This window comes from Candidatus Manganitrophus noduliformans, assembly GCF_012184425.1.
Taxonomy (GTDB): Bacteria; Nitrospirota; Nitrospiria; order SBBL01; family Manganitrophaceae; genus Manganitrophus; species Manganitrophus noduliformans.
Genome location: NZ_VTOW01000005.1, coordinates 1 through 54109 on the forward strand (window position 1 = coordinate 1; position 54109 = coordinate 54109).

Genomic DNA, 54109 nt, shown 5'->3' on the forward strand with positions numbered 1-54109 from the left:
CATTCATCGACAGTCTGCCTCTGGCCAAGGAGAAGATGCTCGTCGCATAAGACGATCTGACAATCAGGAGAAACCAAACATCCAGGAACCCCAACATAAAATGTCAGATCAAATCTTGGTTTTTACAAATTAATGCATGGATTTTCTAATAGGGATAGTACACGTTTATTTCGCAGGCAGATGTTTTTCGCGATGTGCTCTGCACTTCGTATTAAGTCTGCACGTCAGTATGATTCTCTTGCAGAAGCCATTTGGCAGGTGCAAAACCGTACCCGTCATACCGATCGTATAATCGGAAAACGCAGCATCGGCAGCACCCTTTTGGTGAAGGGCCTTGAGTTTGATCACGTTGTGATTGTGCATTCGAATAATATGAGCCGAAAGGACTGGTATGTTGCTCTCACGCGTGCGACAACTAGTTTGACGATACTTGCCCCGTCCGAAGTATTTTCGCCGGCAGAAAAGTGATGGCCATGGTTGGGGCCGCGAATTCGGGGGACACCATACTTAATTCCATCTGAAGGGGCAGGTCTGCTCCTGGCTCATCTAAAACGGGGCGAATCAAATAGACGATATGAGAAAGAAAACCTTAGGATGTTTGCTAAATCTGGTTAAGCAGTAATCTCGACCTCTGTTCCCACCTGTACTACCTCCAGAGTTCTTCAATCTCCGAATTTGGCACAGCAACACAACCCGCCGCCCAAATTAGTAAGCAGATGGGGTTGCCACAGCCCCAGCGAAACGTCATACACCTTCAGTAATCGCCCCTGAAGTAAGTCGCCTTATTGCACAGGACCAAGGCTCACAGTGAGTGTGAGGGTGTTGCTGGTGACATTACCGACCAACGCCGTAATCAGAGCTATTCCAGGTGCAACGCCGGTGACTACGCCATCTGTTACGGTGGCGACGTTGTTATTCGAAGAAGCCCAGGAGAAAGTGACCCCCGTGATCACGTTGCCGTCGATATCTCTTGCCTCGGCAGTAAGGGTTGCGCTTTGGCCGACGACAATCGTGCCGGCAGCGAGTGGAAAAGTGGCAGAGGAGAAGGTAATCGAAGCAACTTCTGGAGTCGACTCGTCAGAACCGCTGCCCCCACCGCATCCAACCATGAATGCCATGAGTAAAATCGGGACGATGAGCTTCGGGAGGGGAGAACGGTGGGGTCTGATCGGGAAAGGAACGTGCTGAAGCGTCGGAGTGCACGCCAGCATCCATCGCCGGTGGAGGAAAAGAAGAAGCAAACGAAATCTGATTGTATATACCATATTTTAAATCCGAGTGTGATGAGAAAAACTCTGAAGAGGTCAAGTCTGCTCTTGGCTCATCTAGAGTGAGAGAGAAAAACCTTAGAAAGTTTTCTCATTTTGTTTAAGAAGTAATCTCGACCTCCGTCCCCACCGGCACTACCCTCCAGAGCTCTTCAATCTCCGGATTGGTCACCGCAACACATCCCGCCGTCCAATCAAAAAGCAGATGGAGTCGCCCCAGCCAACCGAAGCCGTTACGAACGCCATGAATCATAATCACCCCGCCCGGCAGAAAATTTTCCCAAAGATGTAACCCGAGAGAGCTCCGATTGGCATGCCAATAAATAAACCGGCTGGGACCGAAGCGAAAGCTACATAGAAGAACAACGTTGCACGCGACGCCGGTGCTCCGTCGGCTTGGGAGAGATAAATACCGAAGAGTAGGGCAGTTACCAAAGTATTCAAGCAACCTGCAATTGATCCGTACCAGATTATCGCCCATTTTCGAGCAGAGAGTCCTTTGTAATTGGTGCGACGAAGGTACCAATAAAGCAACAGACCTGTAATAGATCCTGCTGCTGTAAATATGACGACAAGCATCCAATTTTCGATGATTAATCCAAAAAAGCTCTCCTTTAGATGATTCCCAAAGGCGGCTCGATGGTCGAAAGATGTAGCCTGATAACCCGCTCGTGATTGCACTCCAAAGTGGAATTGCCCACGACAGAAGCCTTTGCTGAGATTCAGTGATTGAAACTTTATTCTCCATCCTTCTCCATGAATCATGCAAATGGTCATAAAGCGGAAAGAATTTTATCATCAGCCGTCACTACATAAATACCATATTTGAAAAAGAGTGGAGGTTTTCAGTTTTGCACACTAGATCGATTGGATCTCTCGTGGGCATGATACATTCTGATGAAAGATTCCATTTCGAGAATAGATCAAATATCACACGATCCAATCAAAAAGTAGGCGTAGTTGGCCTCGCCATCCGAAGTCATCCCACCTCATAAATTATTTCTCCTATTTATCTCTTCCCCTCACTCCGGTATAATCCCGTCCGATCACGTTCGCCGATGTGCAAACGCCTCAAGCGGGAGGAACCCAAATGAACACAGAGTTGATTGTGGCGCTGATCTCCGGCGGAATTGCGCTGGTGTCGGCCGGATTCGCCATGTGGGGACAGTTCACCTCCGCGCGGCTGGCCGCCGATTTACAGAACCTTCAATTGGCCGAAGCCCGGCGGCTCGAACGGGAGAAGACCGTCTCCCGCTACCGGGAGCCGCTCGCGCGGGCCGCCCACGATCTGCAAAGCCGCTTGTATAACATCCTGGCCCAGGGCTTCATGCATCTTTCCGCCGAGAACAAGACCGAGCGGGAGCGATCGTACGTTCTGAACAACACCGTTTACCTGATCGCCCAGTACTTCGCCTGGACCGAGATCATCCGCCGCGATATTCAGCACATCGATCTCGGCACGGAGGAGGAGACCACCAAACTGGCGCGATTGCAGGACAACACCTACCGGCTCTGGCAGACCGACCGGTTCGGTTCCCTCTTTCGCGTGTTCGCCGGAGAGCAGCGGGCCATCGGCGAGCGAATGATCATCGAGACCCCAAGAGGACCCGAATGCATCGGCTACTCCGCCTTCCTCGATCAGAACCTAAGTGAAAAAGACCCCCTCCTGAATGCCCTGAGAGAAGACGTGCGGGAATGTTCGGCGAGTTTGGAAGAAGCCCGCCCGCGTTTGATCGCGATTCAGAACGTCCTCATCGACCTCCTCGATTTTCTCGATCCTAATTACGTCCGGTTTCCGAAAGAGCGCAGACGGAAGGTGGGGCAATAGGCCGTTCGTTAACTCTATTCTTGCCATATGGAACGGAGTAGACCTATGAAGAAAGGGGGACGATACGACACTTCCGGTTTGATCGAGGCCCAATTCGAGCCCGGCTCGCGCGGACGGGTGTTGAGGAATCTTCTTGAAATCAAGAAAAAGCGCGTGATGGACCAAGTGGAGCAGCGTGAGCAGTTTCGAGCGATTGAGGAACTGATTCGATTATATGATTAGGAGCACCGCTTCACTGCAGCCGATGTGTGCAAGATTCACAAGACTTGGCTAGGTCCGATTTATGTATGGGCGGGGCAATATCGTCAGGTGAATATCTCCAAAGGCGATTTCCCGTTTGCCGCCGCCGGGCAAATTTCTCGGCTGATGTCCGATTTTGAAAACGGTCCGCTTCGTGACTTCACTCCCTGTCGCTTTCGTCCTACTGAAGAAATCGCAAAAGCGATTGCCGTCGTTCATACGGAATTAATTTTGGTCCATCCCTTTAGAGAAGGAAACGGACGGGTCGCGCGACTATTGGCGAATCTGATGGCATTGCAAGCCGGTCTGCCGCTTCTGGATTTTACCGGTTTTAAAGGGCGCAAACGACAAATATATTTTACAGCCGTCCAAGCGGGAATGGACCGCGATTACAGGCCGATGCAAGAAGTTTTCACGGTTATTATTGATAAGTCTCTTCGGATTCTGCGACAGTGAAGATTTTATTAGAAACAGAATCTGAAGGGGCTGGTCCGGTCGAGACGATATAGCCGGTTTCAATGGCGGTAGAGGAAGTGACGGCCGTATAGATCAATGCACGGCGTTGTTCCGGGTCTCTTAGATATGGATTTGTTTCGACAAGCGGTTTGTTCGGCATGGAAGAAGTATATCATAATCCCCTTGGAAGATCATTTACTCATTCATGGTCAGGCCGCCTCAAACCCATGTTTTCCGCAGAGGCCCGCCTTTCAGCGACCCCCTTCTCGGCCCGATCCTCATCGATAAGTGCGATGGAAGAGCGCCCCTTTATCCGGTGGGTCCGATTTCGCTATACTTGACTGACCTGGAGCAGAAGCGGTAAAGGAGGTCGATATGGCAGGAGATAAGATGTGGTTGTTCCCTTTTGTATTGGTCCTGGTCTTTTCTGCGGTCTCCGCGGAGACCGCGTATTCGCAGAGAATCGAGAACCGGGAAGCGAACCGGGAGGGATGGATCGATCCTGAGACGAAATCAGCCGGATCCACCCTGATAGAGGAGCGGCGGCGGGCGGAGCTGGCGGAGCAGAGGGCGGCGGCGAACATGGAGGGGATGGAGAGGCAAGGGCGTAGGCAGGCCAATAAAGAGGGGAGCCGGATGGGCGAAAGAACGGAGCGCCGGTCGGCAGACTTTTCCGCTCCCGGCGCGCTCAACAACCGTTCCGAACAATCCAAATGAAAACAGAGACTGATTTGAACACGCACGCGCGTCGCATGGTTCGCTTTCACTCACGATGTTAGCAGAGGCGCTTCGCGCTTCATTCCTGTGGGCACATTCCTCGCAGCTTGCTGCGGGGAGCTTCAATCAAAAGAGGCGCTTCGCTGTATGAGAGCGAAGCGCCTTTCCAAAGAACCACGGAAAGGATCACATCCGTGCTGCTTCCGATAATCTGTCTCTTGTAATCCGGCCTAGATATTTCTATACTATTAAGGTCGTGTTGCGCCCATTCCCCTGTTGCGAACATCCCCAAGACCTGCGTCTCTGACCCTACCATGGGTTCTATAAAGAGGATGAAGCACACGTCCGTATTGTGTAGGATCCTTAAAAAGACCCTGTCTATTCAATTTTTAAATGAAAGAGGGCATCATGGAGAGAGAAAAAACGGTTTCTAGTTTATCCGCCGACCTCGATATTCCGCTGGAGCGCGACATCTTCTTGCGGACCCTGGTGAGAGAGTTGTCCGGGAACTTGCAGGAGATCATCGGGATCGATGAGGCCTCCGGTTTCGTCAGTTTGGTGGGACAGAACATGGGAATGGCGATCGACCAGGACTATAAAAAAGCGCTCGGCGTCTCTCAGCTTACACGGGAGCAGGTGGCCGACGTGCTGGTCGATCTGAAGCGGCGCATCAAAGGGGACTTCTATATCATCGAGCAGGACGAGGAGAAAATCGTCTTGGGGAACCGGGCGTGCCCTTTTGGAGACAAAGTCATTGATCGGCCGGCCATGTGCATGATGACTTCGAATGTCTTCGGGTCGATCGCGGCGGAAAATCTCGGGTATGCCAAGGTCGAGCTTCAGAAGATGATTGCCTTGGGCGATCCCGGCTGCCTGGTGGTCGTTCATCTCAAACAAACGCCGGCGTCCGATGCATGCAGGGGAAGGGAGTATTTTAAGGGAGACCGTTCCGAGTGACCCCCAACGAATTCTTGGCCGTCGCCAAGACCCTTCCAGAGGGAATGCTGCTTGTATCAGGCGCAGGAAAAATCCTTGCCGCCAACCGGGCCCTGGGAGATCTTTTAGGCGCCTCTTCCGAAGGGCTGATCGGGAAGCGTCTCTTCGACGTTGCAGCCTCTCCTCCGGACAAGATCAAGACCTATCTTCAAGTCTGCTCGCGCAGCGGTCAGATGATGATCGGGACCCTCTCCTTCCACTTTCCACCGAAGAAGATTGACTGCCGCGCGGAAGGTGCAGCGGTCGAGCCCGGGAGAAAAGGGGAGTCGTCGAAGATCATCCTCCGGCTGCGGCCGAAGGATTCCGGCTCCAGCCAATTCATCCTGCTGAACCGTCAGATCCAGGCGCTGACAAATGAAATTACGATCCGGCGGCGAACGGAGGAGGAACTCAAGCGGAAGACGTCGGAAGCGGAGGAAGCGAACCGCATTAAATCCCAATTTCTCTCCAACGTCTCTCACGAGCTCAGAACGCCGCTCAATGCCATTCTCGGCTATACCGCGCTTCTATTGGATCAGGTCTACGGCCCTATTGGGGAGAACATCAAAGAGCCGCTGGAGCGGACCAAGCGAAATGCGGACGCGCTTTTAAAGCTGGTCAATGACGTGCTTGATTTTTCCAGGATCGAATCGGGAAAGATGCCCCTGGATCTGGCCCCGGTCGACATTTCTTCCTTAATACAGGATGTGTATGCTGAGATGAAATTTTTCCTTGATCAGAAATCGCTCCATGTTCAATGGAACCTGGAAAAAGCGCTTCCACTGGTTGAATGTGATGCCAATAAGGTCCGGCAGGTTTTCGTGAATCTTTTTTCCAATGCGATCAAATTTACGAATCAGGGGGGGGTGACGATTTCGACAAAGAATCGGCCGGAAAAGGAGGGGATTGAAATTTTAATCCAGGATACCGGCATCGGCATCCGCTCGGAAGAGCTTCCTAAAATATTCGATTTGTTCCATCAGGTCGATCCGACCTCGACGCGAGAGTTCGGCGGCGTCGGATTGGGCCTGGCGATCGTCAAAGAGATCGTCCATTTGTTAAAGGGCGAGATCCAAGTCGAAAGCGAATATGGTAAAGGGTCCACCTTTATCGTCTTTCTTCCTTGCCGAAGCGGTAGACTGACCGCGCCTTAGATTTTCTTTCCAGCATCAGAAGTCAAGCGAACATACGCCTTACATCTTGATCCGTTGTCCCTTTCAACTTCGTTTCTCCGCCGGACGGGGATTCTCTTAAGATTTAAAAAGGATTTCAGAGGGAAAAGCAAGATTGAAGTCAGAATAGAATGAAGGGATTCCCTTCACGCGATACGAACTCCAATCTTGCAGGCGGGCGGAATCAGACCGCTTTGACCGGCGGGTCGGCGATGCTTTTCTTCAGACCCTGGAGCGCTTTCTCGACGGTTTGCGGGCTTGATTCAAAGGCATGCTCCATCACATAGATGGCTTGGGTGATGGCTTGGGTCATCGTTGCGATTTTCTCTTCCTGTGTCATCGGATGCCTTCGGTTAAAATGTGGCCCGCTGCAAGTATCCCGTTCTGCTTGCAATAGGGTGAGGCCATTGTATCACGAACGGCGGGATAAAAGGTTTAAAGCTGTTAAGAAGTGATTTCCACCTCAGTTCCCACCCACACCGCCCTCCAAAGCGCTTCGATCCTGGGATGACCTCACCCATCCCGCCGTCCAATCAAAAATCAGATGCAAACCCTCAGACGGCCCTCGCCGACGCCGCCTCGTTTTCCAATTCCAGATAACGCCGATGCGAAAAACTCTTCGCCACAATGGCGGCCCGGGTGGTGACCTGAAACTTCCTCATGATCTGCTTGACATGGTGCTTCACCGTATACTCCCCGATGTGCATACAGTTCGCCACCTCTTTATTCGTCATCCCATGCGATAAAAGCTGAACCACCCTCTTTTCACGCGGGGTGAGTTTGATCGGCGCCTCGGACGGCGCCGACGCAGGGTCTTGGAAGACGCGCTCGATGAGAATCAGCAGCTGCGTAAAATCGGACTCATCCCGCCGCGGCTGCAGAAGAACGGGGCGGAAAAGATAAACGGCGCCGTCATGATGCCGGCAGACCCGCTCCCGGAGGGGTTCCGATTGTTTGAACGTGAGATAAAGCTCAAAAACGATTCCCCGGTTTTTTCCGGCGAGCCGATCCGTAATCTCTCGGGCCGCTCGGTTTTGATGGAGAATCTCTCCTTCCCGATTCAAAAGGATAATCCCGGGCTCGATCCAGGGTGTCATGAGGGATTGCATCTCCCTCGCATCTTTCTCATTGAAGGGATTCGATCCGACTTGGGCTGGTTCCCGATCTCGATGGGCACGGACGGCAATCGGTAAGGAATGCATCATGAACCTCTCGGCAAGACGTTTTCTATTGAAGTTCTTTCTGTCTCTTTTTCGCTAAGAGCAAAAAGAAGACCATCTTCAATTTCGGGTCATTGGAAGTTCTCCTGCTCGGAAGGGCGCAAAAGAAAGCGAAACCCCACCCGACCCGCGATCCAACCAGCGCCTCTTGACGGAGCCGATTGAATCGGCGAGGATACACTCTGTATCCTTTCAAGATCCTTCCACAGCGCTTTCCATCTTTCGTCTCACGGGATCGGTCGGTTCTCGCCCGTTCCACGTCGATCGCGTCCCCGGCACCGTCATTGCTTTAGGAAAGATCCGCTGAGCAAAGGAATGCCAACCTCAAACCGACAAGGAGAAAGCGATGCGTTACCGAAAAAATATCACCTGCCTGAGCGCCGACGAACTACACGACCTTCGGGAGGCCCTCGCCGGGATGTATGCGCTGCCGGCGTCCAATCCGAACAGCTTCGCCAAACTGGCCGGCTTTCACGGCGGCCCGCCGACCGCTTATTGCCGCCACGGCGCGCCGGGCTTCTTCACCTGGCATCGGGCTTATCTGATGGCGTTCGAGAACGCCCTCCGGTCGATCCGCTGTGATGTCACCCTCCCGTTCTGGGATTGGTCCTCGGGCCCGACGACCGGGGTGCCGGAGCCGTGCCGCCATCCGACGTATGTGAACCGCTCGGGCGCCACGGTGGCGAACCCGCTCTACAGCGGAACGCGCTCGGGCGGGGGCAAGACGGCGCGCCGGGCCGATATCGATACCACCGCCTATGATGATCTGGCGGCCACGGCCCAGACGGCGCTGACGGCGGCGACCTTTACCTCCTTCCAGAACCAGATCAACGGCGTCCACGGCTCGGTGCATGTTCGCACCGGCGGCGACATGGGCTCGGTGCCGACGGCGTCGTACGACCCGATCTTCTATCTGCATCATGCAAATGTCGATCGGCTCTGGGCGCAGTGGCAGGCGAGCCATCCGGGGGCGCTGCCGGCCTCCGAAGCGACGTTCGCCCTCGAACCGTTCAACCGCCCCTTCACCCTTCAGTGGCAGACCGGCACCGACGTCGAATCGACGGCGGCGCTCGGCTATCAGTATCGCCGCTTCTGTCTGATCTTCCCGCCGATCCGGATTTGGGAGCTGGTCGCGATCGAATGGCCCTGGACGATCCGGGAGCAGATGACGTCGGCCCGCCTGTTGATCAAGAGCACACAGATGCAGAAGAGGCCGATGGAGATCCGAGCGTTTCTCAACCAGCCGGAGGCGAATGCCGGGACGAAAACCGCCGGTAATCCGGCCTTCGCCGGCGCGGTCGGATTCCTCGGCCATGGCGAGGGGACGCGGCACGATCATTCGACGGAAGCATGCCGGGAGTGCGCCCAGCTTGGGCACACGCACAAACATGCCGATCATGCCCACGATCATTCGGACCATCCTCATTCCGAGCAAGCGGGGAGAGGGGGGGAAGAACGGATGGATGTGGAGATCGATTTGACCCGTGCGCTTCGAGGGGGGGACCGCAAGAACGAGAAGGTGTCGCTGAAGCTGGTGGCCGTCGACATCCACGGCAATGAGGCGGCCGCGGGAGAGGTCGCTGTCGAGGAGATGGAACTCGTCGTGGAATAGGGGCGGGTTGGTCGATGTAGGGGCAGGTTTGAACCCTGCCCCTACACCACCCGCCGATCCGGCATCATCCTCTTCAAAAGAAACTTGACTTCTTTTCCGCTTCGCTTTAACCTGCCGTCTTATCCACTCATGATGAACATACCACAGCGGCCGGGGAGGCGCGGCATCCGATGGAATTCCTCATTGTGAAATTCGATGAAGAGCGGGACGTGTTGATCGATGAAGTCAATCAAGGGAAGACCGGCGAGCTGATCGAGCTGTCGGCGGGGACCTACACCGTTTCGTTGGACGGGGAGGAAGATTTCACGCCGAAGACGAAGAAGATCAAGCTGAAGAAAACCTCGCCGATCAAACCGATGGAGGTTACCTTTGAGAGAGCATAAAGAGATCGTCCGGATCGTTGCCTTCATCGCTTTGTTTCTCTTTTCCCAAACCGGCTGCGCCCACCACCTGGTGAACGACCGGCTTGCCGAGTATCAGCCCGACGCGGGCTACCGCTTCAAGAACCTGACCGACGACGGCAACAGCGACGCCCTCTTCGTCGCGGTCGCCTTTTCCGGGGGAGGGACCCGGGCGGCGGCGCTCTCTTACGGCGTGATGAAAGCGTTGTCGGAAACCGAGATCGCCTGGCAGGGAAAGACGAAGCGGCTGGTCGAGGAGATCGATCTGATCTCGACCATCTCGGGCGGCTCTTTCACCGGAGGGTATTACGCCCTCTTCGGAGACCGGATCTTCACCGATTTCGAGCGGAAGTTCCTGAAGCGGGACATCGAAGGGGAGTTGACAGGCCTGCTGCGGCGGCCGACCAATTGGTTCCGCCTCGCCTCTTTCCATTTCGACCGGATCGACCTCGCCGCCGAACACTACCACCGGACCGTCTTCGAAGAGAAAACCTTCGGCGATCTGCTCGCCCGCAACCGCCGTCCCTTCGTCGTGATCAACGCCACCAACATGTCTCTGGGGGACCGGTTCGAGTTCACACAGGACCAGTTCGACTTTTTAGGCTCGGATCTCTCCTCCTACCCCGTGGCGCGGGCGGTGGCCGCCTCCTCCGCCTTTCCGTTTCTCCTCAGCCCGATCACCCTGAACAACCACCCGGCGCCGTCCAACTATCGGACCCCTCCCTGGGTGGAAAACGCCATGGAGGATTATGAGCTCAATCGCCGCCGGTTCATGCGGGCCAAGATGTTGAAGACATATGAAGACAAAGACGGGCATCCCTACACCCATCTGCTCGACGGGGGGTTGGCCGACAACATCGGGCTGCGGCATGTGATCGATTCGGTCCGGGACGGAGGAATCCGTCAGATGATGAATCAAGAGAAGATCGAGAAATTCGTCGCCGTCATCGTCAACGCGAAAACGAGTCCGCCCCAGGAGATCGATCAAAAAGAAGACGCCCCCCATCTACTGGACGTGGCGGTGAAGACGGCGACGATTTCGATGGACAACTACTCGTTTGAAACGATCGAGCTGATGAAAGATGTGAAAGAAGCGCGGGAGCAGGCGCAGCGAGCGATTGAAGATTGCCAGGGGCTTCTCGCGGAGAGCTGTCCCCTGGCGCCCCGCCTTCCCGCGTTGAAGCAGATGGATTTTTACATTATCGAGGTCAGCTTTGAGAGCATCGACGATCCGAAAGAGCGCGAATGGTTCTTAAGCCTTCCGACCAATTTTTCCCTGAAGCCGGCCGTTGTCGACAGGTTGATTGAAAAGGGGGGCGCGTTGCTTAAAAATTCGGAAGAGTTCCAACGCCTGATTGAAGAGCTTCCCCAATAGATCAGTCAGGAAAAGGAGGAAATATGCGTTCGAGATTTTTTCCCGGAGTATGGATCGTCTTCGCCGTTCTCGCCCCGACCGGGGCATGGGCCGAGAACACGGCGCAGGAGGCGGCCAACAAGAAAATGGTGCTCGAATTCTACGACCGTGTGCTGAACCAAAAAGACGCCGACGCCGCTGCCGAATACATCGGTCAGAAATACATCCAGCATAATCCGATGGTTCCAGACGGGATCGAAGCGCTGCAGGCGTTCGTCCGGAAGAACAAAGCGGAGTTCCCGAACGCCCGCTATGAGGTCAAACGCGCCTTCGCGGATGGCGATTACGTCATCCTCCATGTCCATGCCAAACGATCGCCGGAAGAGCGGGGGGCCGCCATCGTCGATATCTTCCGTCTCGAAAAGGGGAAGATCGTGGAGCATTGGGACGTCATTCAGCCGATTCCGGAAAAGACGGCGAACCCGAACGGAATGTTCTGACGAAACACCCGATCAAAGGAAAGCGCTTCTGATTAAGGCCGAATGATCGTTACCTTGGTCATGACCACCGGGGTGGCCGGCCTGTCACTGGAATCCCGGGGGACATTTGCAATCGCGTTCACGACCGATTGTCCCGAGGTCACCTGGCCGAAAATCGTATGCTTGTCATTAAGATGGGACTGGGGCGCGCCGTCTAAAATAAAAAACTGACTTCCGTTGGTGTCCGGACCCGAATTGGCCATGCCGACCCGCCCGACCCGGTCGAATTTCAAACCGGAAGAAAACTCGTCTTCAAACGTGTAGCCGGGGCCGCCGCTGCCGGTCCCGGTCGGATCACCCCCCTGAATCATAAAACCGGGAATCACCCGGTGGAAAATAACCCCGTCGTAAAACGGCTCCGTCGCCGGGGGTTTGGTCCCCTCGGCGAGGCCGATAAAATTGGCGACTGCGATCGGCGCTTCGTCCTCGAAGAGCTCGATCACGATCTCTCCCAGGGTCGTTTCGATTTTCGCCGAAGGGTTCGAATTTCCGCCGCTCGATGAACCGCCGCCCCCGCCGCCGCATCCGATGATCAAGCCAAGAGAGATGAAAAAGAAAGCCAAAAAAATACGCCGCATAAATTCCTCCAGGGTAAAAATGATTTATCTTCTATGGAGGTGAGTATATCATTGAAAATCGGTTTTTAAAGGGGGCGATGCTCTGAATGGATTGTGGAAGCAGGGGGGAGAGAAGGGTCAGGCGCGGGGGGCGGCCGCGGCGCGTTCGGCTTCTTGCTGTATCCGGAGGCGCTCGGCCTTCGATTCCTCAATCACCCGCTCCAGGACATCGTCGTCGACCATCGTGAGCTGCGCCGCCGCGTCTTTCAGCGCGCCATGTTCCACCGCGCGCGACATCACTTCGGCCTTGGTCTGTCCTTTCTTTTTCCCGAGGAACGGCTTGACGATCAGATAGAGGACATCACGCAGCGGCATAAAGCGCAAGAAGCGGCGGAGCAGGGTGAGGATCTGGATCGGGTAATGGGTCAGCTTGTAAACAAAGAGCCGACGCAGGCCGGCGGTCCGCTCGTCGTTGATCACCGGGCCGGGCAGACAGGTCGGATCGATCTCGGAGCATTTGAAGTACTTATACCAATCGGCGGCGTCGTTGACCAGCCCGCGCTCGACATATTCCTTCCACAACGGTGTCCCGCGGTAGACGCAGAGGCGGTTGAAGCCGAAGGTGTCCAACCGAAGCCGCGACGCAAAATCAAACGTCGCCCGCATATCCTCCACCGTCTCGCCCGGGCTGCCGACGACGAAGAAGCCGTGGACGATCTCGATCCCGGCCTTCTTGGCGGTCGTCACCGCCGACTCGACCTCTTCGAGCGTTTGTTCCTTCTTTAGTCGGTCGAGGATCTTCTGGCTGCCGCTCTCGATCCCGAACATGATCGTCCGGCAATGCGCCTTGGCCATGATGGGGAAGAGGTGCTGGCAGACCGAATCGACCCGCCCCTCCACCCCCCACTCGATGGTGATTTTCTCGTCGATGAGGCCCTGGCAGATCGCCTCGATCCGCTTCGCCTTCAGCAGAAAATGATCGTCGACGAAGTAGACCGCCCCGTAGCCGAGCTCCTGAAGGTACTTGAACTCCTTCACCACATGCTCCGCGCTGCGGAAGCGCCACTTGCCGTCGTTGAAGATCGGAATGTCGCAAAAGACGCACGGCCAGGGACAGCCGCGCGAGGTCTGCATCGTCGTGAAGCGTTCCATCGAGAGGACCGCCGGCACGTCGAGCGGCATCGACTCGATAAAGTCGAGCGGCAGGCTCTCGCGGTCGGGGAACGGCCATTGATCGAGATGGCGCTCCGTCTCCCGGTTCGGATTGTTGATCACCCGTCCCTCTTTCGCCCAGGTCAACCCCAACACCCCCTCGGGATTGTCCAGGTTTGACACCAGATCAAGAATCAGCTGCTCGCCGTCGCCCCGGCAGACGAAGTCGACCTCGGGACATTGCATCTTCACCAGTCCCGCGTTGAGGGAGGCGAAGACGCCGCCGAAGGCGAGGCGGACGGTCGAATCGACGGCGCGGATCTGGCGCGCCATGATCTTTGCGTAGGGATAGCTGGTGGTGCTGAGAAAGCTCATCCCGACAAGGTGAGGTCTCTGCCGGCGGATTTCCTCAATGATGACTTCGTTGGGGGTTTCCGGATTGGCCTGATCGAACATGACGCACTCGTGGCCGGCTTCCTTGAGCACGGCGGAGAGCGACATAATCCCGATGGGGGGAAATCCCATCACGCGGATATTGCCGTTCTTGGCGCGGGTGGCGGCCGGGAGGGCGTAAAACTGCGGATCGCGGATATGGATTAGGAAGACGCGGATAGGGGACTCGCTTCTTTTAAGAGGGTGCGTTGCGGGAGGCCGCTCACGAGTCGGTATGGGGTTGCGTTTAAATTATCCATCGTGCGGCCAGGATACCAGGGAGGTTTCTATCTGTCAACGTGAATCTGTGGTGTCGAGTTTCCTAGCCGATAACCCGTAACATTCTTTCTCCTGATTAAAATACGAGGGAAAGAGAGAATCGGTTCATTCGGAATCCGGCCTCGAGTTAGAAAACGATTTTTTATCCCGATGTGTTTGACAGCAGACTTCTAATCTCTTATTCTCACGAAAAAGGAGCGACACGCTTTGAACATCATCGAAATCGAAAACGCCGATATTTACCAAGGCGCAAACCAGGTCTTCTCCGATCTTTCGCTTCAGATCGCCGCCGGCTGTCAAACGGCCATCCTCGGCCCGAACGGGGCGGGAAAGTCGACCCTCCTTAAACTCCTCTCCGGCGAGATCCGGGCCGCTTCTCACAAGGGGAGCGTCCGGCTCTTCGGACGGGAGCAGTGGAATCTCTGGGAAGTCCGCGGACAGCTCGGCATCGTCTCCCACGACTTGCAGCGCGATTATATGCGTTCCGTCCGGGGCGGGGAGGTGATCCTTTCCGGATTTTATTCGAGCATCGGCCTCTACGGCCATCAGGCGTTCAACGACGCGCAGCGGAAGCGGGCGGAAGAGGTGATGGACCGGCTTGGGATTGCGGCGTTGCAGGAGCGGCGGTTCGCCGAGATATCGGCCGGCGAGCAGCGGCGCTTTCTGCTCGGCCGCGCGCTTGTGCACGATCCGGGGGCGCTGGTCCTCGACGAGCCGACGAGCGGCCTCGACCTGCGCGCCTGCTTTCAATATCTCGACCTGGTCCGGGATCTGATCCGGCGGGGAAAAACGATGCTCCTCGTGACCCATCACCTCCACGAGATCCCCCCCGAGGTGGAGCGGGTCATTCTCCTCAAAACGGGGAAGGTGATCGCCGATGGAAAGAAAGCGGATCTGCTCACCGGCGAGCGGCTGACCGCGCTGTTCGACACACCGGTCAGACTCGCGCAGGCGAATGGCTGGTATCAGGCCCTTCCGGCATGGTAGGGGCGGGTTTGAAACCCGCCCCTACATCTTTATTATCTCTTCTTTCTCTTTCCGCCGATCGCACGCTTTTTGTCCCCAAACCGGGAGGAGCGTTCCCAGAAGGGACGTTTGCCCTGCGGTTTCCACTTTTTTTCTTCGCGGCCCTTTTCTTCGGGCCGTTTGGCGCGGTCCGGCCGTTTTGTGTGGTCGACCCCCGCAGGGGCGTGGCTTCTCGCCCCGGGAAGGGCGCGGTAGTTAAAGTCGGGAAGCTTAACCCTGGGAAGGGCCGGTCCCAGGGTCTTTTCAATCGCGCGGAGCGCTCTTTCTTCCTCTTGAGACACAAGGGTGAAGGCGTCTCCGACCGCTTCGGCCCGGGCCGTTCGGCCGACCCGATGGATGTAGGCTTCTGACGTACTGGGAAGATCGAAGTTGATCACATGCGAGATTTTCTCGACATCGATCCCTCTGGCGGCGATGTCGGTCGCCACCAAAACCTGCAACTGTCCCGATCGAAAAGCATTGAGGGAAGCGAGCCGCTGAGACTGCGTCCGGTTGGCGTGGAGCCGGCCGGTTTTAAATCCCTCCCGTTCGAGCACCTGCGCCAGGCGGTCTGCGCCATGTTTCGTCCGGGTGAAGACGAGAACCGACGACATCGCCGCATCGCGGAGAAGGGTCAGGAGGAGCTGGGTTTTCAGATGCTGCGGAACCGGATAGGCGGCGTGGCGGATGCCGACCGGCGTTTTTTCATCCCCGCCCAATTTGATCCTGACCGGATCGCGCATCATTTCTTGCGACAGCTTCACGATCTCATGCGGCAGCGTGGCCGAGAAGAGCATCGTCTGCCTTTGTTTGGGGATCGACTTGACGATCGTCCGGATATCGGGCAAAAACCCCATATCGAGCATCCGGTCGGCCTCGTCCAGGATCAGTACTTCCAGCTGATCGAGCTTGGCGCTGCCGCGGCGAAGATGATCGAGCAGACGCCCGGGGGTGGCGATCACCACGTCGACCCCGGAGCGAAGCGCTTTGGTCTGGGGCCCCATCGGGACGCCGCCGTAAATGGCGATCGATCGAATCGGGGTCTGTTTCGCCAATTCGGAAAGATGATCGGCAACCTGCACGGCCAGCTCCCGGGTCGGGGTGAGCGCCAGAGCCCGCGTCCTCCCTTTTGAAGGGGAGAGGATCATTCGTTGCAAGACCGGCAGGAGAAAGGCGGCGGTTTTCCCGGTGCCTGTCTGCGCCCCGCCGATGAGATCTTTCCCGCTCAACGCGGCCGGGATCGCTTCGGCCTGAATCGGCGTCGGGCGGGTGTATCCCAGATCCCGAATCGCTTTGACTAAATAGGGGTGTAATCCCAATCCTTCAAACGGCATATCCATCCTTTTGTAATCGGTTGTTTTAGCGTTGCATATGGACCTCTTCATTTAGAATAATCGTTGGAGAGATCGTTTTCTACTGTCCTAAAGGATTAACTCGGATCGGTAAGGAAGGGGTCCGGTTCCAGACCGTTGCCTTCTGCGATATCCCGCCCGAGGTAGAGCGAACGGCGGGCCTCCAAAAACTTTATTTGACTTTGTCTGTGGATCGGTGTATAGTTCAGACAACTCATTGTGGATGGTGCAGTAAAGTAATCGAAAGCCGCAGCCCTCTCAAGGGATCGCGGCTTTTTTATTTTTCGGACACGTTGATGGCAGTGGGTTGGTAAGACAAAATATAACAAGGAGAAGCACAAACATGGTTAATGGCAAAGTGAAGTGGTTTAATGGCAGCAAGGGTTACGGATTTATCACGCGTAATGATGGAGAAGCGGATGTGTTCGTCCATTTTTCCGCCATCGCCGGAGACGGCTACAAATCCCTCGAAGAGGGAAATGAAGTCGAATTCGAAGTGACCCAAGGCCAGAAAGGCCCACAAGCCACCAACGTGAGACTCGTTTCCTAACGGAAATTTCTTCGCACGAAAATGCCCCGATCGGATCGCTCCGGTCGGGGCATTTTATTTTACAATGTAGGGCGGGTTTCAAACCCGCCCCTACATAATTGATGGATTAATGCTTTTTCATCCCTTTCAGGTGGCCTTTGAGGATCGGGGATTCGGCGATGGCCGGATCCTTCGGGGCGAGATGCGCCGCATGATCGAATTGCTCCGTGGCCTCTTTGTGCTTTCCCATCTGGTCGAGCGCTAAGGCCAAGTTGTAACGGGCCTGGGCGAGCTTGTCGTCGGCCTTTGCCGCCGCCTGGAAATGTTTCGCCGCCACATCCCAATGTCCCTGATTGTAATGTTCAATCCCTTCCGCGTTGTGTCCGGCGCCCGGCGAGCCTGCCGGGGCTTCCAGAGCAGGGAAGACCTTCTTTTCATCGGCCCAGGCCCCGGGGACCAGAAGTGCGACGATGAAGAGCATGAAAACCGCCGCCAAACCGCTTCGCTTGATCAATACCATTCAAGTCTCCTTTCGTTGTCCAAGATGGAGTTCACGCGCCCGGTTCAACGACCAACCCGAGCGGGGCGGTCCCTCTTCCCGCGGCCTCTCGCGCAGCACGGGGAGGTTCTACACGCCCTGATGATTGTCCATCGAAAGGAGACGACTGTCAAGTGGCAAGCGGACAGCTTAATTAGCCGCTTTTACTTAGGCCGGATCTTGTTCAACCTCGTGGCCGCGCCGGAGGTCGACCCTCCGCTTTTTACCGGGTTCTTCCTTCCCAAATGGCGTCGAAATAGTTGGACGCGCGGCGGGAGGGGCGGTCGTCATCCTCCTCCCGTTCGATCCGCTCTACATATCCTTCCGATTCGCTGCTTTGATTTTTTGCCAGACGGTGGTAGCGGCTGAACCGGCGGTTTTCGTCGATGTCTTCGCAATAAAGATCTTCTTCTCTCATTTCGGTCTCCTTCGTATGGGATGATGAGCAAACCTAAATTTCCGGATTGAATCGAATGTCGGATTGTAAGGTTAGCAAGAACAATGCCGGTAGGAGTCGCTGCCGGAAAGGGGACGGCGGGAGCTCCCACGACCTTAAAGTGGAAAGTTTTTGCACTGCTCCCGAGAAATGTTTTGCAGGCTTTACTGATTCTCTGCATTCCGGATGGGGCTATCCCAACCGTTTTGCCGCCGATTGCCTCTAAGGGGCGGGTTTGAAACCCGCCCCTACACCGATATTTCTATTTATTTCCTTCTGCCCGATTCGATATAATCCAGCCTGAACGAGAGATCTTCATCGAAGGAGGGTGCCCATCGCATGAATCCGCCGGCGCATAAGTTATTGAAAAGTTTTCTGATCGACATGGACGGGGTGCTCGTTCGGGGGCCGAACCTGATTCCCGGCGCCGATGTCTTCATCGAGCGGCTGAAATCGGAAGGGCGGAAATTCTTGGTCTTCACCAACAACTCGCTTCGCACGCCGAAGGACCTGTCGCACCGGCTGAAGAAAATCGGCCTTCAGGTCGGGGCCGATCATATCTACACCTCCGCGTTGGCGACGGCCCGTTTTCTCAACAGCCAGCGGCCGAAGGGGACGGCCTTCGTCATCGGCGAATCGGGGTTGATGGAGGCGCTCCACGATGTGGGGTATGTGGTGACCGATTTACAGCCCGACTATGTCGTGGTGGGAGACACCGACTTTTACGACCACCCGCGGATTACGCAGGCGGTCCGGCTGGTTCATAACGGGGCGCGATTGATCGCAACGAACCCCGATGTGACCGGACCGGCCGAGGCCGGGATCGTCCCCGCCACCGGGGCGCTGGTCGCGCTGATCGAGAAGGCGACCGGACATCAAGCCTACTTCGTCGGAAAGCCGAATCCGCTGATGATGCGGACCGCGCTTCACCAGATCGGGGAACATTCGGAGAACGCCGTGATGGTGGGAGACCGGATGGACACCGACGTGGTCGCCGGAATCGAGAGCGGGCTGGAGACGATACTCGTCTTAACGGGGGTCACGCGGCGCGAAGATGTCGACCGGTATCCCTACCGTCCGACCCGAATCGTCGAATCGATCAGCGCGATCGAATTGTGACCCTCGGCGTCGTCGACCAACGGAGTAACGCCCAGACGAATACCATCACGTTCCTGAAAAACAAAAAAGGAGGAAAACCGAACATGATCCAATCGATCGCATTCACCATGTACCCCGTCGCCGATATGGCGCGTTCCAGAAAATTTTATGAAGAGGTGCTCGGCCTGAAAGTCAGTTCCACCTTCGGGGAGCAGTGGATCGAGTACGACCTGGGAGGGAACACCTTTGCGATCACCAGCATGAACATCGGCCGCACCCCGGGCGCCAAGGGGGCGAGCGTCGGATTCGAGGTGAGCGATTTCGAGGCATTTACGAAAGGTCTCAAAGAAAAATCGGTGAAGTTTATTCTGGATAATTACGAAACGCCGGTCTGCCGGATGTCGGTGATCGAAGACCCCGACCAGAACCATATCACGATCCACAAACTGCACAAGGGATAAGGATGGATATGGGGCCGGTTTGAAACCCGCCCCTACAACCGACCGCCGGCGCTGATGCCTTGGGCGTAGATGTCCCACTGGCCGCTCCGGTGATCCTGCCAGGCCATGATCGCGCCGCCGAACCCGTCCGGGAGGATCTGGGGAGGGGAGGTGGCCGTGCCGGAAGATTGATCGCCGGCGGCGGTGGAAACGGCGACGCCGTTGGCGGTCCACTGAACGGTCCCGCCGCTGTTGACCCGCTGAGCATAAAGATCGTTCGTTCCGCTACGGCGATCGGTCCAGGTGACGATGGCGCCGCCGGCTCCGTCCGGGACGATCCGGGGAAAAGATTGGGTATTCGCCGCGGTGGAAATCGCGGTTCCCTCGGCCGCCCACTGCAGCGCGCCGGCGCCGTTGACCCGCTGGGCGAAAATATCGGTTCCATCCTGCCAGGTGATCAGCGACCCGCCCGAGCCGTCCGAAATCATTTGGGGGGCAGATTGGGCGTTGGCGGTTGCGGCGATCGGCGCGCCGTTGGCGGTCCAGAGCGCCGCGCCGCCGCCATCGACCCGTTGGGCGAAGATTTTATCCGTTCCGCTGCGCCCGTCCTGCCAAACGATCGTTGCTCCGCCGGAATTGTCTGAAATGAGTTGAGGAAATTGCTGATTATTGGCGGCGGTGGAGATCGCGGTTCCGTCGGCGGTCCAGAGCGCCTCTCCCTCGCCGCTGATCCGTTGCGCGTAGATGTCGGAGTGCGTGACGTTCCGGTGGTCCTGCCAGACAATGATCGCGCCGCCGGCGCCGTCCGAAATCAAATGCGGAGATTGTTGGGCGTCGGCCGCGAGAGAGACGGGAACCCCGTTGGCCCCCCATTGTGCCGCCCCTTCCCCGTTGATCCGCTGAACGAAGAGGTCGGGTGTTCCCCCATTGCGGAAATCGAGCCAAACGAGGATCGCGCCGCCTGATCCGTCGGGAATGACCTGGGGGGAGAGTTGGGCATTCGCCGCGGCAGTCACAGGAACACCGTTCTCCGCCCACTGAGCGATCCCGTCGCGGTTCACCCGCTGCGCGTAAATGTCAGACGTCCCGGACCGGTTGTCTTCCCAGGCGATGATCGCGCCGCCCGCGCCGTCGGAAACCAGTTGGGGAGCCGATTGGTTGTTGGCCGCGGCGGCGATCGGCACGCCGTCGGCGGCCCAGAGCGCCGCTCCGCTGCCGTTCACCCGTTGCGCGTAGATATCGGTATTCAGCCCGTTGCGAAGATCGGCCCAGACGACGATCGCCCCGGCCGAGTCGTCCGAAACCAGTTGCGGGAAAAGCTGCTCGTTCGCCGCGGTCGAAAGGGGAACGTTCTCCGGATTCTCCTTCTCCCACAGAACGACCAACGTGCCGGGGCTGCTCTCCACCCCGCCGATCATCACCTTGACCGATCCGGTCGATGCCCCCTCCGGGATCAGCGCCCGAATCTCCGTTTCATTCCAGCTGAGAATGCCGTTTGCCGTCACGCCGCCGACGATCAGGCTTCCCCCCTCGCCTGTCCCGAACCCCGCGCCGGTGATCCGGATTTCGTTTCCGGCCTTCGCTTCCGAGGGGTTGACGCTGGTGATGATCGGTCCGGTCGGGCTGACCGAAACCAGCATCGTCGCGAAACCGGTCGCCTTCATCCCCTCTTCGCTCGACACCTCCACCTGAATCGGCACGCTTCCGACGGTGGACGGCGCGGTCCAGGTGACCGGATTGGTGTCCCTTGCGCTCAACGTCCCCGCCGCCGCCCGCCACCGGTAGGTCAAGCCGCCTCCCTCGCCGTCGACCGAGACGGTCAAGACAGCGCTCTCCCCCGGCCGGACCACCGAAGGCTCCGCCGCGAGGGTGTCGATCTCCAATCCGTTGTTGTTTCCTCTCCCGTCGCACCCGGCGAGAAAAAAGATTCCGAAAAAGAGCGCTGTCCAATGAACGATTCTTTTCATCCGTCTCTCCGCATCTCAACGAATATACAGATCTTGAGAGAGAGCTGTCAATGAAATGAGATCGGGATCACGATTAAACCGATCCAGACAAACTTTTTTGCAGGAGTGGACCCCCGACCCCGCCGGTTGACGGGGCATGGGGTTTTAGGCGGTATTCCTCTTGGAGGGCGTACCAGATTCCGGTTTCTTCCCCATTCTTCCCGCGCGCCACAACGTTGATGCTGGGGTAGGAGGGGTCGATTTCAAAGAGCCACACATCGGTTCTTCTCGTTCGGGAGACCTTACGATCAAATGAGCTGATATGGCGGAGGCGAGAGTATCACGGAGATTTTCGCAGATACCGATCAATCCCCTTCGCCGCATCCCGGCCTTCCCGGATCGCCCAGACGATCAGCGACGCCCCGCGCTTCATGTCGCCGGCGGCGAAGATCCCTTCCACGCTGGTGCGGTGGTGGGTGTCGACCGCCACGTTGCCCCGTGGATCGAGCGTCACGCCGAGATCGGCCAGCAAGCCTTTCTTCACCGGACCGGTAAAGCCCATCGCCAGTAAAACCAGATCGACCTGCAGATCGAACCCGCTTCCGGGGACCTCGACAAACTGGGTCCGCCCTTCAGTATCGGTTTTCAACTCGACGCGAACCGCCTGAAGCTTCTCGACCCTCCCGTCCTTTCCAACGAAGGCTTTGGTGGAAACACTCCACTCCCGCTTGCATCCTTCTTCGTGGGCATGTGAAGAGCGGAGCTGCATCGGCCAAAGGGGCCAGGGGGTTGATTCGGCCCGTTTGGGCGGAGGCTCGGGGAGAAGCTCGAACTGGTAGATCTCGCTTGCCCCCTGACGGTGGGCGGTGCCGAGACAGTCGGAGCCGGTGTCGCCGCCGCCGATGATGACGACCCGCTTTCCCTTGGCGTCGATCCGTTGGGCCGGATCGATCGCGTCGCCGGCGTTGATTTTGTTCTGTTGGGTGAGATATTCCATCGCGAGGTGGATTCCGGCCAGCTCGCGTCCCGGGACGGGAAGTTCCCTCGCCTGCATCGCCCCGCCGGTGAGAAGGACGGCGTCGAATTCCCGCCGGAGCTGGTCCACCGGGAGATCTTTTCCGACCTCGACATTCGTTTTAAAGATCACCCCCTCCGCCGTCATCTGTTCCAGTCGCCGATCGAGAACCGACTTTTCCATCTTGAAGTCGGGGATGCCGTAGCGGAGCAATCCGCCGATTCGATCGTCTCTCTCGAAAACCGCGACGGAATGTCCTAAACGGCGCAGCTGCTGCGCCGCGGCCAGGCCGGCCGGCCCGGAGCCGACGACGGCGACCTTCTTCCCGGTCTCCTGCTCCGGGGAGAGCGGGGAGATCCACCCCTCGTTAAATCCTTTATCGATGATGTTCCACTCGATCACCCGGATCGAAACCGGGTCGTCGATGATTCCCAAGACGCAGGCCGATTCGCAGGGGGCGGGGCAGAGCCGCCCGGTGAACTCCGGGAAGTTGTTGGTCGAGTGGAGCATCTTGAGGGCGTCCCCCCAGCGCCCCCGGTGGACGAGGTCATTCCAGTCGGGAATCATGTTCTGGACCGGGCAGCCGGTGTTTCCCTGGCAAAAAGGGGTCCCGCAATCCATGCAGCGGGCCCCTTGGGCTTGGAGCGCGTCCTCGGAGATCGGCTCGTAAAACTCTTTCCAGTCCTTGATCCGTTCCGGAACAGGACGCCGCTTCGGCCCCTCGCGCTTGAATTTTAAGAACCCTTTGATGTCAGACATGTAAGACTCCAACCGTCCTTTTAATGTGCCATCGTTTTCTGCCGCGCCCGTTGCGCCAGGACCTTCTTGTACTCGACCGACATGACGCGTACGAATTTCGGCAAGGCCCATTCCCATTCGGCGAGGATCTTCTTTGCCTTGGCGCTTCCTGTGTAGGCAAGATGCTTCTCAATCAGCTCTTTGAGAAGGAGCTGATCTTTTTTGTCCCGAAGGGGGTCGAGCTCCACCATGCTCAGGTTGCATCGCCGCTCGAAAGCACCGTCTTCATTGTAGACGAAGGCGATCCCGCCGCTCATGCCGGCCGCAAAGTTGCGCCCGGTCTTTCCGAGAACCACCACGACCCCGCCGGTCATGTACTCGCAGCCGTGGTCCCCGACCCCTTCGATGACGGCGCGCGCGCCGGAGTTGCGGACGGCGAAGCGCTCTCCCGCCCTTCCGTAGAGGTAGCATTCCCCGCCGGTGGCGCCGTAGAGGACGGTGTTGCCGACCAGGATCGTCTCTTCAGGGGTGAAGGTGACCCCCTTCGGGGGGTAGACGACGATTCGCCCCCCCGCCATCCCCTTGCCGAGGTAGTCGTTCGATTCTCCTTCGAGGGTGAGCGAGAGGCCGTGGACGCACCAAGCCCCGAAGCTCTGGCCGGCCGAGCCGGCGAACTTGAAGTGAATCGTGTCGGGGGGAAGCCCCGCCGGGCCGAATCGCTTCGTGATCTCGCCGGAGAGCATCGCCCCGACCGTCCGGTGAATGTTCCGAATCGGGAGGGAGACTTCGACTTTCCGATTCGCCTCCAGCGCGGGCCGGGCGAGCTTGATCAACTGGTGGTCGAGCGCGCTCTCAAGCCCATGATCTTGCGACGCCACACAGTGCGTGGCGACTTCGGGACCGACCTCCGGCCGCTTCAGAAGCGGGGAGAGATCGAGGCCGCGGGCCTTCCAATGGTCGATCGCCCTGCGCGCCTTGATCTTATCGACCCGCCCGATCATCTCCTTGAAGGTGCGAAAACCGAGCTTCGCCATGAATTCGCGGACCTCTTCGGCGACATAAAAGAAGTAATTGACGACATGTTCCGGCTTGCCGGTGAATTTCTTTCGAAGCACCGGATCTTGCGTCGCGATTCCGACGGGGCAGGTGTTCAGATGGCACTTGCGCATCATGATGCACCCCTCAACGATCAGCGGCGCCGTCGAGAAGCCGAACTCCTCGGCCCCCAGCAGCGTGGCGATCACGACGTCCCGTCCGGTCTTCAACTGCCCGTCGGTTTCGACCCGGACCCGTCCGCGCAGGTCGTTTAAAACCAGCGTCTGCTGCGTCTCGGCTAACCCCAGCTCCCAGGGAATGCCGGCATGTTTCACGGAGCTCCACGGCGAGGCGCCGGTTCCCCCGGAGTCGCCCGAGATCAAGATCTTGTCGGCGTGCGCCTTGGCGACGCCGGCCGCGACGGTTCCGACGCCGACCTCGGAGACGAGCTTGACCGAGACGGCCGCCTGCGGATTGACATTTTTCAAGTCATAAATCAGCTGCGCCAGATCCTCGATTGAGTAGATGTCGTGATGCGGCGGGGGGGAGATCAATTGGACCCCCGGCGTCGCATAGCGCATCCGGGCGATCACCTCATCGACCTTGTGTCCCGGCAGCTGTCCCCCTTCTCCCGGCTTCGCCCCCTGCGCCATCTTGATTTGAACCTCGCGGGCGTTGATCAGATAGTTCGTCGTTACGCCGAACCGGGCGGAGGCGACCTGCTTGATCGCGCTCGATTTGGAGTCGCCGTTCGGCAGGGGAATATAACGTTCGGGGTCTTCTCCTCCTTCGCCGGTGTTGCTCTTCGCGCCGATCCGGTTCATCGCGACTGCGAGCGTTTCGTGCGCTTCCTTGCTGATGGCGCCGAACGACATCGCGCCGGTGGTGAAGCGTTTGACAATCTCGGCGGCCGGTTCGACCTCATCAAGCGGGATCGGCGTAGGGAGAAGGTGAAGGTCCAAGAGTCCCCGGAGGTTGGACCGGGCTTGGCTCTCATCATCGACCGCCCGGCTGAACTCTTTGAAGGTGGCATAACTTTCCTTCTGGGTCGCATGCTGGAGCTTCATGATCGTTTCGGGGTTCCAGTTGTGGTGTTCCGCCTGGATCCGGTAATGATATTCCCCGCCGTAATCGAGCTGCTTGGCCGGGGTCAGCTCATGGGCCTGGGTGTGGCGGCGGAGGACCTCCTCGGCCAGCGCTTCGATTCCGATTCCCTCGATCCGGGAGGGGGTGCCGGTGAAGTAGCGGTCGATCAATTCGGAGTTCAATCCGATCGCTTCGAAGATCTGCGCCCCGCAGTAGCTCTGGACGGTGGAGATTCCCATCTTCGAGAAGATTTTCAGAAGTCCCTTGTTGATCGATTTGATGTATTTTGCTTCGGCGGTCGGCTCGTCGATCGTCTCGGGGAAATATCCTTCCCGCGCCATGTCGGTGAGGGTCTCGAAGGCGAGATAAGGATTGATCGATCCGGCGCCGTAGCCGATCAGGCAGGCGAAGTGGTGAACCTCGCGCGGCTCGCCGCTCTCGATGATCAGCCCCACCTCGGTCCGGGTGCACTCCCGGATCAGATGGTGGTGAACGGCCGAGATGGCGAGCAGGGAGGGGATCGGCGCCCACTCCGCATTCACCCCCCGGTCGCTGAGAATGATGAACTTGTACCCCGCCCGGATCGCTTCGGAGGCCTCTTTGCAGAGCCGCTCCAGCGCGGGCGCCAGTCCCGCCGGCCCTTCCGCCGCGGGGAAGAGCGTCCGCAGCGTCTGTGTCTTGAAGTGGCCGTCCGCGATCGTTCGAATCTTCTCCAAATCGGCGTTCGTGAGGATCGGCTGCTGCACGCGAATTCGGCGCGCATGCTCCGGCGTCTCTCCCAGCAGGTTCGACTTGGGGCCGATGCTGGTGACGAGCGACATCACCAACTGCTCCCGGATCGGATCGATCGGCGGGTTGGTCACCTGGGCGAAGAGCTGCTTGAAGTATTTGAAGAGGAGCTGCGGCCGGTCCGAGAGGACGGCGAGCGGGGTGTCGGTTCCCATCGATCCGATCGGCTCCTCGCCGTTGACCGCCATCGGGGTCATGATCATCTTCAGATCTTCGAGACTGTAGCCGAAGGTCTGCTGCCGCTGCCGCAGGGAGATATGATCGGGCTGGAGGAGGTTGAGCGGCTCCGGCAGATCTTCGATGTTGATCCGGTTGGCCATGATCCAGAACCGATACGGCTTCCTTCCGCAGATATCGGCCTTGATCTCCTGATCGTCGATGATCCGCCCCTGGACCGTATCGACCAGAAACATCCTGCCCGGCTGAAGCCTTCCTTTGGCCCGGATCTCTTCCGGTTCGAAGGAGAGGACCCCCGCTTCGGAAGCGAGGACAACGAGGTCGTTCTTCGTGACGAGGTAGCGGGCGGGGCGGAGGCCGTTTCGGTCGAGCGTCGCCCCGATCAACTTCCCGTCGGTGAAGGCGACGGCGGCCGGGCCGTCCCACGGCTCCATCATCGAAGCGTGGTATTCGTAGAAGCCGCGCCGGTCGAGATCCATATCGGGATTGCCGGCCCACGCCTCCGGGATCAGCATCATCATCGCATGCGGCAGGGAGCGGCCTCCCATCATCAGAAACTCCAGCGCGTTGTCGAAGCAGGCGGAGTCGCTCTGGTTCTCTCCGATGATCGGGAAGAGCTTTTCGATCTCTTCCCCGAAGAGCTCGGAAGAGAGGCGGCCTTGACGCGCCCGCATCCAATTGACGTTCCCCTTCAGGGTATTGATCTCGCCGTTGTGGCAGATATAGCGGTAAGGGTGGGCCAGCGGCCACGACGGAAAGGTGTTCGTCGAGAAGCGGGAGTGGACCAGGGCCAGGGCGCTCACCACCTGCGCGTCGGCGAGATCGGGATAGAAAAGGGGAATCTGAGAGGGGAGGAGGAGCCCCTTGTAAATGATCGTATTGCATGAGAGACTGGGAATATAGAAATATTTTCGCTCCGCGATGTCGGACCGGTGGACGGCGTTCTCCACCCTCCTTCGGATGACGTACAATTTCCGTTCGAACTCGGTCTCATTCAAGTTATTGCGGGCGATGAAGATCTGGCGGATCGCCGGGACGGTCCGGCGCGCGACCTCTCCGACATGGTCCTCTTTGGTCGGCACGTCCCGCCAGCCGAGAAAGCGCTGGCCTTCTTCGACGATGATCTTTTCAAAAAGGGTCTCGCAGGCGCGGCGATCGGCGGGGGAGGGGGGAAGAAAGATCATTCCGACCCCGTACTGCCCCGGCTCCGGCAGCGCGATGCCGATCTCGCCGCAGGTCCGTTTCAGGAAGGTATGGGGGACCTGGAGAAGAATGCCGGCGCCGTCCCCCGTGCAGGGATCGCAGCCGACGGCGCCCCGATGGGAAAGGTTCTCGAGCACTTGCAGCCCTTTTTGGATGATATCGTGCGAGCGGCGGCCCTGGATGTCGGCGACGAAGCCGATGCCGCAAGAATCTTTTTCGAACTGCGGATCGTAAAGGCCCTGTTTGGCGGGGAAGCCGGGTCGATTCTCTGACGCGCCGTGTTTCTTCATGGGGATCGGACTCCTAAGAAAGGACTTCATCCTCGAAAACATTGCGAAGCGTGACGTATTTTTCACCGAACTTTTGGATCAACTCTTTTTCGAACCGGCTGATGATCTTGGCGATATAAATATCGTGCTTCACGTAATCTTCCGCGATCATCGTGAATCCTCTGTTCCGGCTCCAGGCTCCTTCGGTTTTTCCTTCTCGGCTGATGTTCCCCATCAACACTTCCTGTGAATCGACCACGATCACCAGCGCGCGTCCTTGTTTCTCGGCATAGAGGGTGTCTTCGATCGGGTGGTAATAGACCCGCCCCACGCGGAGCTTGGGGGGACCGAAATGAACCAGGGCGATCCGGACGCCGCGCTGCTCGGCGGCGCGGAGGGGACCTTCGAGGGCGGCGAGCTCTTCGTTCCAGAGGGAGAGGAGAATCACCTTTTTCGCCGATTCGATCATCTGGAAGGCTTTCTCGACCAGCCGGTCATGGTCCACGATGTTCCAGACGTAGCTCGCCTCTTTGTTCCCGTTCAATCCGCTGAAGACGTCGCGCAGCGATTGGAGGGTCTTCTGAACGCCGTGTTGGTATTGAGAGAGGAATTCATCCGGGTGCTGGGGGATATAGCGCTTGGCCCTCCCGTCTTCCTCGTCGACGGTGACGATCATCCCTTTCTCTTTCAGCTTATTGAGGACCTCATAGATTTTGGAGGAAGGAACCCCCGATTCCTTGCCGATCTCATAGGCGGTCGACGGGTTTTTTTGAACCAGGGCGAGATAAGATTTCGCCTCATATTCCGAGAAACCGATCTCGGAGAATTGGCTGATGATTTCTCTTATCTTTAACGTTTTCAAGAAGGGTTCGACCTCTGTGAAGGCCATCCTCACTACTGGGGTAGTGACTAGGCTGATAATTCCTCTAACTAACACGCGGTTGATCTTGTTGTCAAGAAGAAAAAGGGAATGGAGCGTGTGTAAAAGGGAAGCGGATCAGAGGCGCGGGGGGATGCTCGTCTCACGCCGTTTACGGGTTGCGCGGTTTCTTGAGGTATTCAGGATCTTTATACCTATTCACCATTAGTATTGAATTGGATTAAGCGCATTCGTTAAGATCTAAAATCCGAAACGGTATTTACCCATTTAACCAGAGGATGATAAAAGTCACCAATGCAGAAGGACAAGAAGAACGAACGCAGACCGTTGACTCCTAGGGAAATAGAAGTCATTCGTTACGTGGCAGAAGGTTATAAGAATAAAGATATTGCCGAGAAGCTTGGGATCCAAATCAAAACCGTAGAAACCCATCGTACAAATATCAACAACAAACTCGGTTTTAACCACGTTTCTCAGTTGATTATCTATGCCATCCAAAAAAAATTGATTAAGATAGAGATAGAAGAGTAGTTCGAAGTCATCGCTTTATCCCCCGATACCGAACAGTTCCTTCCTCCGTTTAATCTTAGGTCATTACCGGTTTCAATTCTGTAGAAATTTCTATAGTCTCATTCCGTTTAAAACAGAGACAACTTTAAAATTTGCCTTTCTGCGCCGGTTGAGGTATATCCAGACGATTTGACGCTCAGAAGGAGAACCCTCTGGATCGGATTTTCACGACGGATCGGATCATTCGGCTTGTGTCGATCTTTTTTCTATTCTTGTTCGCAGAGGAAAAAGCGGCGGCTGCGGAGGAATGGAACCCTTCCGAATATGGATGGTTCCTTGCGGGAGGGGCGGCCGGGTTCATCTTACACGAAGGGGCGCACGCCCTGGCGGCCGAGTCGCTCGGTTTTGATGCGCGGCTCGAATCGCGCGGGAAACCGATTCCGTTTGTCGTCGTCCGATATGACCTCGTCTCGACCAGGGATGAGAACGGAAATATCCGGTATACCGATGAGGCGGGAAGGCCGGTCTCCGACGGAGCGCAGAAGCAGTATGCGATCGCCTCGGCCGGAATCAACAGCCAGAATATCACCTCCGAACTCATCCTGACGCTGCATCCGAATCTCCGTGGGGAGCGCAGGCCGTTTTTGAAGGGGGTTCTCGCCTTCGATATTATTGTATCGGCCGGATATGCCCTAATCGGTCGGAAAGACCCCGACGGCGATCTTCGCGGGATGTCGGAGGCGCTTGACGTGAGCGACAAATGGATGGCGACCCTCATTTTTTTGCCGGCGGCGTTCGATACATACCGATACTTTTATCCGGAGTCCCGGTGGGCCCCCTGGGTGAGTCGGGGATCGAAAGCCTACCTTTTGGGGCTGGCAATTCGGTGGTAGCGGCCCCGTCCTCGATCCCGCCGGGCCCCTACACACGTCCTTTGAAATGTGTTAAGATCTCACCCCATGAAACGGAAGTGGCTGAGTTTTCTTTTCTTTCTGATTTCCGGAGCGGGTCTTCTTTTCTTCGGATCGACATCGGGCCAGACGATCGAACCGAATTTGGCCGACCCCGCCGCGCGTAAGGAGTGCCGCCTCTGCCACAAGGGGCCGGCCCGGCATCAGATCGACGATTCCCGAGACCCCTGGTGCGTGAACTGCCACCGGCTTCACAACCTGGGCGATATCTTGGGACTGGAGGCCTACTTCCGGCGGGCGGTCCGGGCGATTGAGCCGAAAAAAGGGGAGGAGATCATCGAACAGAAGATGGTCTTAATCCCGGCCGGAGAGTTTATCATGGGAGAGGACTTCTTTAAAAAGAATGCAAGCCCCCGGCACAAGGTGCACCTGGACGACTACTCTATCGATCTGTACGATGTGACGAACGCGCATTACAAGCGATTTGTCGATGCGACGGGACGATTCCCCCCTTCTCATTGGAATCGCGATCAGTATCCGGCGGGCAAGGCGAATCATCCGGTGACCTTCGTCAGCTGGTTCGATGCCGACGCCTATTGCAGATGGGTAGGGAAGCGTCTTCCGACGGAGGCCGAATGGGAGAAGGCGGCGCGGGGCACCGATGGAAGAATGTTTCCGTGGGGAGCGCGGTTCGAGGCCAAGCGGGCGAATGTTCCTCCGGAGGGGATTAAGGATACGACGCCGGTGAATGCCTTTCCGGAGGGGAGGAGTCCTTATGGACTTTACGACATGTCCGGAAACGTCTTTCAGTGGACCGCCGACTGGTTCCTTCCTTACCCGGGAAACAAGGTGCCGCATCCGAACTACGGTGAGAAGTTGAGGGTTCTCCGGGGAGGCTCCTTCTTCGACTGCAGCTATTATAACTGCGGCCTCTCCTTCCAAACTTTCAACCGAATTTCCCTGTCGCCGGCGACCAAGGCGATCTCCGCCGGATTCCGCTGCGCCAAGTCGGAGGCAAAAAATCCGTGAGGCATGAAAGGCGAGGCGTAAGGGGTAAACTAATGCTACCCGCCTCCCGTCATTTCAGGTTTTAGAATGGTCCGGAGGGGAATCGGTCTTGTTGCGCTTTTCTATCTCGCCACGGCGCTGATCTGTTTTGTCCCGTATTTTCAATTCGACCATCCGCTCTTGATTGCAACCGGTCTCATCTATGCCGTTCCTTCATTCGTTATCGCGGGAGGGGTGGCGTTGAGACGGGCGTGGGGCCGGAAGCTGGCGATGATCCTCTCGCCGCTGCTCATCTTGGTTGTTCTTCCCTTGATGTTTAAAAAGCAGCCGACCTTTGTTTTTTCGTTTCCCTTCCGGATCGCAGTCACCTATCCCCCCTCTTCGGCCGTTTCTTTCAAATGGTTTTTCGGCCTTCTGCTGATGGGGCATCTTGTCTCGATGTTTTATCTTTTGGGGGGAAGGGTGAAGGAAGAATTTCAACAGAAAAGTGCCGGGGAAGAAGATCCAAAAGAGAGGGATCAAACGCTCGATCCGAATGCAGGGGAAGAGGGGAACGGCGACTAGAAGCTAAGGATCATGTCGGCATCGTCCATCTCTTCCAAGAGGAAGGAGGTTAGGCCGCGCGGCTCGTCGATTTCCGGAATCAGCGCTTCTTGCGTCAGACCGGCGAGCGCCATGGAGGAGGTGCAGGTATAGAGCTTCACATCGCCCTGTGATTTGACATCCTGAATCACTTTCTGAAGGTCGACCATTCCGGTCGCTTCATAGTTTTTCTTTAACTCATTTTCGACCCCGCGGTAGACCTCCGAAAGGTTCAGCTCGGAGATTTTTTTCCGGGAGAGTTTATAGACCGCCTCGTCCCGGAAGAAGATACGAACAGACATCTCGCAGACGGCGGCGGCCATCACCATTGTAAAAACGGTCACAAAGTTATTGTGCGTCCCCCGGGTGACGATGATCGCCATCTTCTTCACTTGTTCACTCGCTCTTAAACATTTTTAGGAGGCTGAACACTGGTTAGCCCGCCCTTCTCGATGAATATCTTCACAAGCCCGTCGACATCTTCGATCTTCACGATCGGATGTTTGAACTTATTCGTCCAGGCGGTGATTTCCCGCTGTTGGAACCGGTTTCCGTGGACTTCCAGGATCTCTCCTTTTTCCATCGGTGCCAGGGTCGTCCGGATGACGCCGAGGCTGCGGCAGTCGATCGGGTTGAAGTACTCCGTGACGTTTAAAACTTTTGTGACGTTCAGACTCAGAAAATTGCTCCGTGAAGTCCGGTCGGTTTACCAGACCATGACACTGTCGTGCTCTTCCAATAAACGGATCGAATCATCCTCGCTGATGATTTCGACCCCCTGAACCATATCCTCTTTATTGATTCCGCGTATTTTCATGTCTTCCGCCACCGCGCGGACCTTGGCGCCGTGCTCGATCATGAAGGTCATCACCTTTTCAGGAGAGGTTTCATGGAGCATGATGTCCTGGCCGGCGATCTTGGCGTTGACCTGCTGATTTTTGATGCCGTAGGTCACGGCCGAATCGCGCAGGAGGACGTTGACCTCCACCGGGGTGTCGGAAACGCCGAGGGCGGTGGCGAAGACATGCGGATCGACCGGCTCAAAACTAAGATAGATCGGTTTTTCGAAAATAACCAGCACCTTGTTTGCCATCTTTTTATCTCCGTTATCGGTAGGTGGGAATGCAGATCACCCGGTCGGCCGCCTTGATGAATTTCCAGAGATCACCGAGGGTCCCGACGATCGATCCCCCCATCTGGTGTTTCTCGACCCCCCGCTCTTGCACGCAGAGAATGCAGGAAACCCAGTCTAGCTTGGCGCCGTGAAGGCCGGCGCGGATCAACTGATCGATGAATCGGCCGACGTTCGGGTGTTTCTCGCCCAAGACTTTCTGCAGCGAACCAGGCTCGTTGTGATCGATTTGATCTTTGTTGGTCAGGGTGACCGCTTCCTCGAAGGCCCAGACGTTCACATCAACCCCCCTCTGGAGCAGTTTCTCGACCAGCCGGAGAACGGTGGTCGGCGCCTCGCGTTGGTAGGAGCCGGTCGCCAGGACGATCGCAACCCTTTTTACTTTTGCCGGTGCCGCAGTCGGTGCGGTTGCAGTAGCCATTGTTTCCTCCTAAAGTTTTGAAGAATTCGTTTTAATACCAAATGACCTTATCCGATCCCTCCGTGATCAGGTCCGCCAACTGATCAACGTTCGACTGTGTCACTCCATCGGCAAGCTGTGCGACGCCGCGGGCCTTGCACGAGATATCGTCGACCATGACTTTGGCGCCTCGCTTCGAGAGGTCGGTCAGATTCTTTCCGATATCCCCCCCCTTTCGGGCGGCGATGACGCCGTTTTCGATCAGAAAAAGGGTCACCTCATTTCCATCCTCTTTTAATTTGGAGGCCACCTTCTGGATATAGCGGCCGTTCGTATATTCCGTCAAATCGCGGCTATCGACGATGAGATAACGAGCCATGTTCTCTCCTCCTAACTCTGTATGAACGACACTTTTCCGATTTGAGCTTGCGAACTTCCGGACGTGATAAAAAACGCGAATGCATCCATTCAATAAAATGTAAGGACGCTGGAAGAATATTCCGATAGGCTTTTGACTATAACGAAGGGTTTCCGGGCTTGTCAAGGCCTTTATCGGGTTGATCCTCAGGCGATTGGAACCTTTGTCCGTAAGTTTCAAAGATGACGGGAAAGTTCACGGCAATTCGGTATGCTATACTTTTACTCGGAAGTTGTCCTCTGCAGTTTATTTCGTAAGTCAAAAGGAGCGGTGAGCGGCTGAAATGGATCAAAGTGACCGGCCCCCTCTCGAATCAGGAGAGTCGATGAATACGGAGCAGCCCCCACAGGCAATCATTGTCTGTCCCCACTGCCAAAAAGAGATCGAACTCCGGGTCGATAAAAAACCGGATGCTCCTTCCGCCGTAGGAAACCGTTCGGACGACCAGCGAGACGAAGAGACGGCCCCCGGAAAATCGGGGCTCACCGTGAAGCAGGCGATCGAGGAGCTGATCGAGAAGCGCCCGATCGGGGGTGAAGGCAAACCGCCTGCGGCCGCCCAAGACGCAAAGCGGGGAGAGGAGATTCTCAGGGCCCTCGTTGCTAAAAAAATGAGCGACAGCAATTTTCAGGTTCCGCCGATGCCCCATGTGGCCGAGCGCATCCTGATGATGGGACATAATGCCGGCTCGATGGATCTTGCCAAGATCATCGCCAATGATCAAGCCATTACATCGAATATTATGCGGATTGCCAATTCGACTTTTTACGGAGGGGTCTACAAGTTTGAAACCCTGCCCAACGCGATCACGCGGATCGGGCTCGATCAGGTCCGAATTTTGGTGCTCGGATTTTCGATGCTCTCAAAGGAGTTCGCCGGCGGGATTTATCGCGAAGAGTGCCGCCGGCTCAATCAACATGCGGTCGCCTGCGCCTACCTTGCGGCGCTTCTCGCGGAGATCACCGGAGTGAAAGAGAAGGAGGATGCCTTCTTGGGGGGGTTGTTGCACGATATCGGACGACTGGTGATCTACACGGCGCTGGAAGGGGAGGCCCAAATTCAGAAAAAACGGTCGTGGGTGGACCGTGATTGGAGCGAGGACGACCTGAAGGTTGTTCTCGCCGAATATCATGGGAACGCGGGCGGTTTCGTTGCAACTGCATGGAAGCTTCAATCTTGGCTGAAGGAAATAATTCGCCATCATCACACCTTCAGACAGGCCGCCGAGCGGCCGCGGCTGGTCGCTTTGGTCGCGCTCGCCGACCGGTACTGTCATCGGTTCGGTTTGGGCTGTCCCGAAGAAGAAATCGATGTTTTTGCGGACGGTCTGGGAGAGGCGGCGCGCTTCTCCAGAGAACGCGAGACGCTTCTCCTGGAACGTCTCGATAAGATCAAAGATCTCTTAAAGCAACTCTCTTGATCGTTTCGGTGTTAAAGAGGTTATCGGCGGGGCCTTGCCAGTTTTTCCGTCAGCTTGGCCGCCTTGACCGGGCTTAAGTTGGTCAAGATTTGAGCGGCGCTCTTTTCCTTAATCTTTCCCAAAAGGGTCAGCGCAAGCGATTCATCCATTTTTTCGATCCGCGCGGCCGCCTCTTCCGGCGGCATCACCGCATACATCTTTGCGAGCCGTCCGAGCTGTTCATCTTCGGTCAGTTTCCGTTTCTTCTCTTTTTCTTCCAATGCCTCTCGGATTTCGGAGTATTTTTTAAGCATCTGACCGACCTCTTGCTCCATCAGCCGAAGCCGTTCTTCTTTTTGATCGAGCGCTCGAGATCTTTTTTCGAGCTCGTTCTTTCTTTGCTCGATCGCCTCGATCATCGCGGCCGGGGCGGACAAATCGGGGAGAGGGGAGGGAGGAGGGGTGTCGGTGATCATTTCCCCCGCCTTCACCGGCTCTGTTTGGGCAGAGAGGGGAGAGATCGCTGGAAAAAAGAAGAAGAGAGCGAGCAGGAGGGCCTTTTGCGGAGAGATCATGGCGACTCCCGCTTCGGACGTCCGGCCAATTCATCGAGAAGATTCCGTTCTTTTTTCTCGAGCTCTTTTAAATAGAGACCTTTTCTTTTTTCCTCTATTTTTTCCACCACTTTTTTCTCGCGGGTTGCTTCAAGCAGGTCCTCCCGTTTTTTCTCGCATCGATCGGCGAGATGCCGGAGGGCTTTCCGCCGCTCCTCCAGCCGATCGTACTGATGCTTGATGAGGCGATAATAAAGATCGAGCTCGCCGGGAGCGATCCCCTTTACCTGCTGCTCTGCCAGATCTTTCAGAGCCGATTCCAATTCACTGTGAAGGCGATGGAGCTGATCTTGCGCCGTGTCGAGGTCGTGTTTCATTTCAATGAACTCTTCTTGAACCTCTCCCTCGCGACGCTTCCGTTGTCGAAGCACGGCGTCTAATTTTGATTGGTATCGGGGCATGGCTCCTCTTTAAGTAACATGACGGGGGCGACCCTTCTCACTTCTTCCTTCACTCTCTGACGACTTTCCGCAGCGCCTGAAGGCTTTCCTGGAAATCGACCTTTTCATTGATTCGTTGACGAAGATACGCTTGGATCCGATCCCATCGGGCCAGCGCCTGATCGACTTTCGGATTGCTTCCCGGTTTATAGGCGCCGATGTTGATGAGATCTTCTACCTTTTTGTAATTCGCCATCAGATCGGAGAAACTCCGCGCCAGCTCCAGATGATCCGGATTGATCAAATCGATCATCACGCGGCTGGTGCTGTTGAGAAGATCGATCGCCGGGTATTGGTTCTGCGCCGCCAGTTCGCGCGAGAGAACGATGTGCCCGTCCAGAATCGAGCGGACGGCGTCGGGGATCGGATCGTTCAGGTCGTCTCCTTCGACCAGGACGGTGAAGAGACCGGTGATCGTTCCGGCGCCGGAACCGGTGCCGGCCCGTTCAAGAAATTTCGGGAGGAGGGCGAAAACGGAGGGGGTATACCCCTTTGTCGTCGGCGGCTCCCCGATGGCGAGACCGATTTCCCGCTGCGCGTGGGCGAGGCGGGTGAGCGAATCCATCATCAAGAGGACCTGACCCCCCCGGTTTCGAAAATATTCGGCGATTGTCATTGAAAGGAACGCCCCCCGGCGGCGGACGAGCGGGGGTTGGTCGGAGGTGGCGACCACGACGACCGAGCGGCGAAGCCCCTCTTCTCCAAGGTCTTTCTCGATGAACTCTTTGACCTCCCGGCTGCGCTCGCCGATCAATGCAATGACGTTCACGTCGGCGGCGGTGAATCGGGCGATCATTCCCATCAGGACACTCTTTCCGACGCCGCTGCCGGCGAAGATCCCCATCCGCTGCCCGCTCCCGCAGGTAAGCAGTCCGTTGATGGCTCGGATTCCGAGATCCAGCGGACGGGTAATCCGTCGCCGTTCGAGGGGGTTGGGCGGGGAGAGGTAAAGCGGGTGCGTTTCGCTCTCTTTCAGGGGGCCTTTCCCATCGATGGGGTTCCCAAGGCCGTCGATGACCCTTCCCAACAGACTTTCCCCGACCGCCGCGGTCGCTTGATGCCCGCGGCTGACGATGGAGCTTCCCGGACCGATCCCGGCGAGCTCTCCGAGGGGCATCAGTAAAACCTTGTTCTCGCGAAAGCCGACCACCTCCGCCAGGAGCCGCGTTCCGATCCCGAGGGAGGAGATCTCGCACACTTCGCCGATGGCGGAGATCGAGGCATGCCCTTCGAGAACCAGACCGATCGCCTGAGAAACCCGTCCATAGGGAGGGGCCGGATCGATTCCTTCGAGTTGGTCGAGGTATTTTGCCGTCGTCGGTTTCATTTCGAGTCGTCTGTTTTTAGGAGTTCTTCTTCAATCACCGAGAGTTGGCTGTCGATCCTCAGATCGACGATCTGATCGTTGCTCTCCACGAGGCACTCTCCCTGGAGAAGGGTTGCATCGGGCTCCAGCCGGAACCACTGCACGTTTCCGACCAATTCTACCACTTTATTCCGCTCCTTCCGGAGGCGTTCCAGATCGTGCGGATGGAGACGGATCACCAATGATTCGATCTGGCCCATCTTTTGGAGAACGGCGCGAATCGCCCCGAGAAGATGCTCCGGATTGTGGCTGAATTCCTGCCGGAGGATGCGCCGGGCGACGGCGACGGCGATCTGGAGGATCTCCTTTTCGGCATTCTCCAAAAGCGCCGGCTTGACCTTCTGGAGCGCTTCGATCAATCGTGCGACGAGTTGATGCGAGGCCTCGACCTGTTTGAGACCCAACTCCCTTCCGGCCCGCTCCCCCGATGCGAATCCACGCTCGTAAGCGTCCCGTTCGATCACTGAGAGTCTTCCCCCGATTTGGTCGGGGAGAGACGACGAAGGGTGCGACAGCGCAGGGGAGACCTCCCGCAACGTATAAGCCGACACTCCCTTTTCATTCGTCTCTCCGGAACGGACCACTTTAGACAAGTGCGTCTCCATCTCCCTTTCCTCCGAGTGCGATTTTCCCTTCGTCGATCAACCGCCGGACAATCTTGAGGATCGCCTGCTGCGTCTTTTCCACTTCGCTGACCTTGACCGGTCCGCGCACTTCCATATCTTCGGTGAGGAGCGACACCGCCCGCTCGGACATGTTCCGGAAGATCTTCTGTTTGACCTCTTCTTTGACCGCCTTCAATGCAACGGCGAGAGAATCCTTGTTGACCTCTTTGAGCATCTCTTGGATGCCCCGGTCGTCGAGCTGAATCAGGTCGTCGAAAGTAAACATCAATTGGTTGATTTTTTCGGCCAGCTCCGGGTTGTTTTGGGAGATCGAGGCCAAAATCGCTTGCTCGGTGGCTTGATCGACCTGATTCAAGAGATCGGCGACCAGCTTCACCCCCGAGATCTTCTTTCCGGGCGGGGCGCTGACCAGTTTCAATTCCCCCTGAAGGGCTTCCGTAATTTCCCTCATGATTCCCTGCGGGATCTCTTCCAGCGTCGCCATCCGGAGGACGATGTCGGCGCGAAGCGCTTCCGGGAATTGGCTGAGGATTTGGCTTCCTTGGGTGGAATCGAGGTGGGTGAGGATAAGGGCGACCGTCTGCGGGTGCTCGGCGAGAAGGAGGTCGGCCAATGCCTTCGGCTCGGTCCACTTCAATTCCTCCAGCCCGGCCTCTTCGGCGGCGGGGAAGCCTTCCATCACCTTGGCCGCCTTTTCTTGGCCCAGCGCCCGCGTCAAGACCCGTTGCAGATAATCTCTTCCCCCCAGCTTCGGGCCGCCCCCCGTGCCCGCCTGTTCTGCAAATTCGCCCAAGACCGAATCGACCTCCTCCTGGGAGATGTCGGAGAGTTTCGCAATGGTCCCGCTGATCTTCCGGATCTCTTTCGGATCGAGATGCTTCAAGACCTCCGAGGCAAGGTCCTCCCCCAGGGTCATCAGGAGAATCGCGGTTTTATCGGCGCCGGTCAATTTCCGCATCATTCCCTCATCCGACGCTGTTCAAAGAAGAGGCCGACCATCGCATTATTTCTCTTTGAGCCATTGCTTGACCACCTTCGTAGCAGCCTGAGGATTTTGTCTCGCCATCTGAACCATCTGCTCCGCCCCGGGCGCGCCTGGCAGTTCTCCGAAGGGAGCCGACATCTGTCCCCGGACGGGAGGGTAAGCGACCGGCGTCGGCGACGGTGCGAGGAGAGCCTTGAGGACGGGACGAACCACAAAAATAAAGCCGATCAACCCGACGACCACGCCGATCCCATAGCGGACGAAGGGAAGCCACTGGGCGAACGCGTTTCCGGCTGGCTCCTCGGCGGCGGTTTCTTCATCCAGGAGGGCGTTGGATTCAAAAGGAACATTGACCACCTCGACCTGATCCTGCCGCTCCGCGGAGAATCCCATCGCTTTTTTGACCAGCTCCTCCAGCTTGGCCATCTCCTCCGCGTTCCGGGGGAGATACTTCCGGGGGGTGTCTCCGTCGGCGGCTTCATAGGTGCCGTCGACCAATGCCGCGACCGAGAGCTTTTGGATCGTTCCGAACGGCTCGATGATCCGGCTGACCGTTTTGCTGATTTCGTAGTTGATCACTTCATTCTTCTTTTGCGAGTTATTGGTGCTGGTGGCCCCGGCCGGGGACCCCGCCTGCGTCCCGGGAGGAACGTTGGACAAAACACCGGGGACGCCGGACGAACCGGCGGAGGCGGAGCTCCCGCTCAACTCTTCCTGCGCGCGCTGTTCGCTTCGCACCACCTGTGTATCGGGGTCGAATTTTTCTTCAGTGTGTTCGACCTGGCGAAGGTCCAGAAGACTGGTCACCCGCACCACCGCCTTCCCGGTCCCGACGACCGTCTCCAGCATGCTCTGAATTTTCCCTTCGATTTCTTTTTCCAGATGTTTCTGGTAATCGAGCTGAGCGGAGGTCATCTGGACGGGGGACGATCCGTCGCCCGGTCTCGAGAGGATCTGGCCGTGACTGTCGACCACCGTGACGGTCTGAGGGCTCAATCCCTCCACACTGCTCGAAACGAGGTGGATGATCCCCTGAACCTGTCCTTCGGAAAGCCGTTTTCCGGCGCGAAGGGTGACGACGACCGAGGCGCGCGACGGCTCTTTCCGTTCGGAGAAGAGGGTTCGCTCCGGAACGACGAGATGAACCCGCGCTTTGCTCACCTCGGCGAGCTGGCCGATGGTTCGGCTCAGCTCTCCCTGAAGCGCCCTGCGATAGTTCAGCTTTTGAACGAATTCGGTCGTCCCGAAGCTGTTCCGGTCGAAGATCTCAAACCCGACCCCTCCTCCCTGCGGAAGCCCCTGGCCCGCCATTTGAAGACGAAGCTCATGGACCCGCTCCGCCGGAACCGACACGGCGGTGCTGTCGGCCGAAAGCTCATAGGGGATGCGCCCTTCCTTCAGCTTGGCCACCACGGAAGCGGCGTCCTCCGAAGAGAGGTTGGTATAGAGGATTTGAAGCTCCGGTTTTTGCACCCAAAGCCAGAGGACGACCCCCCCTGCAACCGTCGCCGCCAGAACCAGCAAGAGGGCGATCTTTCTGGCCAGCGGGGTGGTGGTCATCTGTTCGTTGAACTGCTGAAACATATCCGCCATGGTTTACCTCTTAGATTTGCATTCGGGAGATTTCTTCATAGGCCGAGACGATCTTGTTCCGGACCTGCATCATCAATTCAAATGAGAGGCTTGCCTTTTCGATGGCGATCATCGTCTGATGAAGGTCTTGCTGTTTGCCGGTCGTCAGATCGGTGATCGCCTGATCGGCTTGCAGCTGGGCATCATTCACCTGGCGAATCGACTCCTTCAGCGTGTCTACGAATGAAGCGTCGGTTGTTTCAGAACCCCCCGCTGCAGGCGTCGGATGAATTTGATTGGGTCCGATCGGTTGTATCGCCATTGTTTTCTCCTCGCTATCTTCCGATTTCCAATGCCTTCATCGCCATGCTTTTTGTCGCGTTCAGCGCGGTGACGTTTGCCTCGTAAGAGCGGAGGGCCGAGATCATGTTGACCATTTCCTCCATCGCATTGATATTCGGATAGAGGACGTAGCCGTCCGGGTCGGCGTCGGGATGTTGCGGTTCGTAGAGCCGTCTAAAAGGACGGTCGTCCTGGATCACCTGCGTGACCGACACCCCCGGTTGGCTTCCTTCCAGATTCGATCGAAGGGCCGCTTCAAAAGAGCCTCCGGCCGGCGCGGCGGAGAAGACGACATCTTTTCTCCGATAGGGACCCCCTTCCGCCGTCTTTGTCGATTCCACATTCGCAAGATTGCTCGAAATGACGTTCAACCTCGCCCGTTGGGCGTCGAGGGCGGAAGCCGAAATGGCGAATGCCTGTTCAATGTCCATCGATTATCTCCCTTCTCTGATTGCGTTTCGAATGCCTCTGAATTTTCCGCTTAATATCTGCGTCGTCGCCGTATAGAAGAGGGTATTTTCGGCGAGTTTGGCCATCTCTTGCTCCCCGTTGACAGTGTTCCCGTCGAGCCGCTGAGAAGCACCGGGGGAGACGGCCGCATGAGAAGAAGCCAACACGCTTCCGCCCGAAGAAAGATGCGCCGCGTCGGTCCGATCGAGCGAGAGCGGAAGCGATCCCGAGGCGGAACCGAGCGCCTCCTTGAAATTCACCTCCATCGCTTTGTAGCCGGGGGTGTCCTGATTGGCGATATTGGCCGTGATCACCCGATGCCGTTCACTCCGCAGATCGAGGGCCTGCCCCAGCAGGCCGATGGTTTTGCTAAACAAGCTCGAGATCATAAGGTGCCTCCTTCATCCGCGCGCCCAGGGGCGGCGGTCTGTTGCGGGTCTGTTGATCCGGCGGTCCGGTACTCTCTTAGTTTGTTTCGAAGGGTTCGAATGCTGATTCCCAGGAGCCGGGCGGCATGGGTTCGGTTTCCCCCGACCCGTTCGAGCGTTTCCAAAATCAGCTCCCGCTCGGCTTCCCAAACGGTGGTCGATCGCGGGGGCGGGGGGGCTGCCTTCGCCTCAGAAGAGGCTTCGAAGAGGAGATGATCGGGGGTGATGACCCCCCGGTCGCAGAGGAGGACCGCCCGCTCGATGACATTCGCGAATTCACGGATATTTCCACGCCATTCCCGGCCCATTAAGTGAGAGAGCGCCTCCGGCGAGACAGAGAGGACCGACTTTTGATTTTTGGCCGATCCCTTTTTGATGAAGTGATCGGCGAGCAGGGGGATATCAACCACGCGATGGCGGAGGGGGGGGAGGCGCAACGGAAAGACATTGAGGCGATAGTAAAGGTCTTCGCGGAAACGTCCGGCGTTGACCTCTTCCCACAACGGACGATTGGTCGTGGCGATGACCCGGATGTCGAGCGAGATCGGCCCCTTCCCCCCGAGAAGATCGACTTCGCGTTCTTGCAGAACACGGAGCAGCTTGGCCTGGAGCGACAGGTGCATTTCGCTCACTTCATCGAGAAGGAGGGTCCCGGTGTGAGCGAGCTCGAACCGGCCCGGCTTTCTTGCGGCGGCCCCGGTGAAAGCCCCCTTTTCGTAGCCGAAGAGCTCGCTTTCCAGCAACGCTTCCGGCACCGCGGCGCAGTTGATCGCGATAAAGGGGCGATGGGCGCGCGGGCTCTGCTCGTGAATAAAGCGGGCCAGGAGCTCTTTCCCCGTTCCGCTTTCCCCTTCGATGAGGATCGAGGTTTGGCCTGCGGCGACGACTTCGGCCGTTTTGAGCAGCCGCAACATCCCCGGGTCCTGAGTCAGTAAAGCCCGTCCGGCGGGAGCCGTCGGGTGTGGGGGCGGTTTGGCGGCGGGGATCTCCTGCGAGCAGAGCGCCCTCTGAATCACCGTCTCCAGCGCTTCTTGGGAAAAGGGCTTCACAAGATAGTCGAACGCCCCCGACTTCATCGCCTCGACGGCGGCCTGAATCGTTCCAAATGCCGACATGATGATGATGGGGAGGGAAGGCATCAGCTTCTTCGCTTCCTGAAAAAGGTCCATTCCGCTCATCCCGGGCATCCGGATATCGGTCATCATCAAACCGATCGCCTGCTCCCGGCAGTGACCCAACGCTTCTTCTCCGTTCGAAGCGATGACCACCGGATGCCCCGATTGACGAAGGCTCTCCGAAAGGGCCAATCGCATGGCGGGGTCGTCATCGACAACCAGGATCGGTTTGGCAGGGGAGGGGTGCATCATTCAATCGGCTCCGTCAGATCGGGTCGGGGCGGGAGGGTCAACGTAAAGGTCGATCCCCGGTGGATCTCGCTTTGCACCTGAACCGATCCCCCCAAGGCGGTCACGGCATGATGAACGATCGCCAAGCCGAGACCGGTTCCTTTCGACTTGGTGGTAAAAAAGGGATCGAAGATCTTGGGGAGAATTTCCGGCGGAATCCCGTCTCCGGTATCGCTGATCGTGATCTTCACCCCACCGACGGCGGCTCGATCGGAGCAGGTTTCATTCGTCTCCTGAAGAGCGACCGCGACGCGGAGTTCGCCTCCCTGCGGCATCGCTTCGACCGCGTTCAAGATCAGGTTCAGGAGGATCTGCCGCAGAAGATCTTCATCGCACCGGACCGGATCGGAAAGGGTCTCGATCGATTCGATCCAGCCGATCCGATTTTGCCGGATCAGCGGAAGGGCAAAGAGGCGCGCCTCTTCGATCATTCTCCCCAGGTCGGTCTTCCGAAAAGAAGGGGCCGGTGTTCGGGTGAAGAGAAGAAGATTTGAGAGGGCATAATCCATCGCGCCGACGGCGGCGGAGATGTGGTCGGCATACTGCCTCAAAGAGGGTTCGGCCACCCCTTTCTTCAGAAGAGAGGAGAAGAGCTCGATGCTGCCGAGGGGGTTTCTCAACTCATGCGCCATCCGGGCGGACATTTCACCGACGGCGGCCAGGCGATGATTTCGCTCCGCCTGCTCCCGAAGCGCCTCCCTCTGCCGGAGACTTTCCTCCAGCGCGCGATTCTTCGCCTCCAGCTCGGATTTGAGTTGCGCGACCTGCTCTTGAAGGAGACGGTAGTATTTCTCCAGGTCGAGGGAGGTTTCATTAAAACGGCTGAACGCTTCCCGAAGAAGCTCAGCCTTCTTTTCTTCGATTGCCATCGATGAAGGACCTCAAGTTCAGGGTAGCCATCGCCTCCGCGGCCATCTGGCGGACCAACGGATCTTTCGCGTTCCGAGCAAGCTGATCGAAAAGGGAGCGTCCGCGGGTTTTTTGGCCGAGAGCGGCGTAACTCTTCGCGATTTGGAGTTGAATCCAATCCCCCTCCGGTGTTTCCGATTTTTCTTTCAGCGCCGTCCGATACGCTTGAATCGCCTTTTGATATTCCCGCAGCCGGTAGTAGGCGTCCCCCAACGGGAATGAGAGCTCGGCCGCGTTCTCCGGGCGGTGATCGATCCACTTTAGGTAAATCGCGGCCTCTTTCCGATAATCACCCTTCTTCCGGAAGGCTTTGGCGAGAAGGAGGGAAACCTTCTCTTGGTCTGCATGTTTGGGATTTTTGAGAAGCCATTCGGCATAGATCTTAATCGCGCGAGGATGTTTTCCTTGATGGTCGAGGGCCGCTCCAAGATCGATGAGAAGAGCGGAAAGATGTCGGCTCTTCGGATAACGTTTGAGAAAAGTATTCATTTTATGCTCCGCTTGGGCGTAATCTCCCTTTTCCAGCAAGCTTTTTCCGAGAAGGAAAAGGGCCTCCTCCGCGAGTCGGCTCGATAGGCTTGCCGCAATCGGCGCATAGAGATCGATCGCTTGTGTATGAAGACCGAGGCGGGCATGGCTTTTCCCGACCTGAAGACCGGTCGGACCGGTCAGCATCGGCGGGGTGAAATTCGAGGAGAGGGCGTGAAAGAGAGATACGATCTTCAGATGATCTTCTTCCTTTGCAAGCCGGCCGACCTCCTCGCCGATCGTTTTGCGATGGAGGGCGGCCAGACGGAGCCGGAACAAGGAGGAGGGGAGAAGGGTGAGAAAACGGCTTTGCAGTTCCAGCGCGACGGCGTGCGAGCCGTAAATTCGAAATTGCTCGATCCCCTCCAGGAGTATTTCTTGAGCGAAACCATCACGCGGCGCGGCCTGCAACACGGTTTTCACTTGGTTTTCCAGCAACTCCAACGCCCGGCGAATTTCTTCACGATTCTCCCCCTGACAATGGGAAGGGCGTTTTTGTTCGGCAGCGGAGGCGCACTCCCGCATCGCGAGCTGACCGATCGATGCCATTAATTTGTCGAGGCCGGCGTTTAGGTCGGCGGCCGGCGCGGATTGTATTTGCGCGTAGATGAAGCCTGCTTCGTCAAACCGTCCTTCCCGCCGCCAGGTGTCTCCCGTCCTCGCCAAGGCAATCGAAGCGAGCGGATGGGTCGGAAAAATGTTAAAGAGATTGGAGAAGAGATTTCGTGCTTGACCCGCGCGGCCGGTACGGTAAGCCGATTCGGCATGTTGAAATAAAACGATCGGTGAGACCGGTTTTCTCGAATCGCCCGCAAGGGCCTCTCCTCGTTCATATTTCCGGTGGGCCGTTTTGAAGTCGCCTTGTTGATAAAGACTGTCGGCATGACCGAGCAGGACCGAACGCTGATCTTCTTGTGAGAGCGCGCGGAGGTCGATCTGTTCGTATGCGTCCGCCGCCTCCTTCCATTTTTCCCACCCTCGGTAAGTTTCGGCGATTCCGATCCGGGCCAGCAGGGCGAAGCGGCTGTTCGGGTGCCGAAGGAGGATCCTTTTGAAATTCCCGATCGATTCATAATAGAACCCCAGTTTTTCATAGACCTGGCCCATTCTCCAGAGGCTGCGAACGGCATTTTCCGTGTCGGGATGCATCAGCTGCGCCTCTTTAAAGGCGGCCAGCGCATCATGGAGATGGTCCGACCCCCCCGTCTCCGCCCATTTCAAATGGAGATCTCCACGGAGAAAGGAAGCCGTTTCAGCGAGAGGTCCTTTGGGGAACTGCTGTAAGAGGCGATCTGTTTCCGAAACGGCGAGGGCAAATTGACCTTCTTGATATGCTTGTAAAATCGTTTTAAAGGGATCGGCTCCTTCGGCCGAATGGTTTTCCGGGAAGAGGGGAAGGTCCCGGTCCTCCGCCCGGATGTCCGGCGCTAAAACGATCAAGTTCAATAGGAGTATGGTGAAAACCACGCGTTTCATTGCAATCCATTGGTAATGAATGGTTTGACCCCAATCCGGTATAAGCAAGAAGGGTGCCGATTGGCGTGCCGATCCGCCGGAGAATCTTGGGTCCGATCAAGCGATGGGTGAAGGGATGAAATGGTTTTAAAGGGGATGGAGAAAGGTGAATGAAAGAGAGGGAGGGGAAAGGGCGTCAACGGGTTGACAGGAAGAGTCAAGAATATCGTCGAGAAAAAACGATTCGGCCCCCGCCGGTCAGTCCGTATTCGCAGCGGGAAGCGGTTCCAGGTTTTCTCCGGTATCGGCGGGAGAGGGAGTGGGATGTGCCCAGCGCCGCTTGAGTTTCTCGACGAGGGTGGTCCGGTTCATCTTCAAAAGCTGAGCGGCGCGGTTCTTGACGCCGTTGGCCTTCGACAGCGCTTGTTGCAGGATCTGGTTTTCAAATTCGGAGACCAGTTCGGAGAAATTGGCCCCTTCTTCGGGGAGCTCGAATTGAAAGAGGAGCCGGCGCTCGTGAGATTTGGTGAGCTTGTCGGGCAGGTCCGACGGCTGGATGAGCCCCTCCTGTTTGAGGGTCACCAGCCGCTCGATGAGATTCTCAAGTTCCCGGATGTTTCCCGGCCAGGGATATTCCAACAGGAGCTTCTCCGCATCGGGGACGACGCCCTGGATCTTACGCTGCTTTTTCTCGTTAAAGCGCCGGATGAAGTGGTCGATGAGAAGGGGAACATCCTCTTTCCTCTCGCGAAGCGGAGGGATCATCATCGGAATGACGTTCAGCCGGTAGAAAAGATCTTTCCGGAAACGCTTTTCATCGACGGCCTGTTCGAGGTCTTGATTGGTGGCGGCGATGATGCGGACGTCGACGTGGATCGTTTTGTTTCCGCCGACCCGCTCGAAGGAGCGTTCCTGCAACACGCGGAGCAGTTTTACCTGCAAGGGGAGCGGGAGCTCGCTGATCTCGTCCAGAAAAAGGGTTCCCCCGTGGGCCAGCTCGAATCGGCCGATCCGGGAGGTGACGGCGCCGGTGAAAGCCCCCTTTTCATGACCGAAGAGCTCGCTTTCCAGAAGCGCTTCCGGAATGGCGCCGCAGTTCACCGGAATCAACGGCTTGTCTCGCCGCGGGCTGTTAAAGTGAATCGTTTTTGCGACGACCTCTTTCCCCGTTCCGCTTTCACCTTGGATGAGGATGGTGCTGTCGCTGTCGGCCACCCGTTCGATCAATTCGTAAACCCCCTGCATGAGGGGGCTTTGCCCGACCATATTTTCAAATTGATATTTTTCGCGAACCATTTTTTGCAAGAGGAGGTTTTCATGTTTGAGGCGGTGATATTCCAATGCGTTTTTCAACAGACCCAGGACGACGTCGACCTGAAACGGTTTTGAAACAAAATCGAACGCGCCCGACTTCATCGCCTTCACCGAAAGCTCAATCGTCCCAAAGCCGGTGAGAAGGATGCACACCGCGTGCGAGTGGACCCGTTTGATCTCCCTCATGAGGTCGATCCCGTTCATGCCCGGAAGCTCGTAGTCGATCAGGTGGAGTTGGAAAGGGATATTTTTTGCCAAGGCGAGCGCTTCGGCGCCGTCCGCGGCGGTTTCAACCCGATATCCCGTTCGCTCCAGAAGTTCTGACAAAACCGTCCGGACGGAAGGATCGTCTTCGACAACAAGAATCCGGTCACCGCTCATAGCGTTCTCCGATCACGTTATTTCTAAAATGGAATATTCCGAAAAGGGGATAGTCAGAGCATAACAGACTTTTTCCATCTGTCAACGATTTGACCGATGATTTCTCGCCGACCCTTCTCGGCAGAAAATTCCCACCGGTAGGTAAAGAGGTCCGGAAAAAGAGGCGGCGTTTCGGTGAAACCGGTACAAAATTTCGGAAATCATGCTGGTACGCATCTTGCTCTATCCGAACCCGATGTACAAACGGCAGCCCCAACGTTCAACCGGAAACAAGCGATGAGTGATCTACTCGATCTGCAATCGATCAACGGCCTCGCACCCGCCGCGGGATCTCAGGGCGAAAAGCGCTCTTCGAAACAAGGAGAGAGCCCGGAAGGATTCCTGAAGGTCCTGAATGGGGTTGCGGCCGAAACGAGGGCCGTCGGGACTCTCAATGAGGAAGGTCCTCTCGGCGCGACGGAGGAGGGCCATCCCTTATTGGCATTCCTCGGACGCTCCTTGCCGGACGGGAATCAGATTGTCCGTATCGGCGTTCTCGATGAGGGAGAGGAAGGAACCGAAGGGGGCGCCTCTCCGATCGATTCGACGCTCAACCCTCCTGCCGGGCCGACTCCGTTACAAGTTGGACTTGTACAGGGTCCTCCGCAGGAAGGATCTTCATCCCTTCCGCTCGCTTCTCCGGGGGGAGAGGCACAACCGGATGGACCGGAACAGACACGGGGAAACGGGGCACAGGTCAGTTTGTTTTCGAAACCAGATCTGCCGATTGCAGAAGCGGCTACACCCGGTCCGATCGATATAATGGCTTCCACAGATCTGGAAACGGAGGTCGGAATATTTCCCGAACAGGGAGGTTTGACAGGGGAGCCAGCTCTGCAAGGAGAGAAAGAACTTCAGGGGACAGGACCTTTTAAAGGAACGGAGCCGATCGCTTCCCATGATCCGCTCCGTCCGATGACCTTGCCGGAAAGGGGGCTTCATCAAAAAGCGGGAGAGAATCCAGATGGAATCGCTTCTTACAACGTGCGACCCAAGGAGAATGAATCCAGTGAGACAAGCTTTTTCGAGACCGAAGCAATCGGTGGGATCGAAAAAGAGAAATCCGTTCTTTCTGCCCTCGCCGGTGGCAATCAAAAAAATTCTGAAGAAGCCGGGGCGAGAACTGGATCGGAACGGCCCGACCCGATGGGGATGGTTTCCAATGAAACGGCTGGAATGAGCGCATCCGATATCGGTCCCTCCAGCCTAAAAGATGACTTCATGAAGAGGGGGACAGGATCGTCCGATCCGATTCAGTCAAATAAAACGGGCGACACCTCGTCCGGAATCCCTGAGGAGAGACACCTTCTTCATCAAATATCGGAAAAGTGGACCTTATCCCAGTTTAAGAACGAACATTCCTTCCGCCTTCAATTGGAACCGGAGATGCTCGGTGAGCTTCAAATCGATATCTCAATGCATCAAGAGGGAATCGTCGCCGAGATCGTGACCAAACATCCTTTCGTGAAGGAACTCCTGGAAGGGAATCAAGAATTGCTGAGGGGAGCGCTGGCCGAACAGGGGATGAAGATCGATCGGTTCTCGGTCAGCATCGGCGATCCCAGCCAGGCCGCGCTCGGCTGGGAAGATCACCTGCGAAAACAGGGAACGGACTCTCCCTATGACGCTTCGCAATCCTCTCCGCCGCCGGCTGAAGAGGGGGAGATTTCTCCCGAGCAGCGGCGGATGAAAGAGGGGGCTTGGAGCGCGATTAGTATTTACGTATAAGGCGGGCACCGATCTTCTCGCCGGAGTCAAGTCGCATTTTTGTGGAGGAGACGATAGATGGATGCAATCGGTCAATTAGGCGCAGATACTTTTTTGAATTTACTATCGGTCCAATTACAATACCAGGACCCGCTCCAACCGATGGACAGCATGCAGTTCGTCACGCAGCTGGCTCAATTCACTCAGGTGGAAAAGTCGGTGAATATGGACAAAACCTTGGGAACGCTCACGCAATACATGGCCTCCATGAACAATTACAACGCGGCCGGTTTGATCGGAAAAGACGTTCAGGTAGAGGGGAGGAGCTTTCCTCTGCGGGAGGATGCCCCCGCGACATTGAACTATCAATTGGAAGGGGATGCCAGGGAGGTGATGATTCAGATATCGGATGAGACGGGGAATGTCGTTCGGAACATTCGCGCAGGAGTCCAGCCCGCGGGAATGCAGAATGTGACCTGGAACGGCTTGGATGAACATGGAAACAACTTGCCGGAGGGGACGTACACCTATGACGTTTCCGCGGTGGATGTCACCGGGGCGCCTGTTCGGTTGCAAACCTACACGCAGGGACGGGTGACCGGCGTGACCTTCGAGGGGAGCATCGCTTATCTCATGGTCAACGGCGCGCGCGTTCCGGCATCGGGCGTATTGCGCATCAATCAATAAGATAAACAGGGAGGGGAGATCAGATGGCGATTTTAACTTCGCTTTTTTCAAGTGTCAGCGGGATCAACGCATTCGGAAACGGGCTTTCCGTCATCAGCAACAACATCGCGAACATGGCGACCATCGGCTTTAAGGACAGCAGCGTGGCGTTTGCCGATATTATCGGGGAGGGATCGAGTTCGAACCAGATCGGGCACGGGGTCTTTGTCAGCGGCATCCGGACGCAGTTCATCCAAGGATCGTTCGAGACGACCGGGAACGGACTCGACATGGCGCTGGAGGGAGACGGGTTTTTTCTTTTGAGAACACCGGAAGGAACGGAATCGTATACCCGCGCCGGTCTCTTTAGCGTGGACCAGAACGGACTCATCGCCAATCCGGAAGGTCTGTTGCTTCAAGGTTATCAAGCCGACCCGACCGGCGAACTCACCGGACAGATCGGCAATCTCAATGTGGCGTCGACCTCCTTTCCCCCGCAGTCGACCGCCGAAATGAGCATCGTGGCCAATATCGATTCCAGGGCGACCATTCCCCCCGCTTTTGACGTGACCGATCCGACGGCCACCTCGAACTTCTCGACCAGTCTGTCGATGTTCGACTCCCTCGGAAACAGCCATCTCGTCTCGATATTTTTTAGAAAGAGCGCGACGGGAGCGGGCGGAAATACCTGGGAATGGTTTGCCCTTGTCGAGGGAGCCGACTCCGCCAGCGGCGTGACGGAAATTCAGGCGCAGGGAACGCTGACCTTCACCACGGCCGGAGAGCTCGATACGGTCAGCGCCATTACTTATCCGACCGGCGGCTTCGACTTCTCCGGAGGGGCGACGCAGAATCAGATCATCGACTTTAATTTTGGGGAGAGCATTACCACGGACGGGGGAACCGGTTTGAACGGGCTCACCCAATTCGGATCGAACTCGGGGGTCCTCAACCAGCTTCAAGACGGCTATGCTTCCGGATCGCTTCAGCGGGTCTCCGTCAACAAGGAGGGGCTCATCACCGGTCTTTTCACCAACGGAAAGAGCCGGACCCTCGGCGGGGTTACGCTGGGGCGGTTTAACAACCCCCAGGGGCTGGTCAAGCTCGGGAATAATCTTTATGCCGTCTCTTCCGACTCGGGACAACCGATTTTCGGCTCGCCTGATTCGGCCGGAATGGGGAGGATTCTGGCGAGCTCGCTGGAATTGTCGAGCGTCGATCTGGCGGGGCAGTTCGTGAAGATGATCGAGTATCAGCGCGGATTCCAAGCCAATTCCCGCGTGATCTCCATTACGGACGAGATCCTCCAGGAACTGGTGAACCTGACGCGATAAGTCCTGAGCGCCGGGGCGGTCCTCCCGCCCCGGCGCATCCGTCAAAGCAATGACGGTCCTCCCCCCTTTGTTGACACTTCTTTTTATTTTCATCGCATCTTCTCTTCGCTAAATCAATTTTAATCATCAAAAGGCGGCGATTCCGGCCTCCGGATCGCGCCTCCCGGCATTTTATCGCTGGCATGGACATTGCTATGCATACCGAATGAACTTAATCCCATGAGGGAGTGGATCCGTGGCGGAGGAAGAAAAAAAAGGAGAGGCCGACAAAGCCGATAAGAAGGAAACGAAGTCTTCGGCAAAATCGAAAAAAATGTTGTTCGTCATCGGCGGCGCGGTAATCCTTCTTGCGGCGGGAGGAGGCGTTTTTTTCATGATGAAGAAACCCTCCGAGGAGACGGTTGCGGCTGTCGCCGCCGAAGAAGCGGCCCCTCCTAAAACGGAGAAGAGCGGCGGGAAGGCGGAGGCGGCCGGCGGCGAGAAGACGGAGGAGAAGGGAGGGGTCATTTTCGATTTGGATCCCTTCGTCGTCAATCTGGCCGATACCCCGGAGATCCGGTACCTTAAGCTGACGATCAAGTTGGAGCTGACGAAGGAGGAATATACCGAAGAGGTGACAAATCGGATGCCTCAGATTCGCGATTCGCTCCTCATTCTTTTCAGCAGCAAAGAGTATGCGAGCATCCGAACCGTTGAGGGAAAAATGGAACTCCGCGATGAGATTCTCCAAAGGTTAAATACGATCTTAAAAAAGGGAGCGGTGAAGGCGGCGTATTTTACCGATTTTGTGGCGCAATAGGAGTTGCAATGAACCGGTCGATTGCAGGGCCGACATCGTGAATCGATGATGGCGGAGAAAATATTATCTCAAGAGGAGGTGGATGCCCTTCTCAAAGGCGTTTCCGACGGAAAGGTCAGCACGCAATCCGCACCGGCGCCGTCCCGAGGCGTCCGGCCGTATGATTTCACCAGCCGCGATCCGATTCCTCACGGAGGAATCTCGGGTTTCGAGTTTGCTCATGAGCGGTTCGCGCGATTTTTCAAGGCCACCCTCTCCTCGGTTGTTCGTAAAGAGATCAAGATTCAGCCGATGCCGATCCAGGTCCTTCCTTTCAAAGATCTCATGAAAGACGCTCCCGCGCCGATCAGCTTGAACCTGATTAAAATAGATCCGCTGAAAGGACAGGCCTTGATCGTGGTGAAGCCGGAGCTTCTCTATACGCTTCTTGAGCTCCTCTTCGGCGGAAACGGCCAAGGCCCGGGCAAAATCGCCGTCACGGAGTTTACGCCGATCGAGCAACGGGTGATCCGCCGGTTCGTTGTGATGGTTCTTGAAGAATTTCAAAAAGCATGGACGCCGCTTTATCCTTTCAAACCTTCTTTGGTCCGGTCCGAGACCAATCCGCAGTTCGCCAACGTCATGAGCCCCGGCGAGCAGATCGTCAAGATTTCATTCAAACTTGAGATTGAGGATCAAAAGCGGGAGATCATCCTGGCGATTCCATTTACCTCTCTCGAACCGGTCTTCGAAAAATTGGTCGGCGGTTCCACCGGAACCGCCCGAGAAGTTGATCCCGAATGGGCCGCGCGTTTAAGAGCCGAGATGGCCGACTGCAGGGTTTCGGTCACAGCCGAGCTGGGAGGGGCGGTTCTGACCGTAGAGGAGATCACCCGGCTGGCGGTGGGGGATATTATTATTCTCGAAAAGGGGGTGGATGAAGATCTGGAGATGAAGGTGGAGGGAAGACCGAAATTTCGAGGCCATCCCGGTCTCCACCGGGGGAAGCCCGCGTTTCAGATCACCTCGCTGATTTACGATCGGAGGGAAGCGCAACATGGCAGATGAGGATCCCAAGGCCGGACCGGGGGGCGGGGCGCAGAAGCCGGCCGCCGCCCCGGCGTCGGGGGCGGCCAAGAAGCCCGCGGGCGCGGAAGCAAAACCCCCTTCGTTCGCGCCGCTGGAGCAGAAAAAAACCGGCGCGCCGGTGGGCAATCTCGATTTTATCCTCGATATTCCCCTGGAAATTCGCGTCGAGCTGGGGAACGCAAAAATTCTCATCCGGGATCTTCTGCAACTCGGCCAAGGATCGGTGGTCGAACTGGAAAAGCTGTCGGGCGAGCCGCTGGAGGTGTTTATCGGCGATAAGTTGGTGGCCCGAGGCGAGGTGGTCGTCGTGAACGAAAAATTCGGAATTCGCCTCACCGATATCGTCAGCGCGGCGGAACGGATCAAACAACTCAGCAAAGGATGACCCCGTGGATTCCTTCTGGAACTTGATCAAGGTCGGCGGATCGCTCCTCTTCGTTCTCGGGATCATGGCCCTGACGGCTTATGCCGCCCAGCGGTTCCTCGGCTCGAAATTGGGACGCTGGCGGTCCCAGCCTCTCATCCAGGTCTTGGCGACGACCTATCTCGGCCCGAAGAAAGAGATCGCGGTGATCGAGGTCG

58 protein-coding genes and 1 pseudogene (1 of these 59 cut by a window edge) are annotated in these 54109 nt (G+C 57.0%); 27 read left to right on the plus strand and 32 right to left on the minus strand.

Going from position 1 to position 54109, the window contains the following annotated elements:
* Window positions 1-192: 192 nt before the first annotated feature.
* Complete coding sequence (locus MNODULE_RS25540; protein ID WP_422666766.1) at window positions 193-468, plus strand: hypothetical protein; 276 nt, start codon at window positions 193-195, stop codon at window positions 466-468.
* Between the two features lie 314 nt (window positions 469-782).
* Here MNODULE_RS25540 and MNODULE_RS19955 read toward each other — a convergent pair whose 3' ends face one another.
* From MNODULE_RS19955 to MNODULE_RS24495, 3 genes are all read right to left on the minus strand, one after another.
* On the minus strand, window positions 783-1118 hold the full coding sequence (locus tag MNODULE_RS19955) for an Ig-like domain-containing protein (RefSeq protein WP_168062949.1): 336 nt from the start codon (window positions 1116-1118) through the stop codon (window positions 783-785).
* A gap of 250 nt (window positions 1119-1368) precedes the next feature.
* On the minus strand, window positions 1369-1521 hold the full coding sequence (locus MNODULE_RS24490; RefSeq protein WP_202882286.1) for a L,D-transpeptidase: 153 nt from the start codon (window positions 1519-1521) through the stop codon (window positions 1369-1371).
* A 2-nt stretch (window positions 1522-1523) separates the two neighbouring features.
* Entirely contained in the window at window positions 1524-2033 is a 510-nt protein-coding gene (locus MNODULE_RS24495) for a hypothetical protein (RefSeq protein ID WP_202882287.1), read from the minus strand.
* Window positions 2034-2358: 325 nt separating this feature from the next.
* On the opposite strand from MNODULE_RS24495, the gene MNODULE_RS19965 reads away from it, so the two are divergent.
* The 6 genes and pseudogenes from MNODULE_RS19965 to MNODULE_RS19985 all read left to right on the plus strand — a co-directional run bounded on the left by MNODULE_RS19965 (window position 2359) and on the right by MNODULE_RS19985 (window position 6638).
* Entirely contained in the window at window positions 2359-3096 is a 738-nt protein-coding gene (locus tag MNODULE_RS19965) for a lysogenic protein (protein WP_168062950.1), read from the plus strand.
* A gap of 45 nt (window positions 3097-3141) precedes the next feature.
* Complete coding sequence (locus MNODULE_RS24500) at window positions 3142-3318, plus strand: hypothetical protein (RefSeq protein WP_202882288.1); 177 nt, start codon at window positions 3142-3144, stop codon at window positions 3316-3318.
* A gap of 21 nt (window positions 3319-3339) precedes the next feature.
* Window positions 3340-3792, plus strand: a pseudogene (locus MNODULE_RS19970) (Fic/DOC family protein); the annotation flags it as partial.
* A gap of 375 nt (window positions 3793-4167) precedes the next feature.
* Window positions 4168-4509 (plus strand): hypothetical protein, encoded by a 342-nt coding sequence (locus MNODULE_RS19975; RefSeq protein WP_168062951.1) that lies wholly within the window; start codon window positions 4168-4170, stop codon window positions 4507-4509.
* Window positions 4510-4917: 408 nt separating this feature from the next.
* Window positions 4918-5466, plus strand: coding sequence for a methanogen output domain 1-containing protein (locus MNODULE_RS19980; RefSeq protein WP_168062952.1), 549 nt, complete (start codon window positions 4918-4920; stop codon window positions 5464-5466).
* The gene (locus MNODULE_RS19985; protein WP_168062953.1) at window positions 5463-6638 is read left to right on the plus strand and encodes an ATP-binding protein; all 1176 of its coding nucleotides are present in this window, start codon (window positions 5463-5465) and stop codon (window positions 6636-6638) included. The genes MNODULE_RS19980 and MNODULE_RS19985 overlap by 4 nt, the downstream gene beginning before the upstream one ends.
* A 202-nt stretch (window positions 6639-6840) precedes the next feature.
* Here MNODULE_RS19985 and MNODULE_RS19990 read toward each other — a convergent pair whose 3' ends face one another.
* Entirely contained in the window at window positions 6841-6996 is a 156-nt protein-coding gene (locus tag MNODULE_RS19990) for a hypothetical protein (protein ID WP_168062954.1), read from the minus strand.
* 214 nt (window positions 6997-7210) lie between these two features.
* A complete protein-coding gene (locus MNODULE_RS19995) occupies window positions 7211-7861 on the minus strand; it encodes a helix-turn-helix transcriptional regulator (protein ID WP_168062955.1) in 651 nt (216 codons plus the stop codon).
* A gap of 361 nt (window positions 7862-8222) precedes the next feature.
* Between MNODULE_RS19995 and MNODULE_RS20000 the strand changes: the two genes are divergently transcribed.
* The 4 genes from MNODULE_RS20000 to MNODULE_RS20015 all read left to right on the plus strand — a co-directional run bounded on the left by MNODULE_RS20000 (window position 8223) and on the right by MNODULE_RS20015 (window position 11743).
* Window positions 8223-9488, plus strand: coding sequence for a tyrosinase family protein (locus MNODULE_RS20000; protein ID WP_168062956.1), 1266 nt, complete (start codon window positions 8223-8225; stop codon window positions 9486-9488).
* Window positions 9489-9658: 170 nt separating this feature from the next.
* A complete protein-coding gene (locus MNODULE_RS20005; protein WP_168062957.1) occupies window positions 9659-9871 on the plus strand; it encodes a hypothetical protein in 213 nt (70 codons plus the stop codon).
* Window positions 9858-11264 carry a patatin-like phospholipase family protein gene (locus MNODULE_RS20010; RefSeq protein WP_168062958.1) on the plus strand — a complete coding sequence of 469 codons (1407 nt, stop codon included), beginning with the start codon at window positions 9858-9860 and terminating at the stop codon, window positions 11262-11264. Before MNODULE_RS20005 ends, MNODULE_RS20010 begins: the two co-directional genes overlap by 14 nt.
* A gap of 23 nt (window positions 11265-11287) precedes the next feature.
* A complete protein-coding gene (locus MNODULE_RS20015; RefSeq protein ID WP_168062959.1) occupies window positions 11288-11743 on the plus strand; it encodes a nuclear transport factor 2 family protein in 456 nt (151 codons plus the stop codon).
* A gap of 32 nt (window positions 11744-11775) precedes the next feature.
* On the opposite strand, the gene MNODULE_RS20020 is transcribed toward MNODULE_RS20015, so the two are convergent.
* Together MNODULE_RS20020 and MNODULE_RS20025 are read right to left on the minus strand one after the other, a co-directional pair.
* A complete protein-coding gene (locus MNODULE_RS20020) occupies window positions 11776-12360 on the minus strand; it encodes a peptidylprolyl isomerase (protein ID WP_168062960.1) in 585 nt (194 codons plus the stop codon).
* 117 nt (window positions 12361-12477) lie between these two features.
* Entirely contained in the window at window positions 12478-14016 is a 1539-nt protein-coding gene (locus MNODULE_RS20025; protein WP_238339680.1) for a B12-binding domain-containing radical SAM protein, read from the minus strand.
* A gap of 393 nt (window positions 14017-14409) precedes the next feature.
* Between MNODULE_RS20025 and MNODULE_RS20030 the strand changes: the two genes are divergently transcribed.
* Window positions 14410-15189 carry an ABC transporter ATP-binding protein gene (locus tag MNODULE_RS20030; RefSeq protein WP_168062961.1) on the plus strand — a complete coding sequence of 260 codons (780 nt, stop codon included), beginning with the start codon at window positions 14410-14412 and terminating at the stop codon, window positions 15187-15189.
* Between the two features lie 32 nt (window positions 15190-15221).
* Here the strand turns inward: MNODULE_RS20030 and MNODULE_RS20035 are convergent, their stop codons facing one another.
* Entirely contained in the window at window positions 15222-16541 is a 1320-nt protein-coding gene (locus MNODULE_RS20035; RefSeq protein ID WP_168062962.1) for a DEAD/DEAH box helicase, read from the minus strand.
* 361 nt (window positions 16542-16902) lie between these two features.
* Between MNODULE_RS20035 and MNODULE_RS20040 the strand changes: the two genes are divergently transcribed.
* On the plus strand, window positions 16903-17109 hold the full coding sequence (locus MNODULE_RS20040; protein ID WP_168062963.1) for a cold-shock protein: 207 nt from the start codon (window positions 16903-16905) through the stop codon (window positions 17107-17109).
* A gap of 106 nt (window positions 17110-17215) precedes the next feature.
* Here MNODULE_RS20040 and MNODULE_RS20045 read toward each other — a convergent pair whose 3' ends face one another.
* Both MNODULE_RS20045 and MNODULE_RS20050 read right to left on the minus strand, forming a co-directional pair.
* Entirely contained in the window at window positions 17216-17608 is a 393-nt protein-coding gene (locus MNODULE_RS20045) for a tetratricopeptide repeat protein (protein WP_168062964.1), read from the minus strand.
* A 241-nt stretch (window positions 17609-17849) separates the two neighbouring features.
* Entirely contained in the window at window positions 17850-18044 is a 195-nt protein-coding gene (locus tag MNODULE_RS20050; protein WP_168062965.1) for a hypothetical protein, read from the minus strand.
* Window positions 18045-18401: 357 nt separating this feature from the next.
* Here MNODULE_RS20050 and MNODULE_RS20055 point away from each other — a divergent pair, with 357 nt between their 5' ends.
* On the plus strand, window positions 18402-19181 hold the full coding sequence (locus MNODULE_RS20055) for an HAD-IIA family hydrolase (protein WP_168062966.1): 780 nt from the start codon (window positions 18402-18404) through the stop codon (window positions 19179-19181).
* 83 nt (window positions 19182-19264) lie between these two features.
* A complete protein-coding gene (locus tag MNODULE_RS20060) occupies window positions 19265-19621 on the plus strand; it encodes a VOC family protein (RefSeq protein ID WP_168062967.1) in 357 nt (118 codons plus the stop codon).
* Between the two features lie 32 nt (window positions 19622-19653).
* Here MNODULE_RS20060 and MNODULE_RS20065 read toward each other — a convergent pair whose 3' ends face one another.
* The 4 genes from MNODULE_RS20065 to MNODULE_RS20080 all read right to left on the minus strand — a co-directional run bounded on the left by MNODULE_RS20065 (window position 19654) and on the right by MNODULE_RS20080 (window position 28747).
* Window positions 19654-21567, minus strand: coding sequence for an IPT/TIG domain-containing protein (locus MNODULE_RS20065; RefSeq protein ID WP_168062968.1), 1914 nt, complete (start codon window positions 21565-21567; stop codon window positions 19654-19656).
* Window positions 21568-21886: 319 nt separating this feature from the next.
* The gene (locus MNODULE_RS20070; protein WP_168062969.1) at window positions 21887-23320 is read right to left on the minus strand and encodes a glutamate synthase subunit beta; all 1434 of its coding nucleotides are present in this window, start codon (window positions 23318-23320) and stop codon (window positions 21887-21889) included.
* Window positions 23321-23340: 20 nt separating this feature from the next.
* Window positions 23341-27879, minus strand: coding sequence for a glutamate synthase large subunit (gltB, locus tag MNODULE_RS20075; RefSeq protein WP_181071138.1), 4539 nt, complete (start codon window positions 27877-27879; stop codon window positions 23341-23343).
* 13 nt (window positions 27880-27892) lie between these two features.
* Window positions 27893-28747 carry a TrmB family transcriptional regulator gene (locus tag MNODULE_RS20080; RefSeq protein WP_168062971.1) on the minus strand — a complete coding sequence of 285 codons (855 nt, stop codon included), beginning with the start codon at window positions 28745-28747 and terminating at the stop codon, window positions 27893-27895.
* A 285-nt stretch (window positions 28748-29032) separates the two neighbouring features.
* Between MNODULE_RS20080 and MNODULE_RS20085 the strand changes: the two genes are divergently transcribed.
* From MNODULE_RS20085 to MNODULE_RS20100, 4 genes are all read left to right on the plus strand, one after another.
* Window positions 29033-29269: a response regulator transcription factor gene (locus MNODULE_RS20085; RefSeq protein ID WP_168062972.1), complete on the plus strand. Its 237-nt coding sequence runs from the start codon at window positions 29033-29035 to the stop codon at window positions 29267-29269.
* A gap of 230 nt (window positions 29270-29499) precedes the next feature.
* A complete protein-coding gene (locus tag MNODULE_RS20090; protein ID WP_168062973.1) occupies window positions 29500-30141 on the plus strand; it encodes a hypothetical protein in 642 nt (213 codons plus the stop codon).
* 66 nt (window positions 30142-30207) lie between these two features.
* Complete coding sequence (locus MNODULE_RS20095; RefSeq protein WP_168062974.1) at window positions 30208-31188, plus strand: formylglycine-generating enzyme family protein; 981 nt, start codon at window positions 30208-30210, stop codon at window positions 31186-31188.
* 66 nt (window positions 31189-31254) lie between these two features.
* Window positions 31255-31731: a hypothetical protein gene (locus tag MNODULE_RS20100; RefSeq protein ID WP_168062975.1), complete on the plus strand. Its 477-nt coding sequence runs from the start codon at window positions 31255-31257 to the stop codon at window positions 31729-31731.
* Here MNODULE_RS20100 and MNODULE_RS20105 read toward each other — a convergent pair.
* From MNODULE_RS20105 to MNODULE_RS20125, 5 genes are all read right to left on the minus strand, one after another.
* Window positions 31728-32132, minus strand: a complete 405-nt coding sequence (locus MNODULE_RS20105; RefSeq protein ID WP_238339681.1) for a DsrE family protein — start codon at window positions 32130-32132, stop codon at window positions 31728-31730. The genes MNODULE_RS20100 and MNODULE_RS20105 overlap by 4 nt on opposite strands.
* A gap of 23 nt (window positions 32133-32155) precedes the next feature.
* Window positions 32156-32332, minus strand: a complete 177-nt coding sequence (locus MNODULE_RS20110; RefSeq protein WP_168062977.1) for a sulfurtransferase TusA family protein — start codon at window positions 32330-32332, stop codon at window positions 32156-32158.
* A 123-nt stretch (window positions 32333-32455) separates the two neighbouring features.
* On the minus strand, window positions 32456-32842 hold the full coding sequence (locus tag MNODULE_RS20115) for a DsrE family protein (RefSeq protein WP_168062978.1): 387 nt from the start codon (window positions 32840-32842) through the stop codon (window positions 32456-32458).
* A gap of 13 nt (window positions 32843-32855) precedes the next feature.
* Window positions 32856-33302: a DsrE/DsrF/TusD sulfur relay family protein gene (locus MNODULE_RS20120; RefSeq protein WP_168062979.1), complete on the minus strand. Its 447-nt coding sequence runs from the start codon at window positions 33300-33302 to the stop codon at window positions 32856-32858.
* Between the two features lie 31 nt (window positions 33303-33333).
* On the minus strand, window positions 33334-33660 hold the full coding sequence (locus tag MNODULE_RS20125; protein WP_168062980.1) for a DsrE family protein: 327 nt from the start codon (window positions 33658-33660) through the stop codon (window positions 33334-33336).
* Window positions 33661-34024: 364 nt separating this feature from the next.
* Between MNODULE_RS20125 and MNODULE_RS20130 the strand changes: the two genes are divergently transcribed.
* Window positions 34025-35119, plus strand: coding sequence for an HDOD domain-containing protein (locus MNODULE_RS20130; protein ID WP_168062981.1), 1095 nt, complete (start codon window positions 34025-34027; stop codon window positions 35117-35119).
* A 20-nt stretch (window positions 35120-35139) separates the two neighbouring features.
* Here the strand turns inward: MNODULE_RS20130 and MNODULE_RS20135 are convergent, their stop codons facing one another.
* The 13 genes from MNODULE_RS20135 to MNODULE_RS20195 all read right to left on the minus strand — a co-directional run bounded on the left by MNODULE_RS20135 (window position 35140) and on the right by MNODULE_RS20195 (window position 47914).
* Window positions 35140-35673 carry a MotE family protein gene (locus MNODULE_RS20135; RefSeq protein ID WP_168062982.1) on the minus strand — a complete coding sequence of 178 codons (534 nt, stop codon included), beginning with the start codon at window positions 35671-35673 and terminating at the stop codon, window positions 35140-35142.
* Window positions 35670-36113 (minus strand): flagellar export protein FliJ, encoded by a 444-nt coding sequence (gene fliJ / locus MNODULE_RS20140; protein ID WP_168062983.1) that lies wholly within the window; start codon window positions 36111-36113, stop codon window positions 35670-35672. Before fliJ ends, MNODULE_RS20135 begins: the two co-directional genes overlap by 4 nt.
* 49 nt (window positions 36114-36162) lie before the next feature.
* A complete protein-coding gene (locus MNODULE_RS20145) occupies window positions 36163-37479 on the minus strand; it encodes a FliI/YscN family ATPase (RefSeq protein ID WP_168062984.1) in 1317 nt (438 codons plus the stop codon).
* Window positions 37476-38123: a FliH/SctL family protein gene (locus tag MNODULE_RS20150; RefSeq protein WP_168062985.1), complete on the minus strand. Its 648-nt coding sequence runs from the start codon at window positions 38121-38123 to the stop codon at window positions 37476-37478. The genes MNODULE_RS20145 and MNODULE_RS20150 overlap by 4 nt, the downstream gene beginning before the upstream one ends.
* Window positions 38104-39105, minus strand: a complete 1002-nt coding sequence (gene fliG / locus MNODULE_RS20155; RefSeq protein WP_168062986.1) for a flagellar motor switch protein FliG — start codon at window positions 39103-39105, stop codon at window positions 38104-38106. Before fliG ends, MNODULE_RS20150 begins: the two co-directional genes overlap by 20 nt.
* Before the next feature lie 42 nt (window positions 39106-39147).
* A complete protein-coding gene (gene fliF / locus MNODULE_RS20160; RefSeq protein ID WP_168062987.1) occupies window positions 39148-40722 on the minus strand; it encodes a flagellar basal-body MS-ring/collar protein FliF in 1575 nt (524 codons plus the stop codon).
* A 10-nt stretch (window positions 40723-40732) separates the two neighbouring features.
* Window positions 40733-41023, minus strand: coding sequence for a flagellar hook-basal body complex protein FliE (gene fliE, locus MNODULE_RS20165; protein WP_168062988.1), 291 nt, complete (start codon window positions 41021-41023; stop codon window positions 40733-40735).
* A 13-nt stretch (window positions 41024-41036) separates the two neighbouring features.
* The gene (gene flgC, locus MNODULE_RS20170) at window positions 41037-41474 is read right to left on the minus strand and encodes a flagellar basal body rod protein FlgC (RefSeq protein WP_168062989.1); all 438 of its coding nucleotides are present in this window, start codon (window positions 41472-41474) and stop codon (window positions 41037-41039) included.
* 3 nt (window positions 41475-41477) lie between these two features.
* Entirely contained in the window at window positions 41478-41882 is a 405-nt protein-coding gene (gene flgB, locus MNODULE_RS20175; RefSeq protein ID WP_168062990.1) for a flagellar basal body rod protein FlgB, read from the minus strand.
* Window positions 41879-43288 (minus strand): sigma-54-dependent transcriptional regulator, encoded by a 1410-nt coding sequence (locus tag MNODULE_RS20180; protein ID WP_238339668.1) that lies wholly within the window; start codon window positions 43286-43288, stop codon window positions 41879-41881. Before MNODULE_RS20180 ends, flgB begins: the two co-directional genes overlap by 4 nt.
* Window positions 43285-44196, minus strand: coding sequence for a two-component system sensor histidine kinase NtrB (locus MNODULE_RS20185; RefSeq protein ID WP_168062991.1), 912 nt, complete (start codon window positions 44194-44196; stop codon window positions 43285-43287). The genes MNODULE_RS20180 and MNODULE_RS20185 overlap by 4 nt, the downstream gene beginning before the upstream one ends.
* Window positions 44171-46240 (minus strand): tetratricopeptide repeat protein, encoded by a 2070-nt coding sequence (locus MNODULE_RS20190; protein WP_168062992.1) that lies wholly within the window; start codon window positions 46238-46240, stop codon window positions 44171-44173. Before MNODULE_RS20190 ends, MNODULE_RS20185 begins: the two co-directional genes overlap by 26 nt.
* Window positions 46241-46477: 237 nt before the next feature.
* Window positions 46478-47914, minus strand: coding sequence for a sigma-54-dependent transcriptional regulator (locus MNODULE_RS20195; protein WP_168062993.1), 1437 nt, complete (start codon window positions 47912-47914; stop codon window positions 46478-46480).
* Window positions 47915-48190: 276 nt separating this feature from the next.
* On the opposite strand from MNODULE_RS20195, the gene MNODULE_RS20200 reads away from it, so the two are divergent.
* The 7 genes from MNODULE_RS20200 to fliO all read left to right on the plus strand — a co-directional run.
* On the plus strand, window positions 48191-49681 hold the full coding sequence (locus MNODULE_RS20200) for a flagellar hook-length control protein FliK (RefSeq protein ID WP_168062994.1): 1491 nt from the start codon (window positions 48191-48193) through the stop codon (window positions 49679-49681).
* Between the two features lie 57 nt (window positions 49682-49738).
* On the plus strand, window positions 49739-50347 hold the full coding sequence (locus MNODULE_RS20205) for a flagellar hook assembly protein FlgD (RefSeq protein WP_168062995.1): 609 nt from the start codon (window positions 49739-49741) through the stop codon (window positions 50345-50347).
* A gap of 23 nt (window positions 50348-50370) precedes the next feature.
* Window positions 50371-51660: a flagellar hook protein FlgE gene (locus MNODULE_RS20210; protein ID WP_168062996.1), complete on the plus strand. Its 1290-nt coding sequence runs from the start codon at window positions 50371-50373 to the stop codon at window positions 51658-51660.
* Between the two features lie 235 nt (window positions 51661-51895).
* Window positions 51896-52459, plus strand: a complete 564-nt coding sequence (locus MNODULE_RS20215) for a flagellar basal body-associated FliL family protein (protein ID WP_168062997.1) — start codon at window positions 51896-51898, stop codon at window positions 52457-52459.
* A gap of 21 nt (window positions 52460-52480) precedes the next feature.
* Window positions 52481-53506, plus strand: coding sequence for a flagellar motor switch protein FliM (gene fliM, locus MNODULE_RS20220; RefSeq protein ID WP_168062998.1), 1026 nt, complete (start codon window positions 52481-52483; stop codon window positions 53504-53506).
* Window positions 53496-53912 (plus strand): flagellar motor switch protein FliN, encoded by a 417-nt coding sequence (fliN, locus tag MNODULE_RS20225; protein ID WP_168062999.1) that lies wholly within the window; start codon window positions 53496-53498, stop codon window positions 53910-53912. Before fliM ends, fliN begins: the two co-directional genes overlap by 11 nt.
* Before the next feature lie 4 nt (window positions 53913-53916).
* Window positions 53917-54109: the 5' portion of a flagellar biosynthetic protein FliO gene (gene fliO / locus MNODULE_RS20230; protein ID WP_168063000.1), read on the plus strand. 116 nt of this gene lie beyond the right edge of the window; 193 of the gene's 309 nt are visible here — the first part of the coding sequence; the start codon lies at window positions 53917-53919; its stop codon lies off the right edge, out of view.

What these genes read in the sequence shown, in the direction of transcription:
- MNODULE_RS20150 (WP_168062985.1), bottom strand. Translation starts at nt 38,123, where the DNA reads ATGGAGACGCACTTGTCTAAAGTGGTCCGTTCCGGAGAGACGAATGAA.
- MNODULE_RS20135 (WP_168062982.1), bottom strand. Translation starts at nt 35,673, where the DNA reads ATGATCTCTCCGCAAAAGGCCCTCCTGCTCGCTCTCTTCTTCTTTTTT.
- MNODULE_RS20040 (WP_168062963.1), top strand. Translation starts at nt 16,903, where the DNA reads ATGGTTAATGGCAAAGTGAAGTGGTTTAATGGCAGCAAGGGTTACGGA.
- MNODULE_RS20000 (WP_168062956.1), top strand. Translation starts at nt 8,223, where the DNA reads ATGCGTTACCGAAAAAATATCACCTGCCTGAGCGCCGACGAACTACAC.
- gltB (WP_181071138.1), bottom strand. Translation starts at nt 27,879, where the DNA reads ATGAAGAAACACGGCGCGTCAGAGAATCGACCCGGCTTCCCCGCCAAA.
- MNODULE_RS20015 (WP_168062959.1), top strand. Translation starts at nt 11,288, where the DNA reads ATGCGTTCGAGATTTTTTCCCGGAGTATGGATCGTCTTCGCCGTTCTC.
- MNODULE_RS20005 (WP_168062957.1), top strand. Translation starts at nt 9,659, where the DNA reads ATGGAATTCCTCATTGTGAAATTCGATGAAGAGCGGGACGTGTTGATC.
- MNODULE_RS20195 (WP_168062993.1), bottom strand. Translation starts at nt 47,914, where the DNA reads ATGAGCGGTGACCGGATTCTTGTTGTCGAAGACGATCCTTCCGTCCGG.
- MNODULE_RS20190 (WP_168062992.1), bottom strand. Translation starts at nt 46,240, where the DNA reads ATGAAACGCGTGGTTTTCACCATACTCCTATTGAACTTGATCGTTTTA.
- fliN (WP_168062999.1), top strand. Translation starts at nt 53,496, where the DNA reads ATGGCAGATGAGGATCCCAAGGCCGGACCGGGGGGCGGGGCGCAGAAG.
- MNODULE_RS20115 (WP_168062978.1), bottom strand. Translation starts at nt 32,842, where the DNA reads ATGGCAAACAAGGTGCTGGTTATTTTCGAAAAACCGATCTATCTTAGT.
- MNODULE_RS25540 (WP_422666766.1), top strand. Translation starts at nt 193, where the DNA reads ATGTGCTCTGCACTTCGTATTAAGTCTGCACGTCAGTATGATTCTCTT.
- MNODULE_RS19955 (WP_168062949.1), bottom strand. Translation starts at nt 1,118, where the DNA reads ATGGCATTCATGGTTGGATGCGGTGGGGGCAGCGGTTCTGACGAGTCG.
- MNODULE_RS20060 (WP_168062967.1), top strand. Translation starts at nt 19,265, where the DNA reads ATGATCCAATCGATCGCATTCACCATGTACCCCGTCGCCGATATGGCG.
- flgB (WP_168062990.1), bottom strand. Translation starts at nt 41,882, where the DNA reads ATGATCTCGAGCTTGTTTAGCAAAACCATCGGCCTGCTGGGGCAGGCC.
- MNODULE_RS20035 (WP_168062962.1), bottom strand. Translation starts at nt 16,541, where the DNA reads ATGCCGTTTGAAGGATTGGGATTACACCCCTATTTAGTCAAAGCGATT.
- MNODULE_RS19990 (WP_168062954.1), bottom strand. Translation starts at nt 6,996, where the DNA reads ATGACACAGGAAGAGAAAATCGCAACGATGACCCAAGCCATCACCCAA.
- MNODULE_RS20080 (WP_168062971.1), bottom strand. Translation starts at nt 28,747, where the DNA reads ATGGCCTTCACAGAGGTCGAACCCTTCTTGAAAACGTTAAAGATAAGA.
- MNODULE_RS20085 (WP_168062972.1), top strand. Translation starts at nt 29,033, where the DNA reads ATGCAGAAGGACAAGAAGAACGAACGCAGACCGTTGACTCCTAGGGAA.
- MNODULE_RS19980 (WP_168062952.1), top strand. Translation starts at nt 4,918, where the DNA reads ATGGAGAGAGAAAAAACGGTTTCTAGTTTATCCGCCGACCTCGATATT.
- fliE (WP_168062988.1), bottom strand. Translation starts at nt 41,023, where the DNA reads ATGGCGATACAACCGATCGGACCCAATCAAATTCATCCGACGCCTGCA.
- MNODULE_RS20020 (WP_168062960.1), bottom strand. Translation starts at nt 12,360, where the DNA reads ATGCGGCGTATTTTTTTGGCTTTCTTTTTCATCTCTCTTGGCTTGATC.
- MNODULE_RS20125 (WP_168062980.1), bottom strand. Translation starts at nt 33,660, where the DNA reads ATGGCTCGTTATCTCATCGTCGATAGCCGCGATTTGACGGAATATACG.
- MNODULE_RS20110 (WP_168062977.1), bottom strand. Translation starts at nt 32,332, where the DNA reads ATGGAAAAAGGAGAGATCCTGGAAGTCCACGGAAACCGGTTCCAACAG.
- MNODULE_RS20200 (WP_168062994.1), top strand. Translation starts at nt 48,191, where the DNA reads ATGAGTGATCTACTCGATCTGCAATCGATCAACGGCCTCGCACCCGCC.
- MNODULE_RS20180 (WP_238339668.1), bottom strand. Translation starts at nt 43,288, where the DNA reads ATGATGCACCCCTCCCCTGCCAAACCGATCCTGGTTGTCGATGACGAC.
- MNODULE_RS24495 (WP_202882287.1), bottom strand. Translation starts at nt 2,033, where the DNA reads ATGATTCATGGAGAAGGATGGAGAATAAAGTTTCAATCACTGAATCTC.
- MNODULE_RS20210 (WP_168062996.1), top strand. Translation starts at nt 50,371, where the DNA reads ATGGCGATTTTAACTTCGCTTTTTTCAAGTGTCAGCGGGATCAACGCA.
- MNODULE_RS20100 (WP_168062975.1), top strand. Translation starts at nt 31,255, where the DNA reads ATGGTCCGGAGGGGAATCGGTCTTGTTGCGCTTTTCTATCTCGCCACG.
- MNODULE_RS19975 (WP_168062951.1), top strand. Translation starts at nt 4,168, where the DNA reads ATGGCAGGAGATAAGATGTGGTTGTTCCCTTTTGTATTGGTCCTGGTC.
- fliG (WP_168062986.1), bottom strand. Translation starts at nt 39,105, where the DNA reads ATGATGCGGAAATTGACCGGCGCCGATAAAACCGCGATTCTCCTGATG.
- MNODULE_RS19995 (WP_168062955.1), bottom strand. Translation starts at nt 7,861, where the DNA reads ATGATGCATTCCTTACCGATTGCCGTCCGTGCCCATCGAGATCGGGAA.
- MNODULE_RS20205 (WP_168062995.1), top strand. Translation starts at nt 49,739, where the DNA reads ATGGATGCAATCGGTCAATTAGGCGCAGATACTTTTTTGAATTTACTA.
- fliF (WP_168062987.1), bottom strand. Translation starts at nt 40,722, where the DNA reads ATGGCGGATATGTTTCAGCAGTTCAACGAACAGATGACCACCACCCCG.
- MNODULE_RS19965 (WP_168062950.1), top strand. Translation starts at nt 2,359, where the DNA reads ATGAACACAGAGTTGATTGTGGCGCTGATCTCCGGCGGAATTGCGCTG.
- MNODULE_RS20185 (WP_168062991.1), bottom strand. Translation starts at nt 44,196, where the DNA reads ATGGCAATCGAAGAAAAGAAGGCTGAGCTTCTTCGGGAAGCGTTCAGC.
- MNODULE_RS20145 (WP_168062984.1), bottom strand. Translation starts at nt 37,479, where the DNA reads ATGAAACCGACGACGGCAAAATACCTCGACCAACTCGAAGGAATCGAT.
- MNODULE_RS20095 (WP_168062974.1), top strand. Translation starts at nt 30,208, where the DNA reads ATGAAACGGAAGTGGCTGAGTTTTCTTTTCTTTCTGATTTCCGGAGCG.
- MNODULE_RS20120 (WP_168062979.1), bottom strand. Translation starts at nt 33,302, where the DNA reads ATGGCTACTGCAACCGCACCGACTGCGGCACCGGCAAAAGTAAAAAGG.
- MNODULE_RS24490 (WP_202882286.1), bottom strand. Translation starts at nt 1,521, where the DNA reads ATGATTCATGGCGTTCGTAACGGCTTCGGTTGGCTGGGGCGACTCCAT.
- MNODULE_RS24500 (WP_202882288.1), top strand. Translation starts at nt 3,142, where the DNA reads ATGAAGAAAGGGGGACGATACGACACTTCCGGTTTGATCGAGGCCCAA.
- MNODULE_RS20105 (WP_238339681.1), bottom strand. Translation starts at nt 32,132, where the DNA reads ATGGCGATCATCGTCACCCGGGGGACGCACAATAACTTTGTGACCGTT.
- MNODULE_RS20050 (WP_168062965.1), bottom strand. Translation starts at nt 18,044, where the DNA reads ATGAGAGAAGAAGATCTTTATTGCGAAGACATCGACGAAAACCGCCGG.
- fliJ (WP_168062983.1), bottom strand. Translation starts at nt 36,113, where the DNA reads ATGCCCCGATACCAATCAAAATTAGACGCCGTGCTTCGACAACGGAAG.
- MNODULE_RS20130 (WP_168062981.1), top strand. Translation starts at nt 34,025, where the DNA reads ATGAATACGGAGCAGCCCCCACAGGCAATCATTGTCTGTCCCCACTGC.
- MNODULE_RS20045 (WP_168062964.1), bottom strand. Translation starts at nt 17,608, where the DNA reads ATGGTATTGATCAAGCGAAGCGGTTTGGCGGCGGTTTTCATGCTCTTC.
- MNODULE_RS20065 (WP_168062968.1), bottom strand. Translation starts at nt 21,567, where the DNA reads ATGAAAAGAATCGTTCATTGGACAGCGCTCTTTTTCGGAATCTTTTTT.
- MNODULE_RS20070 (WP_168062969.1), bottom strand. Translation starts at nt 23,320, where the DNA reads ATGTCTGACATCAAAGGGTTCTTAAAATTCAAGCGCGAGGGGCCGAAG.
- MNODULE_RS20025 (WP_238339680.1), bottom strand. Translation starts at nt 14,016, where the DNA reads ATGGGATTTCCCCCCATCGGGATTATGTCGCTCTCCGCCGTGCTCAAG.
- MNODULE_RS20055 (WP_168062966.1), top strand. Translation starts at nt 18,402, where the DNA reads ATGAATCCGCCGGCGCATAAGTTATTGAAAAGTTTTCTGATCGACATG.
- flgC (WP_168062989.1), bottom strand. Translation starts at nt 41,474, where the DNA reads ATGGACATTGAACAGGCATTCGCCATTTCGGCTTCCGCCCTCGACGCC.